The organism is Chitinophaga caseinilytica (assembly GCF_038396765.1).
Lineage (GTDB): Bacteria > Bacteroidota > Bacteroidia > Chitinophagales > Chitinophagaceae > Chitinophaga > Chitinophaga caseinilytica.
The window spans coordinates 4,432,448-4,490,118 of the sequence record NZ_CP150096.1; the positions used below are offsets into that span (position 1 = coordinate 4,432,448).

The 57,671-nt window shown below is 56.6% G+C and carries 38 protein-coding genes and 2 tRNA genes (2 of these 40 running past the window's edge); 14 read left to right on the plus strand and 26 right to left on the minus strand.

Annotated elements, in window-relative coordinates:
* Together serA and WJU22_RS18165 are read left to right on the plus strand one after the other, a co-directional pair.
* A protein-coding gene (gene serA / locus WJU22_RS18160) for a phosphoglycerate dehydrogenase (protein ID WP_341839589.1) crosses the window boundary here: on the plus strand, positions 1 to 234 show its end. It extends 1,005 nt beyond the left edge of the window; 234 of the gene's 1,239 nt are visible here — the last part of the coding sequence; its start codon lies beyond the left edge, outside the window; it ends in the stop codon at positions 232 to 234.
* Between the two features lie 118 nt (positions 235 to 352).
* Positions 353 to 709: a DUF4260 domain-containing protein gene (locus WJU22_RS18165; RefSeq protein ID WP_341839590.1), complete on the plus strand. Its 357-nt coding sequence runs from the start codon at positions 353 to 355 to the stop codon at positions 707 to 709.
* Positions 710 to 755: 46 nt separating this feature from the next.
* Here WJU22_RS18165 and WJU22_RS18170 read toward each other — a convergent pair whose 3' ends face one another.
* The 4 genes from WJU22_RS18170 to WJU22_RS18185 all read right to left on the minus strand — a co-directional run bounded on the left by WJU22_RS18170 (position 756) and on the right by WJU22_RS18185 (position 20,263).
* On the minus strand, positions 756 to 1,151 hold the full coding sequence (locus WJU22_RS18170) for a hypothetical protein (RefSeq protein ID WP_341839591.1): 396 nt from the start codon (positions 1,149 to 1,151) through the stop codon (positions 756 to 758).
* Between the two features lie 30 nt (positions 1,152 to 1,181).
* Entirely contained in the window at positions 1,182 to 1,580 is a 399-nt protein-coding gene (locus WJU22_RS18175; protein ID WP_341839592.1) for a hypothetical protein, read from the minus strand.
* 111 nt (positions 1,581 to 1,691) lie between these two features.
* Positions 1,692 to 18,341 (minus strand): gliding motility-associated C-terminal domain-containing protein, encoded by a 16,650-nt coding sequence (locus WJU22_RS18180; protein ID WP_341839593.1) that lies wholly within the window; start codon positions 18,339 to 18,341, stop codon positions 1,692 to 1,694.
* The gene (locus tag WJU22_RS18185) at positions 18,290 to 20,263 is read right to left on the minus strand and encodes a hypothetical protein (protein WP_341839594.1); all 1,974 of its coding nucleotides are present in this window, start codon (positions 20,261 to 20,263) and stop codon (positions 18,290 to 18,292) included. Before WJU22_RS18185 ends, WJU22_RS18180 begins: the two co-directional genes overlap by 52 nt.
* Positions 20,264 to 20,717: 454 nt before the next feature.
* Between WJU22_RS18185 and rpmI the strand changes: the two genes are divergently transcribed.
* Positions 20,718 to 20,915, plus strand: coding sequence for a 50S ribosomal protein L35 (gene rpmI / locus WJU22_RS18190; RefSeq protein ID WP_109700507.1), 198 nt, complete (start codon positions 20,718 to 20,720; stop codon positions 20,913 to 20,915).
* A gap of 39 nt (positions 20,916 to 20,954) precedes the next feature.
* Positions 20,955 to 21,299 carry a 50S ribosomal protein L20 gene (gene rplT, locus WJU22_RS18195; protein WP_126243624.1) on the plus strand — a complete coding sequence of 115 codons (345 nt, stop codon included), beginning with the start codon at positions 20,955 to 20,957 and terminating at the stop codon, positions 21,297 to 21,299.
* 579 nt (positions 21,300 to 21,878) lie between these two features.
* Here the strand turns inward: rplT and ispE are convergent.
* The 4 genes from ispE to WJU22_RS18215 form a co-directional block, all read right to left on the minus strand.
* A complete protein-coding gene (ispE, locus tag WJU22_RS18200; protein WP_341839595.1) occupies positions 21,879 to 22,685 on the minus strand; it encodes a 4-(cytidine 5'-diphospho)-2-C-methyl-D-erythritol kinase in 807 nt (268 codons plus the stop codon).
* A gap of 6 nt (positions 22,686 to 22,691) precedes the next feature.
* The gene (locus WJU22_RS18205) at positions 22,692 to 23,291 is read right to left on the minus strand and encodes a bifunctional nuclease family protein (protein WP_341839596.1); all 600 of its coding nucleotides are present in this window, start codon (positions 23,289 to 23,291) and stop codon (positions 22,692 to 22,694) included.
* Between the two features lie 160 nt (positions 23,292 to 23,451).
* Positions 23,452 to 24,423 carry an electron transfer flavoprotein subunit alpha/FixB family protein gene (locus WJU22_RS18210; protein WP_341839597.1) on the minus strand — a complete coding sequence of 324 codons (972 nt, stop codon included), beginning with the start codon at positions 24,421 to 24,423 and terminating at the stop codon, positions 23,452 to 23,454.
* Between the two features lie 44 nt (positions 24,424 to 24,467).
* On the minus strand, positions 24,468 to 25,208 hold the full coding sequence (locus WJU22_RS18215; RefSeq protein WP_341839598.1) for an electron transfer flavoprotein subunit beta/FixA family protein: 741 nt from the start codon (positions 25,206 to 25,208) through the stop codon (positions 24,468 to 24,470).
* A gap of 111 nt (positions 25,209 to 25,319) precedes the next feature.
* Between WJU22_RS18215 and WJU22_RS18220 the strand changes: the two genes are divergently transcribed.
* The gene (locus tag WJU22_RS18220; RefSeq protein WP_341839599.1) at positions 25,320 to 25,625 is read left to right on the plus strand and encodes a tetratricopeptide repeat protein; all 306 of its coding nucleotides are present in this window, start codon (positions 25,320 to 25,322) and stop codon (positions 25,623 to 25,625) included.
* A complete protein-coding gene (gene tilS / locus WJU22_RS18225) occupies positions 25,612 to 26,976 on the plus strand; it encodes a tRNA lysidine(34) synthetase TilS (RefSeq protein WP_341839600.1) in 1,365 nt (454 codons plus the stop codon). Before WJU22_RS18220 ends, tilS begins: the two co-directional genes overlap by 14 nt.
* Here tilS and WJU22_RS18230 read toward each other — a convergent pair whose 3' ends face one another.
* Both WJU22_RS18230 and WJU22_RS18235 read right to left on the minus strand, forming a co-directional pair.
* Positions 26,977 to 27,636: a rhomboid family intramembrane serine protease gene (locus WJU22_RS18230; RefSeq protein ID WP_341839601.1), complete on the minus strand. Its 660-nt coding sequence runs from the start codon at positions 27,634 to 27,636 to the stop codon at positions 26,977 to 26,979.
* Positions 27,614 to 28,087, minus strand: coding sequence for a 23S rRNA (pseudouridine(1915)-N(3))-methyltransferase RlmH (locus WJU22_RS18235; RefSeq protein WP_126243632.1), 474 nt, complete (start codon positions 28,085 to 28,087; stop codon positions 27,614 to 27,616). Before WJU22_RS18235 ends, WJU22_RS18230 begins: the two co-directional genes overlap by 23 nt.
* Before the next feature lie 129 nt (positions 28,088 to 28,216).
* Here WJU22_RS18235 and WJU22_RS18240 point away from each other — a divergent pair.
* A tRNA-Arg gene (locus WJU22_RS18240) sits at positions 28,217 to 28,290 on the plus strand.
* A gap of 141 nt (positions 28,291 to 28,431) precedes the next feature.
* Here WJU22_RS18240 and WJU22_RS18245 read toward each other — a convergent pair.
* The 7 genes from WJU22_RS18245 to WJU22_RS18275 form a co-directional block, all read right to left on the minus strand.
* A complete protein-coding gene (locus tag WJU22_RS18245) occupies positions 28,432 to 28,902 on the minus strand; it encodes a DUF5018-related domain-containing protein (RefSeq protein ID WP_341839602.1) in 471 nt (156 codons plus the stop codon).
* Positions 28,903 to 28,923: 21 nt separating this feature from the next.
* Positions 28,924 to 30,789: a RagB/SusD family nutrient uptake outer membrane protein gene (locus WJU22_RS18250; protein ID WP_341839603.1), complete on the minus strand. Its 1,866-nt coding sequence runs from the start codon at positions 30,787 to 30,789 to the stop codon at positions 28,924 to 28,926.
* Between the two features lie 27 nt (positions 30,790 to 30,816).
* Positions 30,817 to 34,107, minus strand: a complete 3,291-nt coding sequence (locus WJU22_RS18255) for a TonB-dependent receptor (RefSeq protein WP_341839604.1) — start codon at positions 34,105 to 34,107, stop codon at positions 30,817 to 30,819.
* Positions 34,108 to 34,292: 185 nt separating this feature from the next.
* Positions 34,293 to 35,351, minus strand: a complete 1,059-nt coding sequence (locus WJU22_RS18260; protein ID WP_341839605.1) for a FecR family protein — start codon at positions 35,349 to 35,351, stop codon at positions 34,293 to 34,295.
* Positions 35,352 to 35,434: 83 nt separating this feature from the next.
* The gene (locus WJU22_RS18265) at positions 35,435 to 36,004 is read right to left on the minus strand and encodes a sigma-70 family RNA polymerase sigma factor (RefSeq protein ID WP_341839606.1); all 570 of its coding nucleotides are present in this window, start codon (positions 36,002 to 36,004) and stop codon (positions 35,435 to 35,437) included.
* A gap of 162 nt (positions 36,005 to 36,166) precedes the next feature.
* Complete coding sequence (locus WJU22_RS18270) at positions 36,167 to 36,808, minus strand: response regulator transcription factor (protein ID WP_341839607.1); 642 nt, start codon at positions 36,806 to 36,808, stop codon at positions 36,167 to 36,169.
* Positions 36,789 to 38,753 (minus strand): sensor histidine kinase, encoded by a 1,965-nt coding sequence (locus WJU22_RS18275; protein WP_341839608.1) that lies wholly within the window; start codon positions 38,751 to 38,753, stop codon positions 36,789 to 36,791. Before WJU22_RS18275 ends, WJU22_RS18270 begins: the two co-directional genes overlap by 20 nt.
* 349 nt (positions 38,754 to 39,102) lie before the next feature.
* Here WJU22_RS18275 and WJU22_RS18280 point away from each other — a divergent pair.
* Positions 39,103 to 39,176: transfer RNA gene (locus WJU22_RS18280), tRNA-Arg, on the plus strand.
* A 129-nt stretch (positions 39,177 to 39,305) separates the two neighbouring features.
* Here the strand turns inward: WJU22_RS18280 and WJU22_RS18285 are convergent.
* From WJU22_RS18285 to WJU22_RS18315, 7 genes are all read right to left on the minus strand, one after another.
* The gene (locus tag WJU22_RS18285; protein WP_341839609.1) at positions 39,306 to 39,548 is read right to left on the minus strand and encodes a hypothetical protein; all 243 of its coding nucleotides are present in this window, start codon (positions 39,546 to 39,548) and stop codon (positions 39,306 to 39,308) included.
* A gap of 425 nt (positions 39,549 to 39,973) precedes the next feature.
* Entirely contained in the window at positions 39,974 to 40,567 is a 594-nt protein-coding gene (locus tag WJU22_RS18290; protein WP_341839610.1) for a hypothetical protein, read from the minus strand.
* A gap of 9 nt (positions 40,568 to 40,576) precedes the next feature.
* A complete protein-coding gene (locus WJU22_RS18295; RefSeq protein WP_341839611.1) occupies positions 40,577 to 41,404 on the minus strand; it encodes a hypothetical protein in 828 nt (275 codons plus the stop codon).
* 80 nt (positions 41,405 to 41,484) lie between these two features.
* Positions 41,485 to 42,198, minus strand: a complete 714-nt coding sequence (locus WJU22_RS18300) for a DUF2589 domain-containing protein (RefSeq protein WP_341839612.1) — start codon at positions 42,196 to 42,198, stop codon at positions 41,485 to 41,487.
* Between the two features lie 47 nt (positions 42,199 to 42,245).
* Positions 42,246 to 42,707: a DUF2589 domain-containing protein gene (locus WJU22_RS18305; RefSeq protein ID WP_341839613.1), complete on the minus strand. Its 462-nt coding sequence runs from the start codon at positions 42,705 to 42,707 to the stop codon at positions 42,246 to 42,248.
* Between the two features lie 341 nt (positions 42,708 to 43,048).
* Positions 43,049 to 47,536 (minus strand): MG2 domain-containing protein, encoded by a 4,488-nt coding sequence (locus WJU22_RS18310; RefSeq protein ID WP_341839614.1) that lies wholly within the window; start codon positions 47,534 to 47,536, stop codon positions 43,049 to 43,051.
* Between the two features lie 3 nt (positions 47,537 to 47,539).
* Positions 47,540 to 50,029 (minus strand): hypothetical protein, encoded by a 2,490-nt coding sequence (locus WJU22_RS18315; protein WP_341839615.1) that lies wholly within the window; start codon positions 50,027 to 50,029, stop codon positions 47,540 to 47,542.
* A 154-nt stretch (positions 50,030 to 50,183) separates the two neighbouring features.
* Between WJU22_RS18315 and WJU22_RS18320 the strand changes: the two genes are divergently transcribed.
* The 3 genes from WJU22_RS18320 to WJU22_RS18330 all read left to right on the plus strand — a co-directional run bounded on the left by WJU22_RS18320 (position 50,184) and on the right by WJU22_RS18330 (position 53,234).
* The gene (locus WJU22_RS18320) at positions 50,184 to 51,956 is read left to right on the plus strand and encodes a hybrid sensor histidine kinase/response regulator (RefSeq protein ID WP_341839616.1); all 1,773 of its coding nucleotides are present in this window, start codon (positions 50,184 to 50,186) and stop codon (positions 51,954 to 51,956) included.
* 93 nt (positions 51,957 to 52,049) lie between these two features.
* The gene (locus tag WJU22_RS18325) at positions 52,050 to 52,958 is read left to right on the plus strand and encodes a UbiA family prenyltransferase (RefSeq protein WP_341839617.1); all 909 of its coding nucleotides are present in this window, start codon (positions 52,050 to 52,052) and stop codon (positions 52,956 to 52,958) included.
* A gap of 93 nt (positions 52,959 to 53,051) precedes the next feature.
* Positions 53,052 to 53,234 (plus strand): YtxH domain-containing protein, encoded by a 183-nt coding sequence (locus WJU22_RS18330; RefSeq protein WP_341839618.1) that lies wholly within the window; start codon positions 53,052 to 53,054, stop codon positions 53,232 to 53,234.
* Positions 53,235 to 53,311: 77 nt separating this feature from the next.
* On the opposite strand, the gene WJU22_RS18335 is transcribed toward WJU22_RS18330, so the two are convergent.
* Positions 53,312 to 53,716 carry a DUF6496 domain-containing protein gene (locus tag WJU22_RS18335; RefSeq protein WP_341839619.1) on the minus strand — a complete coding sequence of 135 codons (405 nt, stop codon included), beginning with the start codon at positions 53,714 to 53,716 and terminating at the stop codon, positions 53,312 to 53,314.
* Between the two features lie 82 nt (positions 53,717 to 53,798).
* Here WJU22_RS18335 and WJU22_RS18340 point away from each other — a divergent pair, with 82 nt between their 5' ends.
* Complete coding sequence (locus WJU22_RS18340) at positions 53,799 to 54,230, plus strand: DUF2141 domain-containing protein (RefSeq protein ID WP_341839620.1); 432 nt, start codon at positions 53,799 to 53,801, stop codon at positions 54,228 to 54,230.
* A 92-nt stretch (positions 54,231 to 54,322) separates the two neighbouring features.
* Positions 54,323 to 55,096 carry a DUF2490 domain-containing protein gene (locus WJU22_RS18345; RefSeq protein ID WP_341839621.1) on the plus strand — a complete coding sequence of 258 codons (774 nt, stop codon included), beginning with the start codon at positions 54,323 to 54,325 and terminating at the stop codon, positions 55,094 to 55,096.
* A gap of 26 nt (positions 55,097 to 55,122) precedes the next feature.
* Here WJU22_RS18345 and WJU22_RS18350 read toward each other — a convergent pair whose 3' ends face one another.
* Positions 55,123 to 57,546, minus strand: coding sequence for a cation-translocating P-type ATPase (locus WJU22_RS18350; RefSeq protein ID WP_341839622.1), 2,424 nt, complete (start codon positions 57,544 to 57,546; stop codon positions 55,123 to 55,125).
* An 84-nt stretch (positions 57,547 to 57,630) separates the two neighbouring features.
* On the opposite strand from WJU22_RS18350, the gene WJU22_RS18355 reads away from it, so the two are divergent.
* Positions 57,631 to 57,671 carry the start of an NAD(P)-dependent alcohol dehydrogenase gene (locus WJU22_RS18355; RefSeq protein ID WP_341839623.1) on the plus strand. The gene runs 1,003 nt beyond the window's last position, so 41 of the gene's 1,044 nt are visible here — the first part of the coding sequence; the start codon lies at positions 57,631 to 57,633; the stop codon falls past the right edge of the window.

A 57,671-nucleotide genomic window follows, 5' to 3' on the forward strand; every position in this document is an offset into this window, starting at 1 on the left:
CCCGCCATCGAGAACACCCATCGCATCCTGCACATCCACAAAAACGTGCCGGGCGTACTGTCGGAAATCAACAGCGCGCTGTCGTCCAAAAACATCAACATCGTGGGCCAGTACCTCAAAACCAACGACCAGATCGGTTACGTGGTGCTGGACGTGGATTCCAAGCTTTCCCAGGAAGCGTTTTCCCTCCTCAAGGATGTAAACCATACGATCAAGACCCGCATGCTGTATTGATCCTGCCGGTCTCAACGATACCAGGCCTCCCGGCGTTCCGGGAGGCCTTTTTTTATGCGGAAATATTTGGTGAGGATTCCGAAAGAAAGCGCAACTTTGCGGCATATTTCAGACAAGTATGTCCAAATTGATAAAACTGGAGGAAGTGGCGATGTTCCTGCTCGCCATGCTGATGTTCGAACAACAGTGCACGTTATCGTGGTGGTGGTTTTTCGGTTGCCTTTTATTGCCCGACCTGAGTATGCTCGGGTACCTGGGCGGCCCGCGCACCGGCGCCTGGGTGTACAATTTCTTCCATCATAAGGGTGTTGCCCTGCTGGCTTACTTTGCCGGCACCTGGTTCGCTTTCGAGCCCCTGGCGTTTGCAGGGATCGTTTTATTCGCCCATTCCTCGCTCGACCGTGTGTTCGGTTACGGCCTGAAACTGGCTACCGGCTTCCAGGATACGCACCTGGGAAGGATCGGGAAGAAGTAATCATGTTGGATTAGAAATAAAGCTGTCTGCCCGCTACCGGCAGGCACTATTTCACATATAACGAATCGATCAAACCCGCCGCCGACCCGTCGTAGAAGCGGAAGTACTTGGGCCCGGGAGCACCGATGGCCAGGGAAAGCATATGGCTGCGGGGAGTTGCCGATTGGCTGCAATCGGGCGTTTCGGCATTCCGACCCGCCAAACTGGAAATGACCAGCGTGTCGCCGTAAGTAATGGAGTGCAGCAGGGCGATGTCTTCACAGGCGCCGGCGAGCACCGTCACCTGCAGGCTCACCGCTTCGCCGCGGCGGATCGTGTCTGGCCCTTCCATGCGGGTTACGACCAGCTGGCGGACGACCCGCTCGGTTTCGGTTTCCTTGTCACATCCCCAAACGAACATCAATAAGGCCGCGACGAGCCCTGGCAGGAAGGTTTTCTTCATCAGGATTAATTCTACCTAAATATGCAATTTTTATTTGACATATACAGAATCCATTAGTTGCCCGTTTTCCGCCTCCAGGATGAGGAACTGCTTTCCCGGCGACTTATACCGCCATTTCATGGTACCGATAACCTCCGGCAGCGAAGTATCGCACGACCGGCCCCGGTTCTCCCGTTCCGCCAAAACCCTGAACCAGGTCGTATCCGGCGCATAGCGGCCGGCGTTGGCGGCGATCGTGAGCCGCTCGCAATTCGCGACCCTCGCCGCAACCGTTATATCAAAGGAAACATTCATGGCAACCGTATCCGGACATTCGAAGCGCAGCACCCGTGCCGGCCGCGACGTTCGTTTGAATGCGGGTTTGGAGCAGGTCCACGACATGAACAACGTGGCGCCGGCAAGCAGCACGGCGATCGGGGCTATTTTCATACAGCATGAAATGATACCCATCTAAAACGTAACCACTTACATAATGTTACAGAAAAAGAAGAAGGCCGCCCGGAAGGACGGCCTTTTCTATTCATATATTCCTGTCAAAAATTACCGGATCACGGTCACATCGCCTTTGATGATGAAGGCAGGGCCGAAGGTGGTCCGCTTGTAGGTGAGCCACCATACGAAGGTGCCTACATCCACAGGGCGGCCTTTGTACGTTCCGTCCCAACCCTGGTGCTGATCTTTGCTGATGTACACCAGTTCACCCCAGCGGTTGAAGATGCGCAGTTCGTATTCGTACATCGGGCCTCTCAGTACGGGGCGGAAGAGATCGTTCTTGCCGTCGCCGTTGGGAGAGAAGGCATTCGGTACTTCAGGCTTGCTGTCGCAATCTTTCACATCGATGGTGATTTCGTCCGTACTGCTGCCGCAATCGTTGAAGGCGGTCACGGTGTAGGTACCGGGCTCTTTCACTTCGATGGAAGCCGTGGTGGCACCAGTGCTCCAGAGGTAACGGCTGGCGTTCGTAGCGTTGGCTTTCAGCATGAAGCGGCGGCCGCGGCAGATGATCGTATCGTTGCCCAGGTTCACCGTCGGCGGGCCGGCGATAGATACCTTGATGCTGTCGGTTTTGTAGCGGTCGCAGTACTTATCGAGTACGCCGAGTACGTAGGTGCCGGGCTGGGTGATGGTTTTGATCGGATTGAGGTCGCCATCGTTCCAGCGGTACACGTTCACGTCAGGATGTCTTGCGTCTACGAGGATGCTGCTGCCGGGGCACATGTAGCGGTCGGGGCCGAGCTCGAGCTTCATGTCCGGGCGCTCGCTCACTCTCACGGCTTCCTTCACCACGCAATTGTCCCTGAACACTGCCACCTGGTAAGTACCGGCCCTGCTCACTACGATGGAGTTGCTGGTTTCACCGGTAGCCCACTGGATGCGGCCTGCGTTGGTGTTGACGGTCAGCATAACTGACTGGCCGGGGCAGATAGACGTGTCTCTGCTGAGGGTTACGTCTGGCGGCGGGTTCACCGTTACGTTCACGGTATCGATGGTGATACATCCGAGTTTGGTGACGCGTACCCAGAAGCGTTCCTGCGTGCTCACCGTGATGATGGGCGAGGTGGCGCCGGTGCTCCAGAGGTAGGTAGCGTTGCCTTCCACGGTAGCGTCCAGTTTAACGGACTGGCCGCGGCAGATGGTGGTGTCTTTCAGATCGATGAGCGGCATCGGGATCACACCCACTTCGATGGAATCGGCCGCTTCGCACATACCGTTGCTTACGGTCACTTTGTAGGTGCCTGCGCGGGTGATGCGGATGCGCTGGGTGGTTTCTCCGGTCGACCATCTGATCTGGTACCCGAAGTTGGCCGGGCCCGCATCCAGTACCATGCCGTTACCGCCGCATAGGCTGGTATCGCTGCCCAGGTTCACCACAGGCATTTGCAGGTAGTTGATGGTGTAGGTCACCGTATCGGACACACAACCGGTGATACCGTCGCGCACCACGAACGAGGCCGAAGTAGCGCCGTTCACGTTGAAGCGCGGGTTGCTGGAGGTCATCGGAACGCTTACCGCATTGGCTGGCGTTACGCCTACCAGGGTGTATACCGGTCTGTTCACGTCGCCTTTGGTTTTCAAGGTGATGAACGGATTGGTAGAGCAGTTCGTGAACACTTCCGCCTGCAGTTCCGGTTTCGGACAGGGCAGTACGTGGATCTGCTGGATCACGTCGTCTGCCGCGTTGCCGCAATTGTCGGTCACTTTCCATCTTCTCGTGATGATATAACCGGCACACAGGTCAGGCGTATACGGGTCGATGGTGTATTGCACCTGTTTGGGGAAGCCTTCCGAGCAGTTGTCGGTCGCCGTCAGTGCGATCGGGGCTGTCGGGATGGCTTGTCCGCAGGTCAGCGTAATGTCTGCCGGGGGAGCGGCGATCACGGGTTTCACCGTGTCGATCACCATGATTACCTGGCGCATTTCGTTGGCGTTGCCACAGTTGTCTACCGCCGTCCAGATATTAACGATCCGGTAAGAGCAGTTGCCCGGTACTGTTTCGCGGAAAGATCTGAACCTTACGGTTACACCGCCGCTGGGCGTACAGTTGTCGGTAGCGTTGATGCTCACCGGCGCGGGGAGCGCGTCGCACATCACCGTCGTATCTGCCGGTGCGGCCATGGTGAACGTCGGTTTGGTGGTATCCATCACCGTGATCACCTGCGTAGCGATGGCTACGTTGCCACATTCGTCGATGGCTTTCCAGGTGCGGGTCAGGCGGTAATTGTCGGCGCAACGGGTAGAAAGCGGGCGCTTGCTGAAGCTGTACTCGATCCGTACGTTGTTGCCGGAACAATTGTCGGTTGCGGTCATAACCGGTACCGAGGGCACTTCGCTGCAAGACAGCGTAATGTCGGTCGGCGGCAGGGTGGTGAAGACCGGCGCAGTGGTATCCTGTACCGTGATCGTCTGCGTTACCGTGGTTGCGTTGCCGCATTCGTCGGTAGCCGTCCAGGTGCGGATCAGGCGGTAGTTGTTCGCACAGGCGCCGGGGATGTCTTCGCGGCGTTCGTATTTCACGATGCGCACGTTCGCAGCGGGCGAGCAGTTGTCGGTGGCCGTCAGGTCCGGTTGAACCGGGATGGCGCTGCACTCAACCGTCGCATTTGCGGGAACAGGCATGTTGAACACGGGTTTGGTGTTGTCCACAACGGTCAGTACCTGCGTCACGGTGCGGGAGTTGCCGCATTCGTCGGTAGCCGTCCAGGTGCGGATGAGGCGATAGTTGTTCGCGCAGGCACCGGGGATGTCTTCGCGGCGTTCGTTCTTCACGATCGTCACGTTGGTACCGGAGCAGGCGTCGTTCGCCGAAAGGTCGGACTGTGCCGGGATGGCGTGGCACTCAACCGTAGCGTCTGCCGGAGTGGGCGTAGTGAATACCGGTGCGGTGGTATCTCTCACCGTCAGTACCTGCTGCACCGTGGTGCTGTTGCCGCACTCGTCGGTAGCGGTCCAGGTACGGATGAGGCGGTAGTTGTTCGCACAGGCGCCGGGGATGTCTTCACGGCGTTCGTTTTTCACCACCGTCACATTATTGCTGGCAGAGCAGTTGTCGGTTACGTTGAGGTTCGGCTGAACCGGGATGGCGCTGCATTCTACCGTAGCGTCTGCCGGCGTGCTGCCTACGAAAGTGGGACGGGTGGTGTCCTGAACGGTCAGCACCTGCGTCACCGTGCGGGTATTGCCGCATTCGTCGGTCGCGGTCCAGGTACGGATCAGGCGATAATTGTTCACGCATGCACCGGCGATGTCTTCGCGGCGTTCGCTCTTCACGGTCCTGATGGCGCTGGTAGCGGTACAGTTGTCGGTTACCGACAGGTCGGGCTGCGTCGGGATGGCGTCGCAATTCACCGTTACGTCGGCCGGTACCGGCATCGTGAAGTTCGGGCGTGTGGTATCCTGTACCGTGATCACCTGTGTCAGCACAGCGCTGTTGCCGCATTCGTCGGTAGCCGTCCAGGTGCGGATGAGGCGGTAATTGTTGGCGCATGCTCCGGCGATGTCTTCGCGGCGCTCGTTCTTCACGATGGTCACGCGGTTTTGTGCGGAGCAGTTGTCGGTAGCCGTGATATCAGGCTGTGCCGGCACGGCGTTACAATCTACGGTCGCATCCAGGGGAACCGGCAGGGCAAACACCGGTTTGGTCGTATCCTGTACCGTTACCACCTGGCGCACGGTGCGGGCGTTGCCGCAGGCGTCGGTAGCCGTCCAGGTGCGGATGAGGCGGTAGTTGTTGGCACATGCACCGGCGATGCTTTCACGGGTCTCGTTTTTCACAACTGTCACGTCGCTGGCGGCGGAACAGTTGTCGGTAGCCGTGAGGTCGGGCTGAACGGGGATGGCGTCGCAATTCACGGTCGTATCTGCCGGTGTGGGCATCATGAACGTGGGACGGGTGGTGTCTCTCACCGTGATCACCTGGATCACTTTGGTGATATTGCCGCATCCGTCGTTGGCCGTCCAGGTGCGGAGCAACCTGTAATTATTGGCGCAGGCGCCGGGGATGTCGATATGTTCTTCTTCGAACTGAACATTGATGATACCTGCACAATTATCGCTGGCCGTGATCACGGGGCGCGCCGGGATGGCGTCGCAATTCACCGTGGTATCAGCCGGGATCGGGGTGGTGAACACCGGCTTGGTACGGTCTGCCACGATGATGGTCTGCGTGAGCGTGGTGCTGTTGCCGCATACATCGGTGGCCGTCCAGGTACGGATGAGGCGATAAGTGTTGGCGCAGGTGCTGTCGATGCGCTGTTCGTTTTTCACGACGGTCACATTACCGGCGCAGTTGTCGGTGGCCGACAGGTCGGGCTGTGCGGGCACCTTGTCGCACTCTACCGTTGCGTTGGCAGGAGCGGAGCTGGTGAACACGGGGGCCGTGGTGTCTTGTACCGTTACGGTCTGCGATACGGTATTGAAGTTGCCGCATTCGTCGGTGGCCGTCCAGGTGCGGATCAGTTCGTAGTTATTGATGCAAGCGCCCGGGATATCGCGGCGGGTTTCGCTGAAGCGAACGGTCACGTTGTTGCCGGTGCTGCAATTGTCGGTAGCGTTCATGTTCGGTGCGGCGGGCACTTTATCGCAATCCACAGTGGTGTCAGCAGGTGCTGCGCTGGTGAACACGGGCGCTTTGGTGTCTACTACGGTGATGGTCTGCGTCACGGTCTGGGCGTTCCTGCACTCGTCGATCGCCGTCCAGGTGCGGATCAGCAGATAGTTGTTGGCACAGGCGCCGGGGATCGGGTTCCTGTTTTCGTTCTTCAGCACGGTCACTTTACCGGCCGGGCTGCAATTGTCGATGGCCGTGAGGTCGGGTTGTGCCGGGATCTCGTCACAATTCACCGTTACATCTGCAGGCGTAGGCATGGTGAACACGGGAGCGGTCCTGTCTTCTACGGTCAGCGTCTGCACGAACGTGGCGCTGTTGCCGCAGAGATCGGTAGCCGTCCAGGTGCGGCGCAGGCGGTAATTGTTGGTGCAGGCGCCGGATGTGCGGATGGTATCCACTTTCAGGGAAACGGTCACCTGGTTGCCCATGCTGCAATTATCCGTTGCGTTCACCGCAGGGGTGGCAGGGATGGCGTCGCAGCTCACGGTAGCGTCTGCAGGCTGTCCGTTCGGGAAGGAGAATACCGGTTTGGTGGTATCCTGTACGGTCACCAGCTGAACGTGTGTGCTGAAATTGCCGCAAAGGTCAGTGGCGGTCCAGGTACGGCGCAGCTGGTAGTTGCTGATGCAGGCGCTGTTTGCGCGGAGGGTATCGGTCTTCAGGTCGATGGTCACCATGTTGCCGGGCGTACAGTTGTCGGTTGCGGTCGGCATCGCGGCGGCAGGTACGGCGTCGCAGTTCACGGTTACGTTGGCAGGACGGCTCACCCAAACCATCACAGGCTTGGTGGTATCCTGTACGGTAACGGTCTGAACGTGCGAGATCGCGTTGCCGCAAAGGTCGGTAGCGGTCCAGGTGCGGCGCAGCTGGTAGCTGTTCACGCAGGCGTTGGAAGCGCGCACCGTATCCTGGCGGTAATCCATATCGATCTGGTTCACCGGTGTACAGTTATCCGTTGCCATAGCGGTTGCTGCGGCCGGGATGGCGTCGCAGTTCACGGTTACGTCGGCAGGACGGGCACCGGTCCATACCAGCACGGGGCGGGTAGTATCGCGGACGGTCACGGTCTGCACATGCGTAGCCACGTTGCCGCAAAGGTCGGTGGCGGTCCAGGTGCGGCGGATGGTGTAATTGCTCACACAAGCGCCCGGAGCGCGGGTGATCACGGAATCCATCACCAGTGTGATCTGGTTGGCAGGCGTACAGTTATCCGAAACGGTCGGTACCGGCCTAGCAGGAAGTGCGTCGCAATTGGCGGTCATATCCGCAGGCAATCCGCCCGTCCAGGTAAATTTCGGCATGGTCGTATCCTGTACGGTGATCAGCTGTTCCCAGCTGGTGCTGTTATTGCACAGGTCGGTAGCCGTCCAGATACGGCGGATGGTATAGCTGCTGATGCAGGCGCCCGGAGCGCGGGTGATCACGGAGTCGCGGCGGATCGAGATCTGGTTGCCGGGCGTACAGTTATCGGTAGCGCTCGGCATCACTGCGCCGGGGATGTTATCGCAGTTCACCGTTACGTTGGCAGGAGCCGCGCCGTTCCACACGAGGGTGGGGCGGGTGGTGTCCTGAACGGTGATCAGTTGTTCGTGGGTGGATGCGTTGCCGCAGAGGTCGGTAACGGTCCAGATACGGCGGATCGTGTAATTGCTCACACACATGCCGGATACGCGGGTAATCACGGAATCGCGGCGGATGGTGATCGCGTTGGCAGGCGTACAATTGTCCGTAGCCGTCGGCATCACTGCTGCAGGGATAGCGTCGCAATCTACGGTGATGTTGGCAGGACGGGCACCGTTCCAAACGATGTTCGGGCGGGTGGTATCCTGAACGGTCACCAGTTGCTGGTGCGTATTCATGTTGCCGCAGAGGTCGGTGATCCTCCATCTCCGCATGATCTGGTAGTTGCTTACGCAGGCACCGGGGGTACGGATGATGGTGGAGTCGTACACCATTGTAATTTGATTGGCCGGCGTACAGTTGTCGGTAGCGAGCGGGATCGCCCTGGCGGGGATGGCATCGCAATTCACCGTGATGCTGGCCGGTACGGTACCGTTCCATACAAATACAGGGCGCGTAGTGTCCTGTACGGTGATGAGCTGCTCGTGGCGGGCCACGTTACCGCAGAGGTCGGTAGCCGTCCAGATACGGCGGATCGTGTAGTTGCTGATGCAACCCGTGGTCGGGCGCGTCACTACGGAATCGCGGCGGATCGTGATCGCGTTGGCAGGCGTACAGTTATCGGTTGCCGTCGGCATTACTGCACCAGGGATGTTGTCGCAGTTCACGGTTACGTTGGCAGGAGCGATTCCAGCCCAAACCATCGTCGGACGGGTAGTGTCCTGCACCGTGATGAGTTGTTCCCAGGTAGTGCTGTTATTGCAAAGATCGGTAGCGGTCCAGATACGACGGATCGTATAGTTGCTGATGCAACCCGTAGTCGGGCGCGTCACAACGGAATCGCGGCGGATCGTGATCGCATTCGCAGGCGTACAGTTGTCGGTAGCCGTCGGCATCACCGCGCCGGGGATATTATCACAATTCACGGTGATATTGGCAGGACGGGTTCCAGCCCAAACCAGCATCGGACGGGTAGTGTCCTGAACGGTGATCAGTTGCTCCCAGGTGGTGCTGTTGTTGCAGAGATCGGTAGCCGTCCAGATTCTGCGGATCGTGTATTTGCTGATGCAATCGGCAGGATTGCGGGTGATCACGGAATCGCGGCGGATGGTGATCGCGTTGGCAGGCGTACAATTGTCCGTAGCCGTCGGCATCACTGCGCCAGGGATATTATCACAGTTCACCGTTACGTTGGCAGGACGGGTGCCAGACCAAACCAGCGTCGGACGGGTGGTGTCCTGCACGGTAATCAGTTGTTCCCAGGTAGTGCTGTTGTTGCAGAGGTCGGTAGCCGTCCAGATACGGCGGATCGTGTAGTTGCTCGTGCAACCCGTGGTCGGGCGCGTCACTACGGAATCGCGGCGGATCGTGATCTGGTTAGCCGGCGTACAATTGTCGGTAGCCGTCGGCATCACCGCAGCAGGGATGTTGTCGCAGTTCACCGTTACGTTGGCAGGACGGGTGCCAGCCCAAACCAATGTCGGGCGGGTAGTGTCCTGCACCGTGATGAGCTGCTCGTGTGAAATGGCGTTTCCGCACAGATCGGTAGCCGTCCAGATGCGGCGGATCGTGTAGTTGCTCATGCAACCCGTGGTCGGGCGCGTCACAACAGAATCGCGGCGGATCGTGATCCGGTTACCAGGCGTACAATTGTCGGTAGCGGTCGGCATCACGGCGCCGGGGATGTTATCGCAGTTCACGGTGATGTTGGCAGGACGGGCGCCGGTCCACACGAGGGTGGGGCGGGTCGTATCCCGCACCGTTACCAGTTGAACATGCGTATCGGTGTTACCGCACAGGTCGGTAGCGATCCAGGTGCGGCGGATCTGGTAGTTGGAGATGCAGGCGGTGCTTGTACGGAGCGTGTCGAGGCGGATGGTGATCGCCACCTGGTTCGCAGGCGTACAGTTATCCGTAGCGGTAGCGGTTACTGTGGCGGGAACCGCGTCGCAATTCACCGTCGTATCGCGCGGAGCGCCATTTACGAAGGCAAGTACCGGGCGGGTAGTGTCTTGTACGGTGATGAGCTGTTCATAACGGGCCACGTTACCGCAGAGGTCGGTGGCCGTCCAGATACGGCGGATCGTGTAGTTGCTGATGCAACCCGTGGTCGGGCGCGTCACTACGGAATCGCGGCGGATCACGATCACGTTGGCTGCCGTACAATTGTCAGTAGCCGTCGGCATTACCGCGCCAGGGATATTATCACAATTCACGGTGATATTGGCAGGCCTTGTTCCAGCCCAAACCATCGTCGGGCGGGTGGTATCCTGCACTGTGATAAGTTGCTCCCAGGTGATGCTGTTGTTGCAAAGATCGGTAGCGGTCCAGATACGACGGATCGTGTAGTTGCTCGTGCAACCCGTAGTCGGGCGCGTTACAACGGAATCGCGGCGGATCGTGATCGCATTCGCAGGCGTACAGTTGTCGGTAGCCGTCGGCATCACCGCACCAGGGATATTATCACAATTCACGGTGATATTGGCAGGACGGGTTCCAGCCCAAACCAGCGTCGGACGGGTAGTGTCCTGCACAGTGATCAGTTGCTCCCAGGTAGTGCTGTTATTGCACAGGTCGGTTGCCGTCCAAATGCGGCGGATCGTGTATTTGCTGATGCAATCTGCAGGATTGCGGGTGATCACCGAATCGCGGCGGATAGTGATCGCATTGGCAGGCGTACAGTTGTCGGTAGCCGTCGGCGTCACTGCGCCAGGGATGTTATCACAGTTCACCGTTACGTTGGCAGGACGCGTTCCAGCCCAAACCAGCATCGGACGGGTAGTATCCTGCACGGTGATCAGTTGCTCCCAGGTGGTGCTGTTGTTGCAAAGATCGGTTGCCGTCCAGATGCGGCGGATCGTGTATTTACTGATACAATCGGCAGGATTGCGGGTGATCACGGAATCGCGGCGGATGGTGATCGCGTTGGCGGCCGTACAGTTATCGGTAGCCGTCGGCATCACCGCGCCAGGGATGTTGTCGCAGTTCACGGTTACGTTGGCAGGACGGGTACCAGCCCACACCAGCGTCGGACGGGTAGTGTCCTGCACAGTGATAAGCTGCTCGTGTGAAATGGCGTTACCGCACAGGTCGGTAGCCGTCCAGATGCGGCGGATCGTGTAGTTGCTCGTGCAACCCGTAGTCGGGCGCGTCACAACGGAATCGCGACGGATCGTGATCCGGTTGCCGGGCGTACAATTGTCGGTAGCGGTCGGCATCACCGCGCCGGGGATGTTATCGCAGTTCACAGTGATGTTGGCAGGTGCGGTAGTCGCCCAAACGAGTCGGGGGAGGGTGGTGTCCTGTACCGTGATCAGCTGGATGTGCGTATCGGTGTTACCGCACAGGTCGGTAGCGATCCAGGTGCGGCGGATCTGGTAGTTGGAGATGCAGGCGGTGCTTGTACGGAGCGTATCAAGGCGGATAGTGATCGTCACCTGGTTCGCAGGCGTACAGTTATCCGTTGCAGTTGCCGTTACAGTGGCAGGAACCGCATCGCAGTTAACCGTCGTATCGCGCGGAGCGCCATTTGCGAAGGCAAGCACCGGGTTGGTGGTATCCTGCACGGTGATCAGTTGCTCCCAGGTAGTGCTGTTATTGCACAGGTCGGTAGCCGTCCAGATGCGGCGGATGGTATAGTTGCTGATGCAACCCGTGGTCGGGCGCGTCACTACGGAATCGCGGCGGATAGTGATTGCGTTTGCAGCCGTACAGTTGTCGGTAGCCGTCGGCATCACCGCGCCAGGGATATTATCACAATCTACAGTGATATTGGCAGGACGGGTACCAGCCCAAACCAGCGTCGGGCGGGTGGTATCCTGCACCGTGATCAGTTGTTCCCAGGTGGTGCTGTTGTTGCAAAGGTCAGTAGCTGTCCAGATACGACGGATCGTGTAGTTGCTCGTGCAACCCGTGGTCGGGCGCGTTACAACGGAATCGCGGCGGATCGTGATCGCATTCGCAGGCGTACAGTTGTCGGTAGCCGTCGGCATTACAGCGCCAGGGATATTATCACAATTCACAGTGATGTTGGCAGGACGGGTTCCAGCCCAAACCAGCGTCGGACGGGTAGTGTCCTGCACAGTGATCAGTTGCTCCCAGGTAGTGCTGTTATTGCACAGGTCGGTGGCCGTCCAGATTCTGCGGATCGTGTATTTACTGATGCAATCGGCAGGATTGCGGGTGATCACGGAATCGCGGCGGATCACGATCGCATTTGCAGGTGTACAGTTGTCGGTAGCCGTCGGCATTACAGCGCCGGGGATGTTATCACAATTCACGGTGATATTGGCAGGACGGGTGCCGGCCCAAACCAGCGTCGGACGGGTAGTATCCTGCACGGTGATCAGCTGTTCCCAGGTGGTGCTGTTATTGCAAAGATCGGTTGCCGTCCAAATTCTGCGGATCGTGTATTTACTGATGCAATCGGCAGGATTGCGGGTGATCACCGAATCGCGGCGGATGGTGATCGCGTTGGCGGCCGTACAGTTATCGGTAGCCGTCGGCATCACCGCGCCAGGGATGTTGTCGCAGTTCACGGTTACGTTGGCAGGACGGGTGCCAGCCCACACCAGCGTCGGACGGGTAGTGTCCTGCACAGTGATAAGCTGCTCGTGCGAAATGGCGTTACCGCACAGGTCGGTAGCCGTCCAGATGCGGCGGATCGTGTAGTTGCTCGTGCAACCCGTAGTCGGGCGCGTCACAACGGAATCGCGGCGGATCGTGATCGAACCGGCAGGCGAACAGTTGTCGGTAGCGGACGGCATCACGGCGCCGGGGATGTTGTCGCAGTTCACAGTGATGTTGGCAGGTGCGGTAGTCGCCCAAACGAGTCGGGGGAGGGTAGTGTCCTGTACCGTGATCAGCTGGATGTGCGTATCGGTGTTACCGCACAGGTCGGTAGCGATCCAGGTGCGGCGGATCTGGTAGTTGGAGATGCAGGCGGTGCTTGTACGGAGCGTGTCGAGGCGGATGGTGATCGCCACCTGGTTCGCAGGCGTACAGTTATCCGTTGCAGTTGCCGTTACAGTGGCAGGAACCGCATCGCAATTCACCGTCGTATCGCGCGGAGCGCCATTTGCGAAGGCAAGCACCGGGTTGGTGGTGTCCTGAACAGTGATCAGTTGCTCCCAGGTGGTGCTGTTATTGCACAGGTCGGTAGCCGTCCAGATGCGGCGGATCGTGTAGTTGCTGATGCAACCGGTGGTCGGGCGTGTCACAACGGAATCGCGGCGGATAGTGATTGCGTTGGTAGCCGTACAGTTGTCGGTAGCCGTCGGCATCACCGCGCCAGGGATGTTATCACAATCCACGGTGATATTGGCAGGACGGGTACCAGCCCAAACCAGCGTCGGGCGGGTGGTATCCTGCACCGTGATCAGTTGTTCCCAGGTGGTGCTATTATTGCAAAGGTCAGTAGCTGTCCAGATACGACGGATCGTGTAGTTGCTCGTGCAACCCGTGGTCGGGCGCGTCACAACAGAATCGCGGCGGATCACGATCGCGTTGGCAGCCGTACAATTGTCCGTAGCAGTAGGCATCACCGCACCAGGGATATTATCACAGTTCACCGTTACGTTGGCAGGACGCGTTCCAGCCCAAACCAGTGTCGGACGGGTAGTATCCTGAACGGTGATCAGTTGCTCCCAGGTGGTGCTGTTGTTGCAGAGATCGGTTGCCGTCCAGATACGGCGGATCGTGTATTTGCTAATGCAATCGGCAGGATCGCGGGTGATCACCGAATCGCGGCGGATCACGATCGCGTTGGCAGCCGTACAATTGTCCGTAGCCGTAGGCATCACCGCGCCAGGGATGTTATCACAGTTCACCGTTACGTTGGCAGGCCGTGTTCCAGCCCAAACCAGCGTCGGACGGGTAGTGTCCTGCACCGTGATCAGTTGTTCCCAGGTAGTGCTGTTATTGCAAAGATCGGTAGCTGTCCAGATGCGGCGGATCGTGTATTTGCTGATACAATCGGCAGGATTGCGGGTGATCACCGAATCGCGGCGGATCACGATCGCGTTGGCAGCCGTACAATTGTCCGTAGCCGTCGGCATTACTGCGCCAGGGATATTATCACAATTCACCGTTACGTTGGCAGGACGAGTGCCAGCCCAAACCAATGTCGGGCGGGTAGTATCCTGAACGGAGATCAATTGCTCCCAGGTAGTGCTGTTGTTACACAGGTCGGTAGCTGTCCAGATGCGGCGGATCGTATACACTCCGGCGCAATCTGCAGGATCACGGGTGATCACAGAATCACGGCGGATCACGATCGCGTTAGCGGCCGTACAGTTATCAGTAGCCGTCGGCATCACCGCGCCAGGGATGTTATCGCAGTTCACCGTTACGTTGGCAGGCCGTGTTCCAGCCCAAACCAGCGTCGGACGGGTGGTATCCTGCACGGTGATCAGTTGCTCCCAGGTTGTGCTGTTATTGCAAAGATCGGTAGCCGTCCAGATACGGCGGATCGTATAATTGCTCGTGCAACCCGTAGTCGGGCGCGTCACAACGGAATCGCGGCGGATCGTGATCGCGTTGGCAGCCGTACAATTATCGGTAGCCGTCGGCATCACTGCACCGGGGATGTTATCGCAGTTCACGGTAACGTTGGCCGGAGCCGCACCGGTCCACACGAGGGTGGGGCGGGTGGTGTCCTGCACCGTGATCAGTTGCTCCCAGGTAGTGCTGTTGTTGCAAAGATCGGTAGCCGTCCAGATACGGCGGATCGTGTAGTTGCTCGTGCAACCCGTGGTCGGGCGCGTCACAACAGAATCGCGGCGGATGATGATCGCGTTGGCAGCCGTACAATTATCGGTAGCCGTCGGCATCACTGCGCCAGGGATGTTATCGCAGTTCACCGTTACGTTGGCAGGGCGGGTGCCAGCCCAAACCAATGTCGGGCGGGTGGTGTCCTGCACCGTGATCAGTTGCTCCCAGGTAGTGCTGTTGTTGCAGAGATCGGTTGCCGTCCAGATACGGCGGATCGTGTATTTGCTGATGCAATCGGCAGGATCGCGGGTGATCACCGAATCGCGGCGGATTACGATCGCGTTGGCAGCCGTACAATTGTCCGTAGCCGTCGGCATCACTGCGCCAGGGATATTATCACAGTTCACCGTTACGTTGGCAGGACGGGTTCCAGCCCAAACCAGTGTCGGGCGGGTAGTATCCTGCACGGTAATCAGTTGCTCCCAGGTGGTGCTGTTATTGCAAAGATCGGTCGCCGTCCATATACGACGGATCGTGTATTTGCTGATGCAATCGGCAGGATTGCGGGTGATCACCGAATCGCGGCGGATCACGATCGCGTTGGCAGGCGTACAATTGTCCGTAGCCGTCGGCGTCACCGCACCGGGGATATTATCACAGTTCACCGTTACATTGGCAGGACGGGTGCCAGCCCAAACCAGCGTCGGACGGGTAGTGTCCTGCACCGTGATCAGTTGCTCCCAGGTGATGCTGTTGTTGCAAAGATCGGTAGCTGTCCAGATGCGGCGGATCGTGTATTTGCTGATACAATCGGCAGGATTGCGGGTGATCACCGAATCGCGGCGGATCACGATCGCATTGGCAGCCGTACAATTGTCGGTAGCCGTCGGCATCACCGCGCCAGGGATGTTATCGCAGTTCACGGTTACGTTGGCAGGACGCGTTCCAGCCCAAACCAATGTCGGGCGGGTAGTGTCCTGTACCGTGATGAGTTGTGTATGGGTGGAAGCGTTACCGCAAAGGTCAGTCACCGTCCAGTTGCGGCGGATCGTGTATTTACTGATGCAATCGGCAGGATTGCGGGTGATCACGGAATCACGTTTGATCGTGATCGCATTCGCAGCAGCGCAGTTGTCGGTAGCAGTGGGGTTGATCGCTCCGGGGATGTTGTCACAATTCACCGTCACGTCTGCAGGCGCAGCACCACTCCAGATGATCGTCGGCGGAACATTGTCCACCACCCTCACGATCTGGATCCTTTCCGATTTGTTGCCGCAGGCGTCGGTCGCCGTCCAGGTACGTTTCAGCCAGTAAGTGTTCTGGCAGGAGTTGGCCACCCCGGTCCTGATGGTATCCTGGGTATAATCCAGTCTTACGGTCACCCCGGCAGGCAGACAGTTGTCGGTCACCGTGGGCGTCACCGCAGCAGGAATGGCGTTACAGCTTGCATTCAGCGTATCAGCCAATCCAGGGCTCCACGTCATGGTGGGTTTCGATGTATCCACCACCGTGATCCGCTGGGTATGAATCGCTTCGTTATTACAATTGTCTTTCGCCGTCCAGGTGCGGATCAGCACATAATTATTCACGCAGGTACCGGTAAACGATGCGTCACGAACGGTATTCACCGTCACGGTCACCGCCGCGTCTGCCGTACAATTATCCGTTGCGGATGCCGTGATGGCCGCCGGGATCGCCGAGCAGCTCACCGTCGTATCCACAGGGGCGCGGCCGCCGGGGAATTGCAGCACCGGCTTCTTCGTATCCGTCACCGTGATGGTCTGGGAAGTGGTCACTTTCAATCCGCAAGGGTCTTCGGCCGTCCAGGTACGGGTGATGGTCATGCCGCAGGTGTTGTTCACCGTAACATCGGCATGCGTGATGGTAAGCGTCAGTCCCAGCGGATGCTGGAACGTAGGTGTGCCGAACAGTGTCGTATAATCGAACGTTTTGTCGCACTCGCGGTTAATATTCGCCGGAGTGGTCACGACTGTCGGAGGATTGGTGCTCACGGTGATTTTAACAGGAGCAGAGGTATCCGTACACGCGCCGGATTTCACGATCCTGCGGAACCAGGTCGTCACAGTAAGCGCGCCGGGCTGATAATACTCGCCCGTAGCGCCGGGAATGATCGCATAGCCGGCCGTTGCGCTCGTGGTGCTCGAAAGCCAGCTATACGTGAAGGTACCCGTGCCGCTTGACGGGTGGCCGACGTCATAAATCTGCGCAGGCACTGTATTCGGACAGATGATCTGATCGTCGCGGATAATATTTTGATTGATTTCGTTGAGATTCGTCAGGATGACCGTGTCAGACACAACCGCGCAGTCGCCGTTCGTAATCGTCCATACGAGCGTGGCGGAAGTCCCTACAAATACCCGTGCCGTGCTGGTCGGACTGTGGATATCGGAGAACACCACAGAAGCAGGGTTCGCCGTCCATGTGCCTACGGCTCCTGCAACACTGGGAGCGCTCGCCGCCAGCTGGAAGAGCTCTTCGTTACATTTTTCCTGGTCGGGGCCGGCATTCGGTTTGGCCGGTTGTTGCGCCACGGTCACCGTAGTGCTCACGCAGGCAGAGTTGCCGCATGTTGTACTGCCGATAGCGCGAACGGAATACGTAGTGGTAGCAGTGGGGGAGACGTTGATGGAAGTCACGTTCCGCCCGATCTCCACGCCCGTAGCGCAATCGCCGCGGTACCATACCCATTCCGAGTTGGAGCCGATCGTTCCGCTGGCAATGCTCAGCGTCACGGTTTCGCCCACACAGATGTTGCCGTCGGTTACACCGATGGTCGGTGTGGTCGAGGGCGTATTCAGCACCACGTCGAATTCTTTCGCATCGAAGCAGGTATCATTGGTGCTGCCTACCGGTTTGCGGACCGTCATGCGGAAGCGATACGTTCCCGCTGCAGCGGCGCCCGGATAGGTTACCGTGATGGTACCGCCGGTGGTGCTGGGCAGGGGCATATCTTTAATATCCACGAAGCCCGGCATTTTGGGCGCAATCGCCTCGAGGTCGTACCGGGAAGGTGCGTTCGTTGCCGTGTAAGTCAGCGGGAAGGTGAACGGTGTGGCCTTGCAGACGTCGATGGCCGAGGGGATCGTTACCGTCGGACCATTGAAGTACCGCAGCGTTACGGTGATGGTCACCGCAGGACAGGTTTTCGCATTGCCGTTACGTTTACGTACCACCCAGTTCACGGTGCCGGAAGTGCCCGCAGCGCCGGTGTAGGTAATCACCGCGTTGGGGTTATTTACTTCGCTGGCCGGAATGGTAAATGGTGCCGGCAGCATGTCGGGCTCCCAGGTTCCGATCAGCGATGTATCGGTAAGGGGTTGCGCCGTCATGGTAAACGTGCGGGAACATTGCGACATATCCGTCTCCGTTACCGACGCCGTAGGCCTGGAATACGTGATAAATTCCTTCTCCGAAACGGTTTTACAATCGGCCAGGTTGGAAGATATCGTCAACCGTACGCGCACGGGCACGTTCGGCGGCATATTGATAAGGTCGCGCTCGTTGGGGGCTGCTGCAGGAATGGTAAGACTGGCCCCGTTCGCGGCACCTACGATTTCCCAGGTAACCGTATACGGCGTTTTGCCGGCGGGAGTACCACCGGTGTTGCGTAAACGGTAAGTGGTGGTAACCGGATCGGTACACTGCGCGCTCACGTTCTGGATGTTGGCCACGGGGTTCTTTACCGACGTGATCTTGATCGTATCCGTCCGTAAACACTGCCCGTTCCGCACTTCAAGGTACGGCTTGATGGAATCGCCGTCCAGGGAGGCGCTGTTACGTTGATAGTTTGCGTGGTGGAAGTGCTCGGCATCCAGCGAAGCTTGTATCCGGCATTGGCCGCACCAGCATTCAACGTTACCGGCGATCCTGCGCAGACAACCGTGTCCGGCCCCAGGTTCACCACCGGCGGCTCGTCCACATATATCGTTACGGTGTCGCGCCGCGTACAATAACGCGGTACGCTGCCCACCATACCAAAATAGGCCGTACCTGCCACGATGTAGGTGGAAGTTACGTCCGGCTGGATGAGGATCTTGTCTTTCGGCTGTGGGCCCGACGGCCAGGGCATAATATAATTGCCCGTGAAATCGAACTGCTCGTAACCGTTAGGGTTGGCAGACGATTCCAGCGGCACTGCCGTCAATATGAGCGATTCGCCTTTACATAGCGAATCCTTTGGCACTACGATATCCGGTAGTGGTATCACACCGATCAGTACCGGGCTCGATGGCGTATAACATTGCGTTCCCGGCGTAACGTTCCCACTTTCGATTACCATCAACCGGTAATAAAAATCCACGTTCGGCTCTGTAAGCAATCCTTCGGGAATAGTGAGCACCGGCGTGCTGATACCGGTATAACCGGAAGCAGCGGTGATGGGCGTCCATGTGCCGGTGAGGCCGCGGCGCATTTCCCATTGGTAAATAGGATTATCGAAGTAGTCTATCGGGTCGATGGTGGCTTTAACGGTCAGGCCAGCACCCGGACAGATATAATCCGAAGTGCCCACACCATCGATATAGGTAAAGATCTTGGGCGCGCAGAATTCGAAATTGATGTCGTCCACCGCAATGTCGTTACCGCAACCGCCGTCGTTGTCATTCTTGATTTCCACCGTTACGTCTTTCACGCCAGGTGGCAAGGTAACGGTACCACCGAACTGCTGCCAGCCGGTGAGGCGCTGATCGCCGGCGTCGAGGCGGCGAAGGTCCATAGAAACATCCCCCGTATAAAACTGGCCGATGATCGCGTTGGTGGCCTTGTTCCTGATGATGAAGGTAACACCTGCATACTGGTACGTGCCCCCGTATCCCGCACAGGTACTTGTAAGCACCTGGTGGGAGTTGAGGTTGATGAACCATGCCGAGAAATTGTATTTCGCGCCGGGACAAAGATCATTTACTTCTCTTTTATAGAACGTCTTCGGCTGTTCGGAGGAGTTCGCAATTAGCATACCGCCCAATCCGTTGTTGGTATGGTCGTCCACATTATCCCATTCCGGGCGGCCGCCGCGTATCGCATTATAATATACGGTATACCAATCGTCGGCCAAAGGCCAGTTGTTGCTGGTGTTACCGGCTACATACGGATTGGAATTGTAGTTATAGTCGATCGTTCCGGAAGTAACGGGCCGGCGGGGACCGCCTGCTGTAAACGTCCCGAAATCTTCTTTGAAGTTCGTATTAGGCGCAAAGTCGCCGAGGCACTTGGTGATGGGGCAGTCGGAAACGGAGATGGTCTGCTCTACTTCCCGTACATAATTGGTTCCACTATATCTTCTATATAATGTTGCCCGGATCGTATAGGTGCCCACCTCTTTCATGTCGAGCAGGATGGATTGCCCGGGATTGATCGTTCTGGAACCGTAAGTAACCTGGCTGTTTACCCATAAAATCGGACTGGGCCTTCCCATGGAGGCCCGGTACACGAAAACCGAGCCGGAGGGGTGCGTGATTGTCCATTTTACGCTGTCCGTGCTGCGTGTACCTCTGAAGAATACGTGGATGGCCGCGTATTTGTCCAGGCAAACGTCCTCAGGAGCGTTCATCCAGGCGTCGAACTCGTCGTTAAAGACCCTTGGCAGGCTGGTTTGGGCCTGTGTCATCCCGGCGGCGGACAGTAATATAGATAGTAGTAGTAAAATTCGTCTCATTGTCGCAAACAATTTTGTGAATGAAATACCGATTCCCCGGCTAATGAGCAGGGGAGCGGAGGTTGTCAGAACCGGAAGGCCGGTAAGACGACTTGATAATTTGTTTGAAACAATGCGGGACGATGGGTCCGGCGCTGGTTTTCATAGGCGTACAGGATCGATTTCATAGGCTTCGGTTAAAATTCAGTCAATACCGATATGGACAAATTTTAGAAATTCTGAATTTAAAATTAATCATAATATGGTTATATCCAAAAATATAAATTTACCGGTACGCGTTAAAATTGCAGTTAAGTATGGTTAATAGAGTATTGGCGGGTTGACTTTCAAATGATTATTGAAGTGGAAAAAATGTTAACTTTTTTTCTGTGTACCGGCAATATTTTATTTTTTTATGCTGTTTGCGCTATTTGTAAAATAAATAACTACCTTTGCAGACCAAATTCGTAGTAAGATGCCTAAAGTAAAGACTCATAGCCGTGCGAAGAAGACGTTTACGGTGACCGGCAGCGGAGCGATCAAACGTCCGAAAGCATACAAAAGTCACCTGTTGACCAAAAAGTCAAACAAAAGGAAACGTTCTCTCAGAGGAAGTAGCCTGGTAGCAGATGCCAATCTGAACCTGGTAAAGCGTATGCTCGTACTTCGCTAACTCATTAATTTTCGTTAAACAAGTTTTAAAAAGCATAACATGCCTCGTTCCGTAAACGCAGTTGCGTCCAGAGCCAGAAGAAAGAAGATCCTGAAGCAAGCCAAAGGATTCTACGGTAAACGTAAAAACGTATATACCGTAGCCAAAAACGTACTGGAGAAAGGGCTCACATATAGCTACGTAGGTCGCAAACTGAAGAAAAGAGAATACCGGACGCTGTGGATCGCGCGTATCAACGCCGCCGCCCGTGCCGAAGGAATGACCTACTCTCAGCTCATTCACAGACTGACCGAAAAGAATATTGGTCTCAACCGTAAAGTTCTGGCTGACCTCGCCATGAACGAACCTGAGACTTTTAAATCTCTCGTAGCTTCTGTAAAATAAGTCGATTCAACATCGCTATAAATCAACCGGTTACAATGTGACCGGTTTTTTTATGCCCCTGACTTTCCCATTCCCAGTCCTCCCATAACCCGTTATCAACCCACTTCCAACCTATCTTTCAAAACTCATCGTCCACGCTTTCCGTAGACGGCGGCAAAAATACACCCTTTCGTCGTATTCGGGCCAACTAAATAGACAGGCCACCTCCTGCGAAAGCTTTCTGTAGTTCTTAAATTGCCATCAACATCAATTTCTTCAGCAGAACTTCACCTGGAGAAGCCATAGCCAGCAATCTTCCTGTAAATCAAGTCGCCTTTCCTGATGTGGGTAACTATATATCCTTGAAAAACACAAATCGGTTACCATGGTAACCGATCATATCATTTTTAATCCTGTGACAACTCATCAATTCAATTTTCAAGAAAAACCTGTCATCCCCTAAACACAAGCCGAAAATCCTCCCGCAGCTCCAGCCGCCTTTCCTGATGCCGGAAAAAACAACGCACCCTGCAAAAACACAAATCGGTTACCATTGGTAACCGATCGCATCTATAATAACCTTGCAACAATTCCAACCCATCATCCCCTAAACACAAAATACCCTTCCTTCCACTTCAGGTCCGGCACTTTCCCCACTTCAAAAATCCCGTACACCGCCGATCCACTGCCGCTCATACTCGCATAAACCGCCCCTGTGTCGTACATCCGGTCGCGTATCGCAGCGATCTCCGAATGTTTCGTAAATACCGGCGCCTCAAAATCATTCGTCAAACGCCCTTTCCAGCTTCTTACGTCTTTCCAGTCAATGGCCGACAACGGCACCTCCGGCGCACCCGGCCGCAATTGCCCGAACGCCCAACCCGTGTTCACATGGATACCAGGATGCACCAGCAAAAACGAGTACCTGGAAAGGTCTACGGGGAAAGACGAAAGGATCTCGCCGCGCCCCTGGCCCAGGCTCGCCTGGTTGCGGATGAAAAACGGGCAGTCGCTCCCCAGCTGCGCGGCATAACCCATCAGCCGGGCCTCGTCCAGCCCCAGATTGTATTTCGTATTCAGTAAAGCGAGGGTAAATGCGCCATCTGCCGATCCGCCGCCCAAACCCGCGCCGGTAGGGATCACCTTGTGCAAATGGATATGCACGGCGGGCAATTCAGGAAAATCGGCCTTCAGCAACTGGTAAGCCCGCATGCAAAGGTTATCCGCCGCATCGCCGGGAATGGCAATTCCCGATTGACTGAAAGCCAGTGCAGGCGCGGTTATCACTTCCAGCGCATCGCGGACGGGCAGGGGATAGAAGACGGTTTCCAGGTCATGAAAACCATCGTCCCGCTTCCGCAGGATGTGCAGGCCCAGGTTGATCTTGCAATTGGGAAAAACGATCACTTCCGGTTATTTGCTTTTACGGCTGTTGATCTCGTCGCGGATGGCGATGGCGCGGATGTAGTCTTCCTGCTCCAAAACCTCCTGCAGCAGCGTGTTCAGCTCGTCGAGGTTCAGGGCTTTCAGATCGTCTTCTGCGCCTTTTTCATGCTCAGAAATGGAGGGCGTGCCGGTCGCCTTGGTAGTCTTCTTACCGGGGTCGTCCAGTAAAATACCGGCGCTGTTGAGGATGTTCTCGTATGTGTAGATCGGGCAGCCGAATCGCACGGCCAGGGCCAAAGCGTCGGAAGTCCGCGAATCGATCTCGATAGTATCGTCGTTATTGGAGCAAACCAGCTTTGAGTAAAAAATACCTTCCTGGAGATTGCTGATCACCACTTCATGCAGCTCAACATTAAACGCATTCATGAAGTTTTTCATAAGATCATGGGTCAACGGGCGGCTGGGTTGCATCTTTTCCAACGCCACCGCAATAGCTTGCGCTTCAAACCCTCCGATTACGATGGGAAGCCTTCTCAATCCGTTCACTTCTCCAAGTACAACGGCATAAGAATGGGTTTGTGTTATACTGTGCGACAGTGCGACTATTTCCAATTCTATTTTTCTCATACGGTCATTATGCGTAAGCGCTCACAATTAAACGTGTATAAGACGTGAAGTTAGAAAAATATTCGATATAGAAAAAGCGTGACTGCCGCTGTTCGCGCAGGAAGCCGGTTTTATTTTCCGGCTGCGGCTGTACGAACGGGCGGCAGTCAGCACATTATCATTAATTCCCTTTATATTTCTTTACAGCTTCGGTCAGCTTCGGCACCACATCGAAGGCATCTCCCACGATCCCATAATCGGCCGCCTTGAAGAACGGCGCTTCGGGGTCTTTGTTGATCACGACGATGGTTTTGCTACCGTTCACGCCCGCCAGGTGCTGGATGGCGCCGGAAATGCCGATGGCGATGTAGAGGTTGGGGCGCACGGTAAAACCGGTCTGGCCCACGTGCTCATGATGCGGCCTCCAGCCGGCGTCGGCCACCGGGCGGCTGCACGCGGTAGCCGCGCCCAGCGCATGCGCGAGATCTTCCACGATCCCCCAGTGCTCGGGGCCTTTGAGGCCACGGCCGCCGCTCACCACGATCTCGGCCTCCGTCAACGGCACTTCGCCGCTCACGGTTTCCACTTTCAGCGTTTTGATCCGGAAATCCGCATCGCTCAAACCCGCCGCAAACGCCTCCACGGAAGCACTGCCGCTGCCGGGGCTCAACGAAAAGGTATTGGGCATCACGGACACGATTTTCTTTTCGGTAGTAATATTCACGTTCGCGAACGCCTTCCCGGAAAACACGTTTTTCTTCACCACGAAACCTGCCGAAGTATCCGGCATACCGATGGCGCCCGCCACGAAGCCAGCTTTCAGTTTGGCCGACAGCTGCGGCGCGATGGAACGGCCCGCGAAGTTGTGCGAAAACACGATCACCGACCCGTTTTCCTTTGCTACGGCTTCCGCCATTAACTTAGTTACTGCGCCGGATTCCGGCTCGTTGAGCCGCGCATCCGCCACATGCAATACTTTCGACGCGCCGTACTGGCCCAGCGCCGCGAGCTCCGCATTGTCGATTTCCCCAACGGCTACCGCAATGGCCGGAACGCCCAGCTGCTGCGCGATTTGGGCGCCGTACTGCACGGCTTCGTTCGCTGATTTCTTAACTTTTCCCTGGAATTGATCGGCAAATATGATGACTGACATTTTCTTCTTTTTTGTTGGTAATGAATTGATGGAAAGGGTAGGCCTTAGATCACCTTGGCTTCTTCATGCAGCAAACGGGCGAGCTCTTCCACCTGGTCTGCCGCGATCATTTTCACGCCCGCCTTTGCCGGGGGCAGCTCGAACGATACGATGGAAGTCAATGCATCCACCGCTACGGGCTCCACCACCTTCAGGGGCTTGGTCCGCGCCGCCATGATACCACGCATATTGGGGATACGCGCTTCCGCCATGCCTTTCTGCGCGCTCAGTGCCAGCGGCAGGCTCACTTCCACCACTTCCTCACCGCCTTCGATCTCGCGTTTCAGCGTAGCGGTAGTGCCGCTCACGTCCAGTTTGCTGGCGATGGAAACGAAAGGCAGGCCCAGCAGCTCCGCTACCATGCCGCCCACGGAAGAACCGTTATAATCGATCGTTTCCTTACCGGTAAATATGATGTCGTATTGTTCCTGTTTGGCCACCGCCGCGATCTGCGAAGCGATGTAGAAGCTATCCTGGCTATCGGCATTCACGCGGAAAGCTTCGTCGCCCCCGAGTGCCAGCGCCTTGCGGATAACAGCTTCGGTATCGGCACCGCCCACGGTGATCAAATGCACCGTGGCGCCCTGGGTTTCCTTCAGCTCCAGCGCCCTTACCAGCGCATACCACTCGTCGTACGGGTTGATGATGAACTGCACTCCCGCCTCACTGAATTTCGTGTTATTGTCCGTGAAAGCTATTTTTGCAGTTGTGTCGGGCGTTTTACTGATACATACTAAGATCTTCATATCCGTTTACTGGTTTTGGTGAAAAATGCAGTATTTACAAATATATGGGATTTAGGGGTTCAGCCATCAGCAGCCACGATACGTTTAACATATTGCTTAGAAATCGACCACATGGACAAAATCGCACAAATAAAATCATTTCTTGAAAGCGCGCCGGCAGACAGCTTCCTGCGTCATGCCCTGGCCCTCGAATACGTGAAGATCAATGACGACGCGGCCGCCCGCGCCACGTTCGAAGCCCTCCTGGCCGCAGACCCCGCCTACGTAGGCTCTTACTTCCATCTCGGCAAAGTGCTCGAGCGCCTCGGCGAACGGGACGCCGCCGCCGCCACGTACGAAAAAGGAATGGACATGGCCCGCCAGCAGCGCGACATGCACGCTTACAACGAACTCCAGGCCGCCCATGAAGACCTTTAACCCCTTCGACGCCGCGAGCTTCCGCACCGCCCTGCGCGCGTTCATGGACCGCGAAGCCATCGGCCCCGCCGGCGCCACGCTGCTCGTAGCCGTAAGCGGAGGTGCCGATTCCGTGGCGCTCGCGCACCTGCTGCACGCCTCCGGCATCCCCATCCAGATCGCGCATTGCAACTTCCGGCTCAGAGGCGAAGAATCCGGCCGCGACGAAACCTTCGTCCGCAATTTCGCCGCCCAACTGAACGTCCCTTTCCATGTCAGACATTTCGACACAAACGAATATGCATCCGCCGGGAAGCTTTCCATCCAGGAAGCCGCGCGGGAACTGCGGTACGCCTGGCTGGAGGAACTGCGCGTCCAGACCGGTCTGGACGCCGTTGCTACGGCGCATCATATGCAAGACAGCGTGGAAACGCTCTGGATGAACCTGTCCAAAGGAACGGGGATTTCCGGCCTCCACGGCATCCTGCCGAAACAGGGCGCGCTCGTAAGGCCGCTGCTGTTCGCCACGCGGGAAGATATTGCAGGATATATGATGGCGGAGCAACTGGCTTTCGTGGAAGACAGCTCCAACGCATCCGATAAATACACGCGGAACTATTTCCGGCACCACGTGCTGCCGCCGCTGCGGGAAGCGTATCCCGACGTGGTGCGCCAGACGGGCGCGTCCATCCAACGTTTCCGGGAAGCGGAAATGCTGTACCAGCAAGCGGTGGAAGGGTATCGGAAGAAACTCGTGGAGAAAAAAGGGGAGGAGTATTTCATCCCCGTGCTGAAACTGAAACAGGTACGGCCGCTGGCAACCATCGCGTACGAACTGCTCAAGCCCTTCGGCTGCAATACCCACCTCGCCGCGCAGGCCGTAGACCTGCTGGAAGCGGGCCCCGGCAAGTTCGTCACCACCGCCACGCACCGCATCGTCCGCGACCGCAAATGGCTCATCGTTACGCCGCTGCAGGAAGCGCTGTCCGCCCATTTCCTCATCGAAGCCGGCCAGCGGGAAGTGCTGCTTCCGGGTTTCCGCATCACGCTGCGCGAAGAAAAATATGATGGCCGCCCCATTCCCGCAGATGCGGACGTGGCTTACCTCAACGCGTCGGAACTTTCGTTCCCGCTTATGATTCGAAAATGGAAAACGGGCGACTACTGCTATCCGCTCGGCCTCAATAAAAAGAAGAAACTCAGCCGGCTGTTCATCGATCAAAAGCTATCCCTTCCCGAAAAGGAAAAGGTATGGGTGCTGGAATCGGACAAACGGATCGTGTGGGTGATGGGCATGCGCCTGGACCACCGTTTCCGCGTCACGGAACATACGGAGCAGATACTCGTTTTGAAGATGGAAACAACCCGCTGATCAGGGATTCAGCAGGCGCTGCAGGAAGTACGTGAACACGGCAGGCTTGATGACGATGGGAAACACCAGGCCCAGCACGGCGCCCCAGAAGTGCGCGCTATGGTCGATCCCGTCGCCCCCGCGGCGCGACATATACGCCGAATACACCAGGTACAGCACGGCGTACAGGATGAACCACATCGGGATGAAGAAATACAGCCCGATCTTCTGCCAGGGGTCGAACAGCACACAGGAGAACAACACGGCAGACACCGCGCCGGATGCGCCGATCGACTGGTAGCCGTATACATCCTTATACTTGAAATAATTCGCTACGTCGGGCAATACGAGGCCCAGCACGTACAGCAGCGGGAAGTAATACACACTGCCCAGCACCCTTTCGAAATAGAAGGAAATATAGTCCCCGAAAAAGTACAGCGACAGCATGTTGAAGAACAGGTGCATGAAATCGCGGTGCACAAGACCGGAGGTGAAGAATCGATAATATTGATTGCGGTGATTCACCTGGTAAGGCCAGAAACTGAGCTTCTCCATGTCTCCCGGCCGGGTGAAGGTCGTAATGGAAACAAGGGAAGTGATAACGATGATGATGAGGGTAATGCTCATAAGCTGGATGGTAATTAATCCGTAAATATAATCATTGATGGTGATACTTCTCATTATTGAGGACGGTATACGCCCTGTAAAGCTGCTCGGTCATGATAAGGCGGACGATCTGGTGGGGGAACGTCAGGTCGGACAATGACATTTGCACATTGGCGCGTTGCAGCACCGCGGCATCTATCCCGAAAGCCCCGCCGATCAGCACGATGAGCTGGCGCGTGCCGGCATTGTTCCGCTGCCGGAGAAAATCCGCCAGTTGCAGGGTACTGAAGGCTTTGCCGCGCTCGTCGAGCGCGAGGAGATAATCCTGCGGTTGCAGCATATCGAGAATGATCTTTCCCTCCTGTTTTTTCAATTCCGGGATGGAAAGGCTCGCCGCCTGCTTCACCGTCGGGATCAGTTTGATATCAAAATCGGTGTAGTGCTGCAATCTTTTCCGGAATATTTTGATCCCTTCATCGATCCACGCATCATTTTCCTTACCTATGCTCCAAAGCTGTATTTTCACGGGTTTCAGCGTTTTGTTACTGCCGTCAAAAGTAAATGTAAAATGTAAATTGCTGAAAAAAAGGGGGAGAAAGATTTGCAGAAATGAAAAACTTCCCTACATTTGCATCCCGTTCAATACAAATGGAATGGCTGCGTAGCTCAACTGAATAGAGCATCTGACTACGGATCAGAAGGTTTCAGGTTTGAATCCTGACGCGGTCACAAAAGAGACCCTCCAGTGAAAACTGGAGGGTTTTTCATTTTTATTCATCATTACATTAGGATTCAGGTAGATCACCTAAAAGGAATCGCCCCATAGACATGAGGCGACTCCGTTGCTTATCAAATTACAGTGAACATATTTTACAAACTGAGGTTGACGGTCCAGGTTTTCTTCTGACCGTTGGCGGCCGTCACTTCATACGTCAGCGGCTTCGACGCGTTGGCCGGGTCTCCCGGCCGTGGGGTACCGCCGGTGCCCTGCATGGTAGCGGCCGTGGAAATATCGAAATACACCCAGAGCTTGTTGATGCTCACTTTCGCACGTTCAGCGTCCGTAAAGGAACCGTTGGCGGCGGGCACCGTCAGTACGATGTTGATCGTGTTCGTGGCCGCGTCCACTGTTTTGCTGGCAATGTTCAGCCGCTGGTAAGCCACCACGGGCTTGCCGTTGTACACCTGGTCGCTTTCGAACCGGTGCTCCACGTACACGTTGTCGATTTCATTTTTGTCCCACAGCGGATATTCCGGCAGGTCTTTCTTCAGGCAGGAAGTCAACATAAAGAGTAGCATCATCATGCATCCTGCATGCCATATGGGTCGGTTGTTTTTCATGATCGATTTTTTTGGGAATGATTACCAGTTAGGATTCTGCGGGCCGAATTTCGGGTTCTGGTCCAGGTACCCCTGCGCGATGGGGAACAGGTACCGCCGCGTGTTATCGAAATTGCGCACGTTGTTGGAACTGTAGAACGGCCCTTGTACGATGGAAAATGCCGTCCTGTCTTTGCTGATGTCCATCACGCGCGGAACTTCCGTCAGTTCGGGGATCGTTCCGCCTGCCACGTTGCCGTGGTTCGCATTGCCGCCGTAGCGGCCCCAGCGCAGGAGGCTCCAGTAATAATCGTTCTCCATCACCAGGTCGACCCTTCTTTCTCTTTTATAGTCTTTCCAGGCTTCCGCGGAGGTGGCAGCGGCAGACAGGGGCAGTTTGCCATGTACGTCGCGGGTTTTATTGAAAGCGGCCACGGCATTGGGCACGTCGCCTTTTAACAGGTAAGCTTCCGCGAGGTTGAGGTATACGCGGCCGAGGCGCGTCACCACGTAATGGTAATCTGTAGGGATGCCGACATAGGGGCGGGGAGACACGTTGGTGTACATTCCTTTGCGCCAGTACATGTTCGACAGGCTCACATAATATGCCATGCCGTTGATCTTCATCCAGCGGGTAGCATTTCCCTTGATGCAGGTGGTGAGCAGTTCGCCGTAATGCCTGTCGGTGGAATCGCTGATGATGGAAGCCCTCCAGCGCGCGTCGCGGCCGGTGTTGGTCAGCGTCCATACGGTTTCCGTGCTGCCTGCTTTGATCATCCCGGTTTTCACCGCGGTTTCGCCGCCGGCCTGGGGAATTTTGTCTGTGGGAATGGCCACGCCTTCATTGATCGCCGCCAGATACTGCGAAGTTTTATCCCAGGGCAGGGCTTTCGACGGATCGGCCTGGTCTTTCACGAGGTAATCGTCTGCGATGTTCTGCGAAGGGCCGTGCTGTACCCAGGCTTCGAAAACGGTGTTGGAATTCAGCGCGGGGCTGCCGCCATACTGGCTTACGCGGTCGTTGTTGATATTGGGCGTAAATAACTGCATGGGCGTACCGTCTACATTCGTGTTGATCGATTTGCGGTAGATGCCGAAAATGATCTCACCGGAAGTGGCTTTCGTTTCGTTGAACATACCGCCATAATCAGGCTCCATCGTATAGCCGCCTTCGTTAATCACGAGCTGCGCGTTGGCGATGGCTTTATCGAGCAGGGGATCGTTCGCCTGTATGGCCGGCGCGGCAGGGTAATTTTTGTACGCCAGCGCCTGGAGGCATACTTCCGACAGCAGGGCCGCAGCTGCGTATTTGTTTGCCCGCCCAGCTATTTTAGCCGTAGGCAGGCCCGCGATGGCGTCTTCCAGGTCTTTGATGATGAGGGCGTACGTTTCCGTGGGGTTCGCCGTACTGGGGAGCTTCAGATCGTCTTCAGGCTTCAGCAGCTTGTCGATCCACACGATCCGGCCGATGCTGCGTGCCACGTTGAAGTACGACATGGCGCGGAGGAATTTCCCTTCCGCAATAAGCGCGGTTTTGTCGGCCGCGGAAATGTTGGCAGACTCGCCGACTTTCGTGATGATCTGGTTGCACCTGCGGATGGCGCCCCAGTTATTGAAACCCTGATCCGTATTGCGGTCCGTCCTTTCCGTGAAAATGGCGTCCGCACCACCGTAAATCCCGTCGAAACCAAGGGTGTTGGTGGTGCGCGGGTCGGTACCGGGGCCGCTGGCGAAACTGTTCATAATGCCGTAGGTCGAAAAGATGAATGTTTCCGCATTGGCTTTGGTGCTCCAGATCACGTCTTCACTGATCTTGTCGAACGGCTGCGTATTGAGCGACTTCTTACAAGCCGGCGCTGCCGCCAGCAACGATAATATGGTAAAAGTGGTAATGGTATTCTTCTTCATGTTGATGTTTTTAACTGGCACAGACTATCAGAAACCTACGTTCACGCCCAGCGCAATCGTCCGCTGGATGGGATATCCATAGTTATTGGTATCGGATTCCGGATCGATGAAATACTTTTTACTGTTGGAGATCGTGAGCAGGTTGGTACCTGAAAGGAACACCCTGAACTGGCGGACCGCCGTATGGCGCAGGAGGCGCTCTTTGAGATCGTAGCCCAGTTGCAGGTATTTCAGGCGGGTAAACCTGGATTTCAGGATCCAGAAATCGCTTCCGGTATAGTTATTCCCTCCGTTCACGCCGCTGGCGGAAACCTGGCGGGGATAGCGCGCGTCTTTGTTATCGGGCCGCCAGTAATCTTTCTGGAAGTCGTACACCAGGATCCCCTGTGCCGAGGATCCCTGGATCACATCGCCGAGGTACCGGTCGCGGGGGCCGGAGCCCATCACCACTGCGCTCAGCGTGATTCCTTTATACCCCAGGTCCAGCGTTACGCCGTAGTTGATCCGCGGGAACGTATTGCTGCCGAGGTTCCGGAAATCGGAGCCGTCGATCTTGCCATCGCCGTTCGTATCCTCATAAGCGAGGTCGCCGGCCACGGTGTTGATCGACGAAATCCTGCGCGCACCGTACAACAGGTCGCTGTTATTCTGGTAAAACCCTCTGTTATAGTAGCCTTGCTGCAGGTACGCCGATTGGCCGGAAGACCGGGTATAGGGGTTCTTCATCGCCGTCGTATCCTCGATGGCGCGCTCCCACAGCTGGTCGAACTTCGTGAAGTTCAGGCCCACCTTGTAGGTAAAGTCTTTACCGATCTTGTCGTTCCAGGTCAGGTTGAATTCCCATCCTTCACGACGCATCGCACCATCGTCGAAGTTCACCGGCGGCAGGCCGATGCCGAGCGTGGCGGAATATCGGGTATCGCCCGTTACGTAGCCGGTGGTGCGCATGTAGAAATAATCCACCGCGCCGGTCAGGCGGTTATCGAGCGTAGCGAGGTCCATACCGATGTTATGGCTGCGGATGCTGTACCAGGAGAAGTTGGTGCTGGGCAGCGATCCCGGCTCGGAGGAGCCCTGCATCGGCTGGCCATTCAGCACCCATGCGTTGGCATTCACGTTGTAGCCCGGCACGTACTGGAAGGCGCCGATCCCGTCGAGCGTGCCCGTGAGGCCATAAGACCCGCGCAGCTTCAGGTAATCGAGGTACTTGCGGTCGCGGATACCTTTGAGGAAATCCTCTTCCAGCAACGACCAGCCCCCGTCGAATGCATAAAACGTGCCCCATTGCTTTTCTTTCGGCAGCAGGTCGTTGCCGTCGTAGCGCACGGTCCCGTTCACGTAATATTTGTTATTGTAATTCCAGCCCAGCTTACCGATCCAGCCTGCACGCGCGCTTTCCGATTCAGAGCCGCTAGCCAGCTGGTCTACGGTAGGCCCAGCCACGTATTGGTCGAACATCAGCTGGTAACGCTGGCGGGTGGCCGACAGCGATCCGCTTTTGTCGTTGGCTTGCTCATAGCCCGCCATCGCTTCGATATTATGGCCTTTGGAGGTAGTGTTGTAGGTCACGAAGCCCTGCAGCAGGAGGGTGCTTCCGTCTCCGCGCCCGGAAGTCAGGGAAGGCGGGTTGCCCAGCAGGGGCGTGGTGCTCCCGTTGGTGTACGACGGTGCCGTGGCGTTCCAGGCTTTGCTCATGGAGTTCCACATATTGTAGTTCCCGTTCGCCTTGAAGTGCAGCCCTTTCAGGAACAGCGCCTCCCAGTCGAACCCGAGGATACCGTTGAATACACGCGAAGTATTCCGGGAATAACCCGATAGCGGCGAAAGCTCCACGGCCGGGTTGTCGGTAGTGTTGATAGACGGAAGCCCGAATTCATTATACGCCAGCTGGTTGGGCTTTTTGTTCTGGATGTGGGAGTAAAGCGCGCCATAACCATTACCCGTAGAGGAATTGGGAAGGGAGTTCTTTTCCACGAAACCATCGATGCCCGTGGTTACCTTCAGCTGGATCTTTTCGAATTCGCTGACGGTATTGAGGCGGTAAGTGATCCGGTCGTTGTAATTATTGTCCGTCCGCAGATTGGTGCCCTGGTGGTAATAGGAACCGGACGCATAATAGGTAAGCAGCTTGGTGCCGGAGCTCAGGGAAAGATCATGGCGCTGCTCGTTCGCGTAATCTTTCAACGCAATCTTTTGCCAGTCGGTGTTGGGATAGATGAACGGTTTGGACTGGTCCTTGTAAAACTGTAGGGTGGTATCGTGCGTGGGCGGTGTTTTGCCTTCCGCGATATAGACGTCGTTAATGGCTTTCAGGTTGTCGTATGACCCCATTTTCTTCGGGAAAAGTGTAGGCTGGGAGAAGATCGTGTTATAGGAATAGTTGATGTTCACCTGGCCGGCCTTTCCTTTCTTGGTGGTGATAAGGATAACCCCGTTACCGCCGCGTGCGCCGTAGATGGCCGTGGCAGCGGCGTCTTTGAGCACGGAATACGTCTCGATATCGTTGGGGTTGAGGTTTTCGAAATCGTTCTGCGAGCGCAGCATGTTGTCGATGACGAACAACGGTGTGCCGCCGCCCCGGATGGAAATGGCGCTTTTCACGCCCGGCGCGCCGCTGCTGCGGGTCACGATCACACCATGTACGCGCCCTGCGATGGCGTCGTTGATGGATTGCACGGGCAGCGACGCCACGTTGTCCATCGAAAGCGTGCTCACGGCGCTGTTCAGCTTGCGCTTGGTGGTATTGCCGTAACCGATCACCACTACGTCAGACAGGCGGTCTACAGACGATTGCAACACCACATCGATGGTGCTCCGCCCGTTCACCGTCACGGTTTGCGGGAGAAACCCAATGTAGCTGAAGGTCAGCTGGCCGTTTTCATCTACCGAGATCTGGTACTCCCCGTTTTCGTTGGTGGTGGTGCCCAGGCCTTTGCCGGCGGCAATGGTGACCCCGGGCAGGGGCGTGCCCGTGCTGTCGGTAACACGGCCTTTCACGGTGAGGAAGGCGAGCTGGCTGCCGGCGGAGCGGATAACGATCAGCTTATTGTCCAGCAGTTCGAAATCCAGCCCCGTATTGCTCAGCATGAGCCGGAGCACGTCTTCCAGGAACATATCTTTGGCGGAAACGGTCACCCGCAGGTTGTCCGATATGACCTGGTTGCTGAAAGCGAACCGGTATTCCGTTCTTTTTTCGAGCTCTTTAAGCGCAACCGCGAGTTTCTTTTCCCTGAAATCCACGTTCAGCCTGTCTTGCGAAAAAGTTTTCGCCGATAGCTGAAGGGCGGTGAGCAACATGAGCATGCCGCTTATTTTCATAATACGCAAAATTTGGATCCGCCACCGTGGTAACGGCGGACTGGTAAACACAGGCATTTTTTTCATACCTTCGATCTTGGTTTATTTTGATAAAATATGGACATAGCTTTCCCGCCAGGAAAACTTGTCCTGTTTTGGAACCATGGAGGAATGGCCGGAATCCATTTCTCCATTTTTATTTTTGCCTACTTGGTAATGGTGATCTTGTTGCCTGAAATCTCGTAATTGAAATAGTAGGTTTGCTGCAGAATCTTCAGTATTTCTCCTATGTTCTCATGTGTAAATGTGGCCGTAAACGTATAGCCTTCCACTGCCTTGTCTTTTATATCGATATTTACATTATACCATCTTTCCAGTTCCTTGCGGATATCCGCGAACGATTCGTTGACGATTTCGAGCCGCCCTTTCGCCCACACCGTTTCAATAACGGCGCTGTCTTTGGCGCTATATGAAAGCGGCAACAGTACCAGTTTTCCGGACTTCCCGTTGACGATCCCCGGATCGCCGCCGGCACGGTTGACGATCATTTTCTGATTGGGCAGCAGCGGCCAGCGGTGATCGCTGCCGGGTAGTACCAGTTCCACTTTACCGCGGATCAGCGAGGTTTCGATGATCTCTTCTTCAGGATAAGCTTTTACGTTGAACAGCGTGCCCAGTACGTTGACGTCCTGCCCCTGGCTATGGACGATGAACGGTAATTCCGCGTTGGCCGGCACATCGAACAAAGCTTCTCCGCTCAAATGCACTTCGCGGTTCAATGTCGCAAAACCTTCCAACAGCCGCAGGTTCGATCCCGCGCCGAGATAAACGCGGGTACTGTCTGGCAGCACAAAGAACCGGCGCTCGCCCCGCTGGGTCACATAGGTGAGGGCGCTTTTATTTTCATTCGCTCCTTTGCCATGGGTGGCCATATCCTGCTGCATCCCGCCCTGCTGGACCGTCATCCCCCAAACCAGCCAGCCCACCAGCGCCGCGGCGGCTACAGCGGCCGCATAGGGCAATATCCGCCTGAAAATGCCACGCCGTTCCGCTTCGAACGAAGTTTCATCCATCCCGTCGTGCACTTCCCGTTGCAGCATAATGTGCAGCCCCAGCACGATCTCCGCCGCTTCCTGCATGCGGAGCGCCAGGTCTGGCCGGGCATGGGCCATCTCTTCCCAAAAAAGGATATCCTCCGCATTCCTGCCTAAACAATAATTGATGAATGAATCGTTGATGATCAGCTCTTCAGTAGTATATTCCATGGGCATAAAACGTGGCCTTTACATAATAGACGGAAGGCGAATCCCGATTTACCGGTTTTCGGGAAAATATTTTTAACCTTTTTTTACAGTAAGGGAAGGAGGGAAAGAAGGGAAGAAAGATGGATGCCCGGCGCCCCGGCGCTCAGCTCTTTCCGGAGGAACTTGATGCCCTCGTGCAGCTGGTTGTAAACCGTCCGTTTTTCGAGGCCTGTACGAAGCGCGATTTCGTCGGTCGACAGCCCCTCGTAATATTTCAGGTACACGATCTGCCGGCTGCGTTTCGGTAATTTATCGAACGCCTTGCGGATTTTGGCGATCAGTTCGGAGTTGGACTGCACCGCTTCCATCGTATCCTGGATGGAGGGAACGGGGAAGGATTCCGCCACGCCGGCGTCGCAGACTTTCGGGACTTGCCGGGTACCGCGGTAATGGTCTACCAGTTTGCGGCGGAAAGCGGTGGACAAATATGTTTTGGGATGCTGAATAGTTTGCGGATCGATGTTTTTTTCCAGCAGGTCCAGGAAAAACTGGGAAATGATATCGCCCAGCTCGTCTCTCCTGAAACCCAGCCGCAGCCCCATATTGATGAAATGCGCGCTGTAGGAACTATAGCAGTCCTGTACCCATTTGGTAATATTCACTGTTGTCTCCATGTAGCGTGGCGCGTTTCTACTTACATCGTTCAGTTAGGAAGAATCATGTCAAGCTACATCGTCACACCCAATTCTCAAAATAAAGTGTACGGAAAAATCGATTGTATGTGAGTTTTGTACTTGAATTGGTCAAAATTGCATGAGCGGCGAGGGCAAACCTGACTACAGGAGTTTCCGTTGCACGGCGGCCATGATGAGCTCGGCCGCGTTCTTCACTTCGAGTTTCTGCATCATGTTCCGGCGATGGGTTTCTACCGTGAGCGGGCTCAAATGCAGCTCCTGCGCGATGCCGGTGGTCGTTTTCCCTTCTGTGACGAGTTGGAGGACCTGTTTCTCGCGGCGGGTGAGGGTAGCGGGCGCACGAAGCTCGTCGCGGCCGGGGCGGGCCAGGATTTCGCGGACTTCCCGGCTGAACGCAACGCCGCCGTTCAACGCTTCGTCGAGGCATTTTTTGAATTCCGCGGCCGAGGCGTTTTTCAGGAGGTAGCCGGAGGCGCCGTTCTGGAGGATCTGGAGGATCATGCTGCGCTCCGCCTGGTTGCTCACGGCCAGCACAACGGTTTCTGGCGACATGCGCTTGATGTCTTTACACAGATCCAGGCCGTTGGCATCGGGCAGCATGATGTCGAGGAGCACGAGATCGGCGTGGTTGCGGCCCAGCCAGGCCATGAAAGCGCCGCCCGAAGTGAAGGCGTGCATCCCGGAGATGCCGGGCGTGCCGTGCAGGAGGGTCCGCAGGCCTTCGATGACCACGGGATGATCGTCTACGATGGCGATGGTGCGTTCAGTTGTCTGCTTCCACATGGATTTCTATATTGATGGCGGTGCCTTCGCCGATAACGGAATGAATGTCCAGTTTGCCTTTCAGGTAATGGACGCGGTTGCGGATGTTGGTAAGCCCTGTGCCGGTGGATTCCTCCTTCGCCGGAACATCGAACCCCTTTCCGTCGTCTTCGATGGTGATGAAAAATGTATCCCCGTTCTGGCTGCATTGCAGGATTACTTCTTTCGCATGCGCGTGCCGGATAGCGTTCGCCAATGCTTCCTGGACGATGCGGTAAATGGTGACCTGCGTTTGCACGGGAATGTCCGCAGCAATGCCGAAAGCCTGGTAACTGATACGCGTGACGGGGGTGGACAGCGATTCGCACAGGTCGCGCAGCGCCGTTTCCAGCCCGAACTTGAACAGGTTCTCCGGCATCATGTTCCGCGCGATGCGGCGAAGCTCATTCACCGAATGATCGAGCTGGCCGATCACCTGGTCCAGCGGACCACTTTCCTCGCCCGCGGCCATGCCAGACAGCCGGATCTTCATCCCTGCCAGCATGCCGCCTAGCCCATCGTGCAGATCGCGCGCCACGCGCCGGCGTTCGCGCTCTTCGCCTTCGAGCATGGCGTGAGAGGTGGCGATCATTTGCCGCTGTTCCATGTCTTTCAGTTTCTGCGAAGCCAGCCTGCGCCCGTTGCGGTACTGGAAGTAGATAAATACCGCGGAAGCCAGCACCAGCACGCTACCCACGGCCAGCAACCAGAAAGAAAGGCGGGTGTTATGACTGGCCAGTTGCGCCTGCCGGGCTTTCGCCTCCAGCGTGGCGATCTTTTCCTGGTGCTCTGCGTTGCGGTAGCGGACTTCCATGGCGCTGATCTCGTTCCGGAGGTGGCTGGTATGGAAGCTGTCGCTCACGGCACTGTATTTCTTCTGCCATTGGTAAGCCGTGGCGCCGTTGCCCATGGCGGCGTGCGTTTCAGCCAGTCCGGCATAAACAAGGAGGCGGTTGGTGACCACGGCCATCATTTCCGGCTGGTTGGCGAGATAGGTGATGACGGCCAGGGCTTCCCGGTACCGGCCGAGGTTATGCAGTGCGTAATACTGTTGCAGTTCGAGGCGCTGCTGCTCGTATCTTTTCTGCAGTTTTCCGGCGATGGCGATCCCTTTGCCGAGGCTTTCCAACGCGGCCGTCCAGTTTTTGGCGGTATTAAAATAAAGGCTTTCTGCCGCGTAATAGTCGATCCAGTGGTATGAATCCGGATACGGCGCGAGCAATACGCGTGCGCTGTCGAGCATTTCAGGGGCCTGGCCGTTGCGCTCCCACAGGCTGGAATTTTCCGCCAGGGCGATGTAGGTGACAAGGAGCTGGTCTGGCGGCGAGTGGCCTTCGCGCAGCACGCGCAGTGCGGTGCGCATGTATTCGTCTGCCACATCGTGCTGGCCCTGGTTACGGAAAACGTAGCCGATGCCCAGGTAGTGCTTGCCGATGAGGGAACTGTCGCCCGTACGGCGGGCGAGGGGAATGGCTTTGTTGAGGAGGATATCCGTGAATTGTTTGGGATCGTCCTGGAAAAGCCGGAGCCCGCCGTAGCGGTGCCATGCTTTGGACCGTACGGCGAGCGCGAGGCTGTCGGCGAAAGGAGAGAGGAGGGAATCTGCCTGCAGATACAGGCGCGCTGCGGCGTCGCGGTCCGTTTGTGAGATCAGGAGGGCGGAGTAATAGGGATGGAGGGCTTTGGCGAGAGGCGAGCCTTTTGCCCATTGCAGCCCTTCGGAAATGAGGTACGCGGCCTGCAGGGTATCTCGCGTGGCGAGGTGCTCGGCCAGTTGGAAGGCCGCCACGGCCCGGGCGCTGTCGGTCGGGGCGGCAGCAATGGCCGTACGCAGGCTATCCTGGTACAGCCTGCTGTTCAATTGTTGTGCCCTTGCCGGTAAGCCGCCCGCCACCGCGAGGCAGCAGGCGAAAAAGATTCGCATCATACGGATGAATTCCACCATACGAAGCTACGGCAGAAAGACGCACCGCCCAATACCGGTTTACAGGTAGAAAAAATCACCCGGTTACGGCGATTGACCTGCTTTTTTATGAAACTTATTTTTGTAGTATCCCATCCAAGGTTGACAACATTACTGATTCATCATCCCCCAAAAATCTAAATCGGCAACTAAAATCCTCATCAAACTAAGCAGGATGTCAGCGAGCCACACGCCCGGATTCACTCCGGGCGTACCTTTTCCCGCAACGCCCGGAAAAAAATGTACGCTTTTGTAAAAAATATTTGCGCAATTGTAAAAAATCCCTACCTTTGCATCCCGTCAAACACGGACTGGCTGCGTAGCTCAACTGAATAGAGCATCTGACTACGGATCAGAAGGTTTCAGGTTTGAATCCTGACGCGGTCACAAAAAAACGAAAGGTCTTCAGGCAACTGAAGGCCTTTTTCATGTATGGCCATTTCCACCAAAAAGCAACGCCCGCAGCACGTAAAGTACCGCGGGCGCTGACATATAATGGAAGATGTATGATGCAGATTAATTATACACCGGCCGCTGGTGTACGATCTCGTTGGCCAGCTGGTAGAGGAACTGCACATCGAAGTCCTCTTCGTGGTTCAATGGCCGTAGCCCGCAATGCCGGTCGCGCGTGAAGGAAATCTCCGTTCCATCGACCCACACGCTGATCTTGCAATAGGGGCCGGTAAGGGTGATCTGTACCGGCAGCTCGAACGTCTTGCCGCCATAATGCATTTGAATGTGATACTGTTCGGTTGTCATAAGGATGCTGGTTTAAAAATTCACATGATCATATCCCTTGTCCAAGGAACATCCAGTACAATTGCATCAACAAGGATGCCAGCAATTGGCGAAACATGGGCAACGCAAGGACCAATAATACAAAAGTAACGGCCCACGAAATGAGGGTGGAAGATAGCGTCCAGCGGGCGGGGCGCGCATGTGCCCGGGGCAGTTCTGCGTAAATCATGAGCGTCGTTTTTACGTGAAGTAATCGGCTTGCTTGATTCACTGGAGCGTAACGTCGTTGCGATCAGGTCGTACCAAATATACCCCGATTTCCCCGCATTTGCCGGAAAATTAAAGCGCCCCTCACAATCAGGGCGCTATCTGATAACATTTATACATATGTGAAAATAAGCGATATCTCAGGTTGTGGAGGGATTTCCCCGCGGCATACGGCCGTTCTACAACTTCGCCACACCCTGTACCAACGGCGGCACTACTTCTTCGAGCAGCAGGAACACATCGGGCAGGCTCACCATTGTCAGCACCCGCTTTTGCCCCAGCGCGATGTTGCGGTCGGAGCCGAGGGTTTTCCAGAGCTGGAGGTATTCCGCTTCGGTGTTGACCGACAACAACAACCTGTCGTCGATAATCCCTTCCTGGAACCCCGCCACGATGATCTGCCCGATCATGGCCGCGGCTTCTTCCAGTTTGCTGCGCGACGCGGTATAATCTTCCCGCAGCACGGTTTCCAGTCCGCGGAGCACCTTCAGCATGGCCGATTGTTTCATTTCGCCACGGCGAACGGTCACTTTTTCCAGCGTGCAGGGGTCGAGCCCTTTCTCGGCGGCCGACCATTCCGCCCGCAACAGCTGTAACTGGCTTTCGCGGTCGGGGAGACCTTTGTCCTTGTAATCTGCGTTCACACGGTCGAGCAGCGCGCGCAGGGCCGTATCGGTATCGTAATCTTTCCGGCTGTATTTTTCAGTCACGGTGTTGAGCGCAGCCAGCAGGGCGGCGAGGTCTTGCCGGATCTGGTGATGGAACCTTTGCATGGCGGCGGTTTATTCGAATTCTACAATTTGCTGGTCCTGGCCCGTTTCCTCGTTGCGCACCGTTTTCACGAACACGCCTTCTTCCTGGATCTTTGCCTTGATGGTAAACACGGTAGCGTCGCTGCTGCCGTTTTTCACGATGTTGGTTTCGGGGTTCACAAGGAGGTTTTCCATCTTGCTCTGCGTCACCATCGTGTATTCCTTGATGCGCGTCACCACTTCGGCCACCATTTGGGTAAACATTTCGTTGCCGGGATATTGCTCTTTATAAAACGCATTCAGATTATATTGCACGAGCCGCGCGTTGAAAATCTCCGCCAGGCAAACCTGCGCGATGTTCTCCGGCCTGGTGGGCTCGCTGTTTTCTTTCAGCAGGCGGTAAAATTTATCGATCGGGTCTTCCGCAGGAACGGCCGCCGCGATCGCTTTTTTGCTTTTCCGCGGGCGAACGAGCGAGGTTTCGTATTCGACCGGCTGGCGGAAGATGGGGATATCGAACACATCGTCTTTCACGTTTTCCGGGCTCTGGCCGAGTTTCGACTTTTGGATCAGCAGCGTCTGGATGGCGGAGTTGACACGGTTGTTGACGTATTTGGCGAAATCTTCCGCCGGCATGGTGAAGGCCATGGCGTTGGAGAATTTGGCGGAAGAAATGAGCACGGGGATGGTGAGCTCCATTTCCGGGATCTTGAACCGGGGAACGGAGAAATGCTTCAGCACATCGTCTTTGGAATATGCGATCGCCATGTCTTTGGCCACACGGTCTGCATGATCGCGGGCGCGGGTGATCTCGGAGAAAATGAAACCGACGTAGTCTGCCAGGGTGATGTTTGACATGTTGCTTAATGTTGAAGGCTACGAAAAGGGAAAAAGCGGCGCCCGGTGCCGGGGGCCCGGATGCGGGCGCCGGTATGAAATTATGCGGAAAGCATGCCGAGGATCCTTTCCAGGCCGGCGGGCATTTCGTCCTGCACGGCTTTTACGTTTACGTTCAGTGCGAATTCCTTCTTCACTTCCACTCCGGTCACGGATTTGCGCTGATAGGATGCAGACACCTTGAAGCTTACCGGTCCCCATCCTGCTTTCACTTCTGCGTTCACGCCGATGTCTTCGCTCACTTTGGAAGATTCCACGGAGTTCAGTTTGGCGTTGAAATCGATGATCACGTGCTCGATGCGCAGGCTCGGAACGGGGAGCATGGCGATGAGGGGCACTTTCACATAAATTTTCTTTTTCACTTCCTCACCGGCTTCGTTCACGTCGCTTCTTTCGTGGGTGAAGTCTACCATGATGAGCTCTTTTTCGTCGCTGCCTTCTGCCTTGCTGAAACCGACTTCGTTGATGAAGTTCACCGTAGCGAGGGCAGAGGCCACCTGGGCGTCTACGGCCGCCTGGAGCGGACCGCCGATCATTTTCTTGAAGTCGATGGCGTTCAGTTGCGATACCAGGTCGGTATTGATCGCTTTGGCCATGGGCGCGCGGCTGGAGGAAACAGCGCGGGCGAGTTTTTGGGTGGAGGCGGCAGCTACGTCAGCAGCGGCGCTGGCAGCGGGGGCGGAGGGGGTAACGGCGCTTGCGGGCGCTACGCGGGGCCGGGGGTTAGTACGGCTTTTCGGATTGATCTTTGCCATTGTTTTTGACATTTAATTATTGAATAAATAGAAGGTGTGTGAAGGGGTTAACCGGGTTGTACGCCCAGTTCGGCGAGGAGGGATGCCGGCAGCTCGTCTTGCACCACTGACACCTGCATGTTCATTTCGAAATGCTGCTGCCGTGTTCCGCTCTTTTGATAGGCCGGCATGGCTTTCACGCTGCCGTTCTGCTTTTCGGTGCGGATCATTTTGACGTTGAACGAAAGCTTCGCTTCGGCGATGCGGAGGGTTTGGACAGGCACCAGTGAAATGAGCGGCACCCTGATCTCGCGGGTCTCGCCATTGCGGGTGTGCGTGAAATCCGCCATGGCGATCTCGCGCTGACCGGGCGTGGGCTCGTAGAAGCTGATCTTGCGGACGAGCTCCGCCGAAGCGAGCGCCGAAGCCGTTTGCGCTTCCATCATGGCGCGGATGGGTGCGGAAATCATCTGCTGCAATGCCAGTTGTGAAACGGGCAATTCGCGGGTGGATTCGTTTGTTGGGGTCATAACATGCTTTTTCCGGAAGGGATGCGAACGGGCATAGCCTTCCTGTTGCTTTCCGTCCTGCGGGATGAGATGCCATGCGTTATGGGTCGGATGGCGCCCGGGCGGATGGGGTTACTTAAAAAATGCTTTTGTTGATGCGACGATTTTGAAATCAGTTTTCTTTTGGGGGACGCACGCGGGTTTGGGGCTTTCTCACTACTCTTCGGGGTTACGGTTGCTTTGCGTGCGTTCGCCGTAATTCGAGTGCAAGTTTAAACAGGATTTTTCAATCGCACAAAAATAAAATCTACGAGAAAAGGAGCGGCCACGGCCTGAAAGCGTTTACCGCGGCCGTCCTTTTACTACTGAGCGGGCAGCACCGAAATTTCGGTACCGGCCTGCCAGTCCCTTTGTTCCGGAACATAATACAATCCCGCGCAACCGGCCTGGGCATGGTACTTTCCGGGGAAATCGGCTTTCAGGTCGAGGTGAAGGATTTTACGTTCCCCCGGCCGGAAATCCCGCCAGTACAATACGAGATATCCGTCGAAGATTTCGTAATAGGCCACTTCCTGTTTGTCCGTCCATTCCTTCAACTGCCAGGGCTGCAATTGCAAGCCGCCGGGTATGCCGATTTTGGCGATCGTCATCGCCTGTTCTTTCGCTTCCGTGTTGCGCACTTCGATGCGCATGCGCACGTTGGAGCCCACGCTCACCGTGTCTTGCGCCAACTTCGTCTGCAAACGGATGGGTGTTTTTTCTGAAGACGGGGGCGCCAGCGTTCGCCAGGATACTTCCACCAGGTAAGGCATTCCATCTGTTTGTCCGGGATATACCACATCTACCGTGTGTTTTCCGGCAACCAGAGGTTGCGGTTTCCCATCGGTAATGGCAGGTTTGCCATCGATCAATATTGAACGCGGCCCTTCCAGGCTATCGGTCTGCATTGCGGAATATGCCGCGATCGCTTTCAGCGCCATCACCGTGGCCTGCGTTGATCCGTAACCGTAGCTGCTTTTGTTTTTCATGATCACGCCCATTTCCCGGGCTATCTTTTGTATCGGCGGGTCGGGCATCCGGCTCCAGGCCATCGCCCGCAGGGCGGCAATTTCCACTTCCAAGGATTGCAACCCGGAAAAGAATGGCGACACGCCCTCGCGCGGAAGCGCTTCCAGTTTGGCCACGAGCCGCTGAAAATCGGCGGTGCGCCCGAGCCGGTGCGCCGCCAGCGCCATAACGCCTGTGATATAGGCATTCCGCCCGTCCAGCGCCTGTTGCAGGGAAGTATGGTATTCAGTAAGGATCGAATCGCCAAGGCCGGATTCCACCATAGCATACACCACATAGGCATCCCGCGCTTCGTTTAACCAGTGATTGCTGCGCGCTTCTTCCTTGAGCCGGAAACAGCCCTCGCCATCGCGCCTCGCCAGCAGGAAGCGTTTCGTCCGGTTCAGCAAGCCCGTATCTACCTGGATGAACCGCTGCATATCCGTGAACTCCATCAATCCGTACGCCGACAGCAGCGTGCTCCCCGGCGCACGGCCAAACCAGTCGAACCCATGCTCCGGAGTTTCGAACGTCGCCAGTTTCCGGTATCCACGTTCCAGATAGCGCATCGCCCTGTTGCGGGCGCCTGGCCGCAAATGCCCGGAATTGCGCAGCAGTTCCAGAATGAGAACATTGGGATGCGTGGTGGACGACACCTGCTCGAAGCAGCCATGCGGCTCCCGCAGCATCGCTTTCAAGCCTTCCTCCAGCTGTTCATCGGTATATTTGAAAACCTGCGCCGTGTACCGGAGGCTCCCCGGCACGATATGCTCCGCCGAAAATGCATGCCTTTCGGTCTGTTGGCCGGTAAAGCTGCGCCCAACCGGGAATCCCCGTTCCCGCGCCTCCACGTCGAACCCCTTCCGGCTCTTCGTCCGCGCGCCCGATTCCGAATACAAAACGATCATCCCGCTTCCCGCAGCCGTCACCACCACCGGGATATGCATTACCTGCGACACACCGGGCAACAGCGTCACGGAAAACGTATCGACCTTCGTCAGCAAAAATTTATCCGGCACTTCCAGCTTGAATTTCACGCCCTGGGGCACGGTATCGTTGTTCTTCAGGTGCAATTGCAGCATGATGGAATCGCCGGACAGTAATTCTTTCGGTACCGTCAGCTCCTCCGCGATGCGCGACTCCGCCGCATAGGTCGCCTCCGTCCGTCCCGGCGAGCCTTCATACCCGATCCCCTCCGCAATCATCCGGAAAGTGGTATTGGCGTCGGAATTGCGGAACGTAACGGTAGCTTCGCCCTGCGCGTCCGTGAATACGACGGGGGCCCAGAAGATCGTTTCCCGGAAATCGTCCTGCACATATTGACTGCCTCCATAAAACGGCGTGTAAAACCTTTCCGCGTAACTGTAATTCGACATGGGGCGGACGTACTCCTCTTGCAGGAAAACCGGTTTCCGGTACAACGCAAAGGATTTCCAGCTGTAGGGATAAAACGTACTGTTGATGAGGATAACCCCGTTGATGGCGCGGCATCCGTAAATGGCCGTGGCCGCATTGTCTTTCAGGACCGTAATACTGGAAATATCTGCGATGTTCTGTTGCACATCCGCCATGGAAGCCGGCATCCCGTTGATGATCACCAGCGGTTCGTTGTTGCCCGCTATCGTTGAAGCGCCCCGGATGAATACCTGGTTGCCCGACAAAGGGTTCGCAGCCGCCTGCACTGTTATTCCCGCTACCTTTCCCTGCAGATTGCCGGCCAGCGACATCCCGGGGATCGCGTCATTAGCGTTCAAGCCCACAACATATGCCCCCGCCTGCTCCTGGCGCTTCAACGCGCTGTATCCCACAACCACCACGTCGTTTAACTCGTTGCGGGAGCTCGGCAAACTAGTTAACAACCCAAAGAAGCCCTGCCCGATGGTATCCGGCGCAACAGCGGGAACGGGCAGCTGTTGTACCACCACCGGCTGCGGCGCCCTGGCCTGGTCCACGATGATCTGCTTTGCTTCGGAAAATGCGGAACCATGGAAGAAGTCGATGAACGCCGCGCTATCCGGCGGCAAGGGACCGGCCACGGCGGAATAATACTCGGTCGGCGAAACGCCGCCGAATACGAACCGGCCCAGCGAATCGGTGACCGTCGCTGCCGCCCATTTCCGGGTTTGCGTATGATACAGGTACACCCGGCATTTCATCGGCACCCTCCGTTTCGAATATACCGCCCCGATGATGTAATGCTCTTCCCCGAATGAAAACGGCTGCACGCCCGTTTCCCGGAACCGTGGCACCGGCTCGAAGTACCGGTAGCCGTGTGTCAGCATAACGAGATCGAGTGCCGGAAGCGACTGCGGTTCGCTTGCCTTGAAGTAGAACGCCGGCTCCTCGACCTTCCCGCGCAATTCGGAGCTGAACAGGAGCCACGACAGCAGGTTATCCTGCCGGTCGTCCGCGAACGTCCAGAGCTTGTCGTCCACCACCGACAAAGAAATATTCGCCGGCAGTGGTTTCCCGTTGGCCGTAGTTGTCTTTATCCGGACTTTGACATTTTCCCGCGGCAGGTATTTTTCCTTTTCCGGGACGAGGGAAACGATCATCTGCCGGTCTCGCCGCACAAACAACCGCCTCTCCGCCACCGGCACGCCTTCGGGAGTTTGTAGGCGGATGCGCAGGATGCCGGCGGGGAAAGAATCGGTGGGTACAGCGATGGATGTTAATCCGGTGAATGGTTTTATCGGGTAAGTTTTTAATAATTTTTCGCGGGAGTGGACGGTGAGCTGGTAAGCACGCGCCTGGTTGGTGGCAATCTGAATGCCCAGCTCCAGGCTGTCGCTCCAGCAGGTCAGCACCGCGCCATCATCGGTTGCCGTGGGCAGGAGATAAGCAGTATCGTCGCCCTTGCCGCCGGCGAGCCGGGCCGTGTACCGGCGGCCTTTGACCGGCCTGATGGAGAACTTCCCCATGCCGTAGCGGTAGGTGTCGAACGTGGCGGCCACCGTTCCGAACTGGTCTGTCACCGAACCGTGGACATCTGCCGGTTTACCGAATTCATCCACCGCGCGGAATGCCATGACCGAAAGCAACCCGTTCACAAAAGTTCCACCTTCCGGCAGAAACTGCAAATCGATTTTATTCAACACCACCGGCACGCTTCTCGAAATGCTTTCCCGGAGCTGATCGATCTGGAGCTGTAGCAACAGGAGCACGTCGGTAGACCGGAGCCCGTCCGGCAACCGGAAGCGCACATCGGCCTTACCGTCTGCACCGGTAGTAACGGTGCCACTGGTGAAAGGCCGCCCGTCTACCATGGCCGTAAACTGCACTTCGCGGTTGAAGACCGGCTTATCGTCGAGGGTACGGGCGGTGAAAGAGGCGTTTACCGTTGCGCCGGGGCCGTAGCCTTTTTGCGGGAAGTCCAGCTGCAGGAGGATCCTGGGCGCCACCACCCGCTGCACCGTGATCTCTTTCGAAAACCAGGTGGAGTCCGATTCGTTGCGCATCCCGTTCGTATACGCCCGCACTTTATAAATCCCGCCTTTCGCATTCCCGCCAAAATGGAACGAACCTTCCGCATATCCGTCGCGCACCGGGAACTGCTGCACCGCCATCTGTTTTCCATCGGGCGAAAACCATTCCACCTGGACGCTTTGCGAGAGAAAAGACGGTCGCCCGTCCTGGCCCTGCGTCACATAGATCTTATAAAAAACCGCATCTCCCGGCGAGAAGAACGTATGGTTGAAATGAACGTACACCTTCTGCTTTACGTTGGCGTACCCCTGCAGTTGCGCGTGGCCGGGAACCGCCATCATGCAGCATATCGATAGTATAGCGATAATCAGTCTCATGGATCAGAATTGAAGGTGAAGGGAAGCGCCGTACTGGCGGGAAGAAGGCAGACGGAAATAATCGAGCCCCGAAAACCCGGCCTGTCCGTACAAAAGTTGTCCCGGTGCGGCGCCGGAATAGGCCTGCCTCAGGAACAGGTTTTCCGCGAAGACGGACAGCGTTATTTTCCCAGGTCTGACGTTGCGCAATATGTCATAGTTCAGCGCGATCTTGCGGAGGTTGAGCCAGTCGTTCGGCTCGATGTAATCTTCCGCCACGCCGCCCGGCCCGTACCGCACCCATCGGTTTTGCGCCAACGGTTGCGCGGGGTCGTAAAACCGGACGGGCTTTTCGTTCGGATGACCGGCCTGATCTACGCCCGGGAAAATATAATCGCGCATATTCCGCAATTGACCGGAGGTTGCCGAGCGGCCGTAATAATCCAGCGCCGCGGCGGTCCCGTTCCAGACCTCGCCGCCTTTCTGCCATTCCAGCGTGGCTTCCAGCTTCAAAAACCGCCATTCGATGCCGTTTGTCAGCGACATCACGAAGTCCGGTTTCGCGTTGGCGATCATGCGGGTGCCCGGCCCGGGGAGCGGAAAGCCGTCCGCCCCGATGACCTGGCGGTTGCCCCCGTCGCGCAGCCAGTAAGTGCCTGCGATGGCGTCCATCGGGTATCCTTCCGCAAATATTTTATACACATCCCTGAACCCGGCTACCGGGAGGTAATCGTTGCCGGCGTATGCTTTCGTGACGAGGTGCTGCCAGGTAGAAAAGAGCAGGGAATGGCTGAAACGAAAGCCATCGCTGCTGTAGCCATACTGCCGGTGGCGATACGTTAATTCGACGTCCAGGCCTTCGCGGACATGGTCGCCGATCTGCCGCAATTTGAGCTGGTCACCGGCCGGCAGTGCTACTACATCACCCTTCGTCTGCCGCCGGAACAGGGAAACGCCGATCGTGAAACGCTGTTCGATAACGGCTTCCAGCCGTGCGTTCCATTCCGCATGCCGGATGGCTGGCTGCCCGTCGAAGGTTGACACTTCGGCACGGGGCATGAACCCGGCGGAACGATAACTTTCGATGTTGAGAAGGCCCGCCGTGGCGAGGGTTTCATCCAGCTTGAGCTCCGTTGCGTCTTCCCGGTAGGAAAGTGATCCGGTGAACGTTACGCCATCAGGGTTCCAATCGCCATACACTTTGAACCAGGGCAGCAGCGGCGCCGGTTTCGATAGGGTGTTCGACCGGTAGGCAGTTACACCGGCGTACAGGCCTCCATCCACATCATTGCCGTCCATTTCGAGCTTGGTCGAAAGGGAAAGCCGGTGGCTCCTGCGCTGGTAGTGGTACCGCTTCGCGGGATCGCTTCCTTGCAGGCCGATGCCCGTCTGATCGTCGTTGAACACATAATCGGCATGCCCGAACAGTTGCCATTCACTTTTATTAAAGATCCTGTAATCGGCGGTGGACCGCAATTGGCGGTATTTGTCCTGCTGGGAACGGCGGAGCGTGTAGCCGTTGGGGTAAATACCGCTACCGGGCTTGAATTGATAATTGGTTTCATCCTCGGCGGTCCTGAGCAATGGTTCCACCAATATCCGGAGCCGGTCCACTTTGTATTGCGCCGTAAATTTCCCGGAGCGGCTCCGCGTGCGGGCAAACTGGCCGTTATCGTTGTGCAGGAAGTAGGGATTGTCCATTCCCGTCCCGAAAGCCATGTTCCCCGTTCCGTTCCGCAGGTCGAAGCTCGGCGGGGCGAGGAGCGATTGGGCGTAGGCGTACTGCAGGAACCCGTTCCCGTTGGGATTGGTGAATTTCGTGGCGGAATACGCGTAACCGGCATCCAGTTCCCAGGCTTTTCGGCTGAACAGCAGCGAGGTGGCGAATTTTTCGCGGCGGTTGCGGTTGCTGATCAGCGTGAGGGCTTCTTCCTGTTGTTCGGCCTCTACGCGGAGCCCGGCGGAAGGCCCTTCGAACTGCGCCACCCGGGCTTCCAGGGCCAGCTGGTGGGCCGTTGAATGGCCGGTGCGGAAAATGGAATTGCCGTAGGCCGCGGCGGGGCGGCCGTTGCCCGTGCCGCGGGGCACGAGCCGGCCGTGGGGGTCGTAGGGATAAGACAGACCGTCGTATTCGAGGGTGGAAAGGGCCGGGCCATAGCTGAAGGTTTCCCCGGTTTCGGCACCTTTCCATTGAAGGGAACCGTTGGCAGCGCGCCCCTGCGCCCAGGCGCTTTGCAGGGCAGGCCGTTGCCCGGCCCGGCGGAGGCCGGCGCTGAGCACGTAATTGCCCCGGAGGTACAGCCGGGCAGCCTTGAACCGGAGGATTTCCACGGAAGAGTCGGTTTCGTGAGCCCGGCGGATCAGGTTTCCCTGGTTCATCACCAGCGGCCGCCATCCGGGAGGGGAAGGGCGCTGGGCCAGGGAATCTGTCCGGATCAGCCGGAGGTATTCGGGCGTGGGTACCTGGGCGGAGGCCAGGGCCGGGAGCAGTAGCAGCAAAAACAGGGCGCGCATGGTCAGGGAGTTTGCTTTTGGTTGTACGCTACGGATGCGGCGATTTTCCCGATTCCATAATGGGGTCGAAAAAAATTGTATCTTGGACGGAATTACTGTTACTACAACTGATTACTGGCATTAGCGAGACACAGCTGATCAATAACCCGCATGCATGGAAACTAGGATCCCTGGCCAACGGTCCCTACTGAAGGATATCCTGCAACGCTGGATCCACACCGGGACCGCCGGTGTCGAAAATCCCCGTGTTCGCCGGGGTATCGTCATCATCAACACGCTATCGCTGCTGACGGCTTTCCTCATCGCCGTAGTGGCGTCACTGTTATATTGGTATACCGGTTCGCTCCTTATTCTTGTTCCCGCCGCCATCGAATGCGCGTGCTGGGTAGGCGTTATCTATCTCAACCATAGCAAACGGCATTCCCTCGCCAACCTGGCCACGCTCGTCATCCACTGCACGTTCGCGGTGTATTTCGGGTCGATCCTCGGCAATGCCATGCCCATAGAGATGATCACGGCGTTTTTGCTGACCTTTCTCATCGGCGCGTCTTTCATCGTCTTCAAGCATAAAACCCTCCGCCTCATCACCCTGCTGGCCGCCCTCACGCTCCTGTTAGCGGTAGAGGCCAACCACTTTTTCCAAATCGTGACGCCCATTTACGTGGTGCCGGCCAACATGCCCATCATAAAAATGGCCTGCTGGGCGGGGATGCTCGCGCTGATGGGGTACGTGACGTATTTCCTCATCCGCCAAAACGATATGTTCCTCCGCGAGAACGAAGCCCTGTTGCAGGCACTGCAGGAGGCCGATGCGGCGAAAACGAAGTTCCTCCGGGAAACGAGCCACGAAATCCGCACACCGCTCAACGCCGTATTCGGGATCGCGCAACTGCTGAACGAAAGGAAGATGCAGATCGGCGACCCGGCCCTCCGCGAAGAGATCGACTACCTGTATGCCGCCAGTTACCTTTCCCGCGAGATCATCAATAACGTGCTCGACCTCGCCAAGATAGAAGCCGGGATGCTCGACGAGCCCCATCCCGCGCCGCTTCGGCTCCGCGAAAGCCTCGAAGCCAGCGTGGCCATCAACCGGTACGTCGCCAATACGCGCAACGTGCGCATCCAGTTGCGGATCGATCCCCAGTTGCCGGAATGGGTGCTGACCGACCGGATTTTCCTGGCCAAGATCGTCAACAACCTCCTGTCCAACGCCGTGAAATTCGCGCCAGCCGGCTCGTTGGTGGAAGTGGAAATGACGCGGCAGGAAGGCAGATTACAGGGAACGGTGCGCAACGACGGCACTATCCGCGCCGACAAGCTCGCCAGCATGTTCCAGCCGTTTGTGGCGGAGCGGAACGGCGAAGTGGAAGGCACGGGCCTGGGCTTGCAGATCACCCGCCAGCTCACCGAGCGCCTGGGCGGGGAGGTGGCTGCCGAAAACCAGCTCGGGCAAACCGTTTTCAGGTTTTACCTGCCGCTCGCCGCCGCCGAGGTGCCCAAGGAACATGCCGCGCCCGTGCCGCGCGCCGTGCGGTTCGACGGCTATACCGTGCTCGTGGTGGAAGACGACCTCATCAGCCGGCACGTGCTCCAGCGCTACCTTTCCGATTCCGGCGCCGTGGCGCTCATGGCCGAAAGCGGGGAGGAGGGCCTTCGCATGCTCGCGGTCACAACGCCCGATCTCGTCATTTCCGACAGCCACCTGCCCGGTATCCAGGGCGCGGAGCTGCTGGAGCATATCCGCCGCCAGCCTGCGTTGCGCCATCTGCCGGTGATCATTTCCTCCGGCGATGCGTTCAACGAAGCCCGGGAAAGCATGCTGCGCCTGGGCGCGAGCGATTACCTCGTCAAACCGTTCCTGTATTCCGACCTTCAATCCCTCCTCGAAAAACACCTGCCCGTACGCCGCGCGCAAATCGCGCAGTAGCGCCGTTTTTAGCGATAACACAATGATTTCCTGTCGAAATGTGCTAATTTTAGTGATACAAGAATTCTCCACCTTCCTATCACTGATAAAAGTATGTTTTACCTATGCAAATCGGCGGTTACCGCCTCCATGCGCGAATTGTACCTGATCTGGCGCTTTATCAACAATGACATCTGGGACACCGTGATCCCCTGCATGATCACTTTCATCGCCGCCTGGGTGTACGTAGGCCGGCCGATGTCCGAATTCCCGCAGTATTTCTTCTATTCGGCGGTCTACACACTGCTGTATATCCTCACTTTCTGCATCGCCAACCAGGTGAATTCCGTGGAAGAAGACCGCATCAACAAGCCGGACAGGCCGCTCGTCCAGGGCCTGGTCACGGAATCCGAGACACGCCGCAGGCTGATGGTGTACAACATCCTCTTCCTCGTAGTGGCCGCATTCCTCCACGTGCTGCCGCTGGCCGCCGCCTGGATGGTGGTGACGCAGATGCTTTGCAAATGGGGATGCAGCAACCACTGGTTCACCAAAAACGTGGTTTGCATTTCGCTGGGCACGGTTACCCTGCTGGCGGCGGAATGGAGCATCGTGGGCGACGTGAGCGCCAAAGCCTGGTGGTTCATCATCGCCATCAGCCTCTGGGCCGGGCTCGGGCTGCCGGTGCAGGACATGCGCGACCAGACCGGCGATGCCATCATGGGCCGCAAAACGCTGCCCCTGGCCGTGGGCGACAAAATGGCCCGGGTACTCCTCAGCGCGTGGTTCCTCGTTGGTTCGCCGCTGGTGTATTTCTGTATTTTCTGGTCGCAGGCCTCGTGGGGCGAAATTACCGGAAGCTGGCTGCTGACGGGCATTCTCATTGCGCAGACGCTCTGGCACTGGGGGATCGCGCTGCGGCTGTGGCTGTACAAGACGCCGAAGGCCGACGACCAGACATACCACTGGTTCGTGTACCTTTTCATCGTGACCATACCCATGATCTGCCTGTTCCCGCACTGACGAAAATCAGCGGCAGACTGCCCACGGTCATTTCCCGGGGATGCAGGGCCCTGTACTTTTGTGTTATCAATTCAACGATTAAAACTGAACGCTATGAAGAAGAATCTGAAAACAGCAGCGGTGCTCGGCGCCGGCATGATCTTAGGCGCAGCTTTGGGCGTTTTATATGCCCCTTACAAAGGCGCGAAATCCCGCAGAAGGATCGCGAAATGGACACAGGATAACAAAGACCTGCTGATGGCGAAAATCCGTCAACCGGAACTGATGCATAATTAAAAGGAATTATTTCGGGGTTTGTTTTAAACTGGATCGCCGGCCTGCATAAGGTCGGCGATCTCATTTCAGCATGGCCGTCAGTTAGCGGCAGCCGCTTTTTTGCGGGTCGCGCTTTTGGCGGTCGTTTTTTTAGCCGGGCCTTTTTTGGGGCCTGGTTTCGAAGCTGCTTTTCTTGTTGCCGTTTTCTTTGTGGCGGATGATTTGGCGGTGGATTTCCGGGTCAACCCTTTTTTGGGGCCCGGTTTAGAAGCCGCCGTTTTCTTTGTGCCGGATTTTGCGGTGGATTTCGTGGCTGCTTTTTTGGGTGCGGCTTTCTTCGGCACCTTACCGCCGGCTTCCCTCGCTTCGCTCAAACCGATAGCGATGGCCTGTTTCGGGTCGGTCACCTTCTTGCCGCTCCGGCCGCTTTTCAGCTTGCCTTCCTTCATCTCATGCATGGCTCGTTCCACCTTGTCCTGGCTCTTTTTTCCATACTTTGCCATATATTTGATTTTAACGAAAACGCCTCAAAAGACAGGCCATCCATCGTGGCACATCTTTTTCTCTACCACCCAAAACTTACGTATGACCCAAAAAAGTTACCTCATCTTTCTCACCGCATCGCTGTTGATTTCCATCGGCGCATCGGCACAGGCGACGTATAAAATCAAGCTCACCAACCTGGAAAACAAAAAGGGCGATGTCTATATCGGATGGTACACCAACTCGTCAGACTTCATGAAGCCGAAAAAGGCCACCATCGCGAAGATCGTACCGGTGAACGGGGTCGGGCAGGTGATCATTTCCTTTGAAAAAGTCCCGGCCGGAAAGTATGCCATCAGCGCATTCCTGGATGAGAACGGCGACAAAGACCTAAACCTGAGTTTCTTCGGAAAGCCCACCGAGAAATACGGATTTTCCAATGAGATACGGCCTACCATGCGCCCGGCTTTTTTCAGCGAAGCGGCATTTGAAGTGAACGGAAAGGACGGGGAAATGACGATCGAGCTGAAATAGCTTACTGTGGAAGGAATACCCCGTTCTGCGCAGGAACGCCGCAACCAATCGGGGCCCATGGTTGTTGTATTGGGTAAACCTCGTTTTCCTTTATGCGATTCGCCGCTTCCGGGCTCCTGGTCCTCTGCACTTCGCTTGCAGCCGCGCAAACTCCCGTCAAGCAAATTACGGACAACCAGCACGTCTGGCTATCCGTGAACTCCACCATGCGTTTCAGCGAACGCTGGGGCGCCATTGCTGACTTCCACGTCAGGCGCACCCATTATATCGCCGATCCCAGTTTTTATTTTGTACGCGGAGGCGCCAGCTACTGGCTGGCCGACAACCTTTCGCTGGTAGCGGGTTACGGGCATATGTGGCTCGCGTCGACCGTCAACGGCAAAACCGCATTCGCGGATGAGAACCGCATCTACCAGCAGATCATCTACAGTAGCCGCATCGGGAAAGTGAGCGTGCTCAACCGTTTCCGGAACGAGCAGCGCTGGCGCGAAACGCTGGACAATGGTAAGTCTACAGGCGATTTCGCGTTCTCCAACCGGCTCCGATATCTTATCAGCCTCGGCATCCCCATCGTGAAAAACCCCAAATATCCGCAGATCAGCATCGCCAATGAAGTGGCAGTGCAATTCGGGAAATCCGTCGTTTACAACACGTTCGACCAGATCCGGCTATTCGGCGGCATCCGCCAGGGTTTCGGCAGGGGATGGTCTTACGACCTCGGCTATATGCTCCTTTACCAGCAGGGCGCCGGCGGCAATTCCTATTCCCGCAACCATACCGTTCGCCTGTTCTTCTACTACACCCTCGATACGCGCCGCAAACCCGCAGCCAACAAGGAAACACCGCATCATTTCGAAGATGAGTGATCCGTTTTGACGGAATTGATTCCCTGTCACGCCGCTTTTTTCGGGCCGCGGATGGCTTTGTAGATTTCGAACCATGCCACGCTGGCGAACGAAACGCCCAGGCACAGGAGCCCATCTTGCAGTGGGATGCGCGTCATCCCGAAGAGCGCGCGCACGGCCGGAACAAAATGAATGATACACAGGAAGAGGATGGAAGCCCCCAGCACCAGGGGCACCAGGTTGTTTTTATACCTGATCGTATGAAAGAAATGTTCCGAAAACGACCGGTCGGCAAAGGTGAGAAAGATATTGGCCATCACCAGCGCCGTAAACACGACCGTCCGCGTTTCCTCCAGCGAATGGGAGGGCATGTAGTAACGATATAGTCCCAACACCCCGGCCGCAATGGCGAGGCCCTGTACAACGCTTATCCACAGCTCGTTTCCGCGGAACAGGCTCATGTGGCTTCCGCGGGACGGGAGTTCCATCAGGTTCTCTTCCGCCGGCTCCCTTTCGTAGAAGATCGAGCAGGTGGGGCCCATGATCAGCTCGAGGAAAATGACGTGGATCGGTGTGAAAATATTCGGGTATGCCCAACCCAGCACCAGCGGCAGCGTGGCGGTGAGGATGATGGGGATGTGGATGGAAATGATGTACCGGATGGCTTTCCGCAGGTTGGTGAAGATTTTCCGGCCCTGCTGGATGGCGATGAGGATCCGGTCGAGGTTATCGTCTGTTATGACGAGGTCTGCCGCCATCCGCGCGATATCCGCTCCTTTTTTGCCCATGGCGATGCCAATATGCGCCGTTTTGAGGGCCGGTCCGTCGTTAACGCCGTCGCCCGTCATGGCCGTGATGTCGCCGATGGATTTGAGGGCTTCCACAACTTTCACTTTTGCGTCGGGGAACATGCGGACGAACAGGTTGACCGTCTTTACCTTTTCTTTCAGTTCCGCTTCCGGCATCGCCATCACCGAATCCCCCGACTCCGCGTGCTCCAGGTTCCGGATGCCTACCTCCGACGCGATGTGGCGGGCGGTAGCGAGGTAGTCGCCCGTTATCAGCTTAACGTCGATCCCCGCGGCATACAGCGCCCCGATCACTTCCCGGGCGTTTTTGCGCGGAGGGTCCTGCAGGCTCACCAGTCCTTCGAACCGCCAGTCGAACCCATCCTGGTCTTCCGGGAACGCGCCACCGGCATGGACAGCGCTGGCCACACCCAGCACCCGGAACCCTTTAGCCGCCATCCCGTCTGCATACACCGTAACTTCGGCGGCCCTGGCCGCATCCAGTTTACAAACCCGCACGATGCGCTCCACGGCACCTTTTGCGGTGGCGGTAATGACGCCGCCGAGGTCGTAAACATGCGTCATCATCGGCGGACGGCCGCCCAGGGGATATTCGTGCACCATATCCGGCAAGGGCTTTCCCCAGCGTTCGAGGATCGCTTTTTCCATACTGTCGAACGGATGCTTTTCACTGGCGAGGGCCGCGAACTGCAGGGCGTTTTCGCCGTATACGTCCGCCACGCGCATGACGTTTTCCGTGATGGTGCCGGTTTTATCGAGGCAAAGTACATTCACGGCGCCGAGGTTTTCTATCACCTGCGGCTGGCGCGGAATGATGCCGCGGCGGCTCATGTAAAGGGCGCCCAGTGCCATGAACGACGAAAACGCCACGGGAATTTCTTCCGGAATGGCGGCCATGGCGAGCGTCAGGCCCATGAGGAGGCTTTCGGCCCAGGAGTTCGTTTGTATATAATTCAGCACACAAACCAGCGCAAACGCCAGGAACCCGAATATCGCCAGGCGCTTCACATACCGCCAGGTCTGCCGCTGGATGATGGTTTCGGGATTGGAAGTTTCGCTGACCTTTTTGCCCAGTTTGCCCAGCTCGGTGTCGTTGCCGGTAGCGGTCACTTTCGCCACGGCCTGCCCCGTATTCACCTGCGTGCCCCTGAAAACGGACTGATCGGCCAGCCTAGCCGCCGGCATCGATTCCCCCGTAATAACGGATTCATTTACGGAAAGGTCGTTGGCCAGCAGGAGCGTAGCGTCTGCCGGCACAAGGTCGCCCTCGCTGAGCACGAGGATATCCCCCGGAACGATGTTTTCCGTGTCCACCTCCTGCAACTTCCCGTTCCGCAGCACGCGGGCACGGGGCGCGGTGAACGCCTGCAGCGCCTTCATGGCCTTGTTGCTGCGGGCTTCCTCGAAAAATTCGATGGCCGACACGAGCAGGATCGCGGCGAGCATGAGCAAGCCTTCCGAAACGCTTCCCAATATAAAATACAACAGGCAGGCCGTGAGGAGCAGCAGGAACATGGGCTCGCGGACCATATTCCAGATGATCACCAAAAACCGCGGCACCTGCTTCACGCGGAAAACATTTTTGCCATACTGCCGGAGCCTCGATTCCGCTTCCGCGTCCGAAAGCCCGGTAAACTGATCTGTCTGTGGAGTCTGTTTCATCGATTTGATATTTCGTTACCTTTACCCGCGCTACTTCAACAATCCTGTTGAGCACATTGTTAACTTAAAGCTAATCCAAATATTATGACAACAGTAAAAGCTTATGCCGCGCAAGACGCAAAATC

Bases quoted from the DNA above. Each gene is read 5' to 3' on its own strand.
- WJU22_RS18165 (WP_341839590.1), top strand. From the start codon at position 353: ATGTCCAAATTGATAAAACTGGAGGAAGTGGCGATGTTCCTGCTCGCC.
- WJU22_RS18170 (WP_341839591.1), bottom strand. From the start codon at position 1,151: ATGAAGAAAACCTTCCTGCCAGGGCTCGTCGCGGCCTTATTGATGTTC.
- WJU22_RS18175 (WP_341839592.1), bottom strand. From the start codon at position 1,580: ATGAAAATAGCCCCGATCGCCGTGCTGCTTGCCGGCGCCACGTTGTTC.
- WJU22_RS18185 (WP_341839594.1), bottom strand. From the start codon at position 20,263: ATGAGACGAATTTTACTACTACTATCTATATTACTGTCCGCCGCCGGG.
- rpmI (WP_109700507.1), top strand. From the start codon at position 20,718: ATGCCTAAAGTAAAGACTCATAGCCGTGCGAAGAAGACGTTTACGGTG.
- rplT (WP_126243624.1), top strand. From the start codon at position 20,955: ATGCCTCGTTCCGTAAACGCAGTTGCGTCCAGAGCCAGAAGAAAGAAG.
- WJU22_RS18205 (WP_341839596.1), bottom strand. From the start codon at position 23,291: ATGAGAAAAATAGAATTGGAAATAGTCGCACTGTCGCACAGTATAACA.
- WJU22_RS18210 (WP_341839597.1), bottom strand. From the start codon at position 24,423: ATGTCAGTCATCATATTTGCCGATCAATTCCAGGGAAAAGTTAAGAAA.
- WJU22_RS18215 (WP_341839598.1), bottom strand. From the start codon at position 25,208: ATGAAGATCTTAGTATGTATCAGTAAAACGCCCGACACAACTGCAAAA.
- WJU22_RS18220 (WP_341839599.1), top strand. From the start codon at position 25,320: ATGGACAAAATCGCACAAATAAAATCATTTCTTGAAAGCGCGCCGGCA.
- tilS (WP_341839600.1), top strand. From the start codon at position 25,612: ATGAAGACCTTTAACCCCTTCGACGCCGCGAGCTTCCGCACCGCCCTG.
- WJU22_RS18230 (WP_341839601.1), bottom strand. From the start codon at position 27,636: ATGAGAAGTATCACCATCAATGATTATATTTACGGATTAATTACCATC.
- WJU22_RS18245 (WP_341839602.1), bottom strand. From the start codon at position 28,902: ATGAAAAACAACCGACCCATATGGCATGCAGGATGCATGATGATGCTA.
- WJU22_RS18250 (WP_341839603.1), bottom strand. From the start codon at position 30,789: ATGAAGAAGAATACCATTACCACTTTTACCATATTATCGTTGCTGGCG.
- WJU22_RS18255 (WP_341839604.1), bottom strand. From the start codon at position 34,107: ATGAAAATAAGCGGCATGCTCATGTTGCTCACCGCCCTTCAGCTATCG.
- WJU22_RS18260 (WP_341839605.1), bottom strand. From the start codon at position 35,351: ATGGAATATACTACTGAAGAGCTGATCATCAACGATTCATTCATCAAT.
- WJU22_RS18265 (WP_341839606.1), bottom strand. From the start codon at position 36,004: ATGGAGACAACAGTGAATATTACCAAATGGGTACAGGACTGCTATAGT.
- WJU22_RS18270 (WP_341839607.1), bottom strand. From the start codon at position 36,808: ATGTGGAAGCAGACAACTGAACGCACCATCGCCATCGTAGACGATCAT.
- WJU22_RS18275 (WP_341839608.1), bottom strand. From the start codon at position 38,753: ATGATGCGAATCTTTTTCGCCTGCTGCCTCGCGGTGGCGGGCGGCTTA.
- WJU22_RS18285 (WP_341839609.1), bottom strand. From the start codon at position 39,548: ATGACAACCGAACAGTATCACATTCAAATGCATTATGGCGGCAAGACG.
- WJU22_RS18290 (WP_341839610.1), bottom strand. From the start codon at position 40,567: ATGCAAAGGTTCCATCACCAGATCCGGCAAGACCTCGCCGCCCTGCTG.
- WJU22_RS18295 (WP_341839611.1), bottom strand. From the start codon at position 41,404: ATGTCAAACATCACCCTGGCAGACTACGTCGGTTTCATTTTCTCCGAG.
- WJU22_RS18300 (WP_341839612.1), bottom strand. From the start codon at position 42,198: ATGGCAAAGATCAATCCGAAAAGCCGTACTAACCCCCGGCCCCGCGTA.
- WJU22_RS18305 (WP_341839613.1), bottom strand. From the start codon at position 42,707: ATGACCCCAACAAACGAATCCACCCGCGAATTGCCCGTTTCACAACTG.
- WJU22_RS18310 (WP_341839614.1), bottom strand. From the start codon at position 47,536: ATGAGACTGATTATCGCTATACTATCGATATGCTGCATGATGGCGGTT.
- WJU22_RS18315 (WP_341839615.1), bottom strand. From the start codon at position 50,029: ATGCGCGCCCTGTTTTTGCTGCTACTGCTCCCGGCCCTGGCCTCCGCC.
- WJU22_RS18320 (WP_341839616.1), top strand. From the start codon at position 50,184: ATGGAAACTAGGATCCCTGGCCAACGGTCCCTACTGAAGGATATCCTG.
- WJU22_RS18325 (WP_341839617.1), top strand. From the start codon at position 52,050: ATGTTTTACCTATGCAAATCGGCGGTTACCGCCTCCATGCGCGAATTG.
- WJU22_RS18330 (WP_341839618.1), top strand. From the start codon at position 53,052: ATGAAGAAGAATCTGAAAACAGCAGCGGTGCTCGGCGCCGGCATGATC.
- WJU22_RS18335 (WP_341839619.1), bottom strand. From the start codon at position 53,716: ATGGCAAAGTATGGAAAAAAGAGCCAGGACAAGGTGGAACGAGCCATG.
- WJU22_RS18340 (WP_341839620.1), top strand. From the start codon at position 53,799: ATGACCCAAAAAAGTTACCTCATCTTTCTCACCGCATCGCTGTTGATT.
- WJU22_RS18345 (WP_341839621.1), top strand. From the start codon at position 54,323: ATGCGATTCGCCGCTTCCGGGCTCCTGGTCCTCTGCACTTCGCTTGCA.
- WJU22_RS18350 (WP_341839622.1), bottom strand. From the start codon at position 57,546: ATGAAACAGACTCCACAGACAGATCAGTTTACCGGGCTTTCGGACGCG.